Origin of the sequence: Ramlibacter sp. Leaf400, assembly GCF_001424545.1 — a bacterium.
Taxonomy (GTDB): domain Bacteria; phylum Pseudomonadota; class Gammaproteobacteria; order Burkholderiales; family Burkholderiaceae_C; genus Ramlibacter.
In genome coordinates this window covers 1-56,382 of the sequence record NZ_LMQL01000005.1, presented here as the reverse complement: position 1 = coordinate 56,382, position 56,382 = coordinate 1, and the positions used below count along the sequence as shown (strand labels likewise).

At 70.1% G+C, this 56,382-nt stretch carries 49 protein-coding genes and 1 pseudogene (1 of these 50 only partly in view); 23 read left to right on the top strand and 27 right to left on the bottom strand.

Annotated elements, in window-relative coordinates:
- The 6 genes and pseudogenes from ASG30_RS22930 to ASG30_RS05070 all read right to left on the bottom strand — a co-directional run.
- Window positions 1–59 (bottom strand): annotated as a pseudogene (locus ASG30_RS22930) (alpha/beta fold hydrolase) (its annotated part extends 574 nt beyond the left edge of the window); the annotation flags it as partial.
- A 105-nt stretch (window positions 60–164) separates the two neighbouring features.
- Window positions 165–473 (bottom strand): hypothetical protein, encoded by a 309-nt coding sequence (locus ASG30_RS05090; RefSeq protein ID WP_055893574.1) that lies wholly within the window; start codon window positions 471–473, stop codon window positions 165–167.
- Window positions 474–549: 76 nt separating this feature from the next.
- Complete coding sequence (locus ASG30_RS05085) at window positions 550–1,326, bottom strand: enoyl-CoA hydratase/isomerase family protein (protein ID WP_055893571.1); 777 nt, start codon at window positions 1,324–1,326, stop codon at window positions 550–552.
- Window positions 1,323–2,522 (bottom strand): CaiB/BaiF CoA transferase family protein, encoded by a 1,200-nt coding sequence (locus ASG30_RS05080; RefSeq protein ID WP_055893567.1) that lies wholly within the window; start codon window positions 2,520–2,522, stop codon window positions 1,323–1,325. The genes ASG30_RS05085 and ASG30_RS05080 overlap by 4 nt, the downstream gene beginning before the upstream one ends.
- 123 nt (window positions 2,523–2,645) lie before the next feature.
- Window positions 2,646–3,617: a Bug family tripartite tricarboxylate transporter substrate binding protein gene (locus tag ASG30_RS05075; protein ID WP_055893774.1), complete on the bottom strand. Its 972-nt coding sequence runs from the start codon at window positions 3,615–3,617 to the stop codon at window positions 2,646–2,648.
- A 123-nt stretch (window positions 3,618–3,740) separates the two neighbouring features.
- A complete protein-coding gene (locus ASG30_RS05070) occupies window positions 3,741–4,970 on the bottom strand; it encodes a pyridoxal-phosphate-dependent aminotransferase family protein (protein WP_055893564.1) in 1,230 nt (409 codons plus the stop codon).
- A 112-nt stretch (window positions 4,971–5,082) separates the two neighbouring features.
- Here ASG30_RS05070 and ASG30_RS05065 point away from each other — a divergent pair, with 112 nt between their 5' ends.
- The 11 genes from ASG30_RS05065 (at window position 5,083) to ASG30_RS05015 (ending at window position 22,856) form a co-directional block, all read left to right on the top strand.
- Complete coding sequence (locus ASG30_RS05065) at window positions 5,083–5,781, top strand: GntR family transcriptional regulator (protein WP_055893562.1); 699 nt, start codon at window positions 5,083–5,085, stop codon at window positions 5,779–5,781.
- Entirely contained in the window at window positions 5,778–8,831 is a 3,054-nt protein-coding gene (locus ASG30_RS05060) for an FAD-binding and (Fe-S)-binding domain-containing protein (protein ID WP_082521912.1), read from the top strand. The genes ASG30_RS05065 and ASG30_RS05060 overlap by 4 nt, the downstream gene beginning before the upstream one ends.
- Before the next feature lie 26 nt (window positions 8,832–8,857).
- On the top strand, window positions 8,858–9,304 hold the full coding sequence (locus tag ASG30_RS05055; protein WP_055893768.1) for a GNAT family N-acetyltransferase: 447 nt from the start codon (window positions 8,858–8,860) through the stop codon (window positions 9,302–9,304).
- 19 nt (window positions 9,305–9,323) lie between these two features.
- Window positions 9,324–11,603, top strand: a complete 2,280-nt coding sequence (locus tag ASG30_RS05050) for a hybrid sensor histidine kinase/response regulator (protein ID WP_055893560.1) — start codon at window positions 9,324–9,326, stop codon at window positions 11,601–11,603.
- Between the two features lie 84 nt (window positions 11,604–11,687).
- Window positions 11,688–12,053 (top strand): hypothetical protein, encoded by a 366-nt coding sequence (locus tag ASG30_RS05045; RefSeq protein WP_055893557.1) that lies wholly within the window; start codon window positions 11,688–11,690, stop codon window positions 12,051–12,053.
- 135 nt (window positions 12,054–12,188) lie between these two features.
- Window positions 12,189–16,571 (top strand): ATP-binding protein, encoded by a 4,383-nt coding sequence (locus tag ASG30_RS05040; RefSeq protein WP_082521911.1) that lies wholly within the window; start codon window positions 12,189–12,191, stop codon window positions 16,569–16,571.
- Between the two features lie 49 nt (window positions 16,572–16,620).
- Complete coding sequence (locus ASG30_RS05035) at window positions 16,621–17,841, top strand: MFS transporter (RefSeq protein WP_055893550.1); 1,221 nt, start codon at window positions 16,621–16,623, stop codon at window positions 17,839–17,841.
- Window positions 17,842–17,860: 19 nt separating this feature from the next.
- Window positions 17,861–19,450: an MFS transporter gene (locus ASG30_RS05030; protein WP_055893548.1), complete on the top strand. Its 1,590-nt coding sequence runs from the start codon at window positions 17,861–17,863 to the stop codon at window positions 19,448–19,450.
- Window positions 19,451–19,519: 69 nt separating this feature from the next.
- The gene (locus ASG30_RS05025) at window positions 19,520–19,900 is read left to right on the top strand and encodes a chorismate mutase (protein WP_082521910.1); all 381 of its coding nucleotides are present in this window, start codon (window positions 19,520–19,522) and stop codon (window positions 19,898–19,900) included.
- A complete protein-coding gene (locus ASG30_RS05020; protein WP_082521909.1) occupies window positions 19,897–20,904 on the top strand; it encodes a Bug family tripartite tricarboxylate transporter substrate binding protein in 1,008 nt (335 codons plus the stop codon). The genes ASG30_RS05025 and ASG30_RS05020 overlap by 4 nt, the downstream gene beginning before the upstream one ends.
- Window positions 20,901–22,856 (top strand): chorismate-binding protein, encoded by a 1,956-nt coding sequence (locus tag ASG30_RS05015; RefSeq protein ID WP_082521908.1) that lies wholly within the window; start codon window positions 20,901–20,903, stop codon window positions 22,854–22,856. Before ASG30_RS05020 ends, ASG30_RS05015 begins: the two co-directional genes overlap by 4 nt.
- Before the next feature lie 72 nt (window positions 22,857–22,928).
- Here the strand turns inward: ASG30_RS05015 and ASG30_RS05010 are convergent, their stop codons facing one another.
- The 6 genes from ASG30_RS05010 to ASG30_RS04985 form a co-directional block, all read right to left on the bottom strand.
- Window positions 22,929–24,098, bottom strand: a complete 1,170-nt coding sequence (locus tag ASG30_RS05010; RefSeq protein ID WP_055893542.1) for an ABC transporter substrate-binding protein — start codon at window positions 24,096–24,098, stop codon at window positions 22,929–22,931.
- A gap of 105 nt (window positions 24,099–24,203) precedes the next feature.
- Window positions 24,204–26,060, bottom strand: coding sequence for an AMP-dependent synthetase/ligase (locus tag ASG30_RS05005; RefSeq protein WP_055893539.1), 1,857 nt, complete (start codon window positions 26,058–26,060; stop codon window positions 24,204–24,206).
- Between the two features lie 4 nt (window positions 26,061–26,064).
- Window positions 26,065–26,874, bottom strand: a complete 810-nt coding sequence (locus tag ASG30_RS05000) for an ABC transporter ATP-binding protein (RefSeq protein WP_055893534.1) — start codon at window positions 26,872–26,874, stop codon at window positions 26,065–26,067.
- Window positions 26,871–27,680: an ABC transporter ATP-binding protein gene (locus ASG30_RS04995; protein WP_055893532.1), complete on the bottom strand. Its 810-nt coding sequence runs from the start codon at window positions 27,678–27,680 to the stop codon at window positions 26,871–26,873. Before ASG30_RS04995 ends, ASG30_RS05000 begins: the two co-directional genes overlap by 4 nt.
- Entirely contained in the window at window positions 27,677–28,753 is a 1,077-nt protein-coding gene (locus ASG30_RS04990) for a branched-chain amino acid ABC transporter permease (protein ID WP_055893530.1), read from the bottom strand. Before ASG30_RS04990 ends, ASG30_RS04995 begins: the two co-directional genes overlap by 4 nt.
- 2 nt (window positions 28,754–28,755) lie before the next feature.
- Window positions 28,756–29,631 (bottom strand): branched-chain amino acid ABC transporter permease, encoded by an 876-nt coding sequence (locus tag ASG30_RS04985; protein ID WP_055893527.1) that lies wholly within the window; start codon window positions 29,629–29,631, stop codon window positions 28,756–28,758.
- A gap of 100 nt (window positions 29,632–29,731) precedes the next feature.
- Between ASG30_RS04985 and ASG30_RS04980 the strand changes: the two genes are divergently transcribed.
- Window positions 29,732–30,535 carry a crotonase/enoyl-CoA hydratase family protein gene (locus tag ASG30_RS04980; RefSeq protein ID WP_442965665.1) on the top strand — a complete coding sequence of 268 codons (804 nt, stop codon included), beginning with the start codon at window positions 29,732–29,734 and terminating at the stop codon, window positions 30,533–30,535.
- Here ASG30_RS04980 and ASG30_RS04975 read toward each other — a convergent pair whose 3' ends face one another.
- Window positions 30,536–32,329 (bottom strand): acyclic terpene utilization AtuA family protein, encoded by a 1,794-nt coding sequence (locus ASG30_RS04975; protein WP_055893524.1) that lies wholly within the window; start codon window positions 32,327–32,329, stop codon window positions 30,536–30,538. It lies immediately after the preceding gene.
- 1,058 nt (window positions 32,330–33,387) lie between these two features.
- Between ASG30_RS04975 and ASG30_RS04970 the strand changes: the two genes are divergently transcribed.
- From ASG30_RS04970 to ASG30_RS04940, 7 genes are all read left to right on the top strand, one after another.
- Entirely contained in the window at window positions 33,388–35,004 is a 1,617-nt protein-coding gene (locus tag ASG30_RS04970; RefSeq protein WP_055893522.1) for an acyl-CoA carboxylase subunit beta, read from the top strand.
- A gap of 14 nt (window positions 35,005–35,018) precedes the next feature.
- Window positions 35,019–36,173: an acyl-CoA dehydrogenase family protein gene (locus ASG30_RS04965; RefSeq protein WP_055893519.1), complete on the top strand. Its 1,155-nt coding sequence runs from the start codon at window positions 35,019–35,021 to the stop codon at window positions 36,171–36,173.
- A gap of 1 nt (window position 36,174) precedes the next feature.
- Window positions 36,175–38,130 (top strand): acetyl/propionyl/methylcrotonyl-CoA carboxylase subunit alpha, encoded by a 1,956-nt coding sequence (locus ASG30_RS04960; protein ID WP_055893515.1) that lies wholly within the window; start codon window positions 36,175–36,177, stop codon window positions 38,128–38,130.
- Window positions 38,131–38,228: 98 nt separating this feature from the next.
- Window positions 38,229–38,651 carry a VOC family protein gene (locus ASG30_RS04955; protein ID WP_055893756.1) on the top strand — a complete coding sequence of 141 codons (423 nt, stop codon included), beginning with the start codon at window positions 38,229–38,231 and terminating at the stop codon, window positions 38,649–38,651.
- A gap of 8 nt (window positions 38,652–38,659) precedes the next feature.
- Complete coding sequence (locus tag ASG30_RS04950) at window positions 38,660–39,073, top strand: VOC family protein (protein WP_055893513.1); 414 nt, start codon at window positions 38,660–38,662, stop codon at window positions 39,071–39,073.
- Complete coding sequence (locus ASG30_RS04945) at window positions 39,070–39,684, top strand: LysE family translocator (RefSeq protein ID WP_055893510.1); 615 nt, start codon at window positions 39,070–39,072, stop codon at window positions 39,682–39,684. The genes ASG30_RS04950 and ASG30_RS04945 overlap by 4 nt, the downstream gene beginning before the upstream one ends.
- 61 nt (window positions 39,685–39,745) lie before the next feature.
- Entirely contained in the window at window positions 39,746–40,405 is a 660-nt protein-coding gene (locus tag ASG30_RS04940) for a DsbA family oxidoreductase (RefSeq protein WP_055893508.1), read from the top strand.
- 10 nt (window positions 40,406–40,415) lie between these two features.
- Here ASG30_RS04940 and ASG30_RS04935 read toward each other — a convergent pair whose 3' ends face one another.
- On the bottom strand, window positions 40,416–40,763 hold the full coding sequence (locus ASG30_RS04935) for a hypothetical protein (protein WP_055893504.1): 348 nt from the start codon (window positions 40,761–40,763) through the stop codon (window positions 40,416–40,418).
- Window positions 40,764–40,994: 231 nt separating this feature from the next.
- Between ASG30_RS04935 and ASG30_RS04930 the strand changes: the two genes are divergently transcribed.
- On the top strand, window positions 40,995–41,222 hold the full coding sequence (locus ASG30_RS04930) for a hypothetical protein (protein ID WP_055893502.1): 228 nt from the start codon (window positions 40,995–40,997) through the stop codon (window positions 41,220–41,222).
- A gap of 123 nt (window positions 41,223–41,345) precedes the next feature.
- On the opposite strand, the gene ASG30_RS22435 is transcribed toward ASG30_RS04930, so the two are convergent.
- The 8 genes from ASG30_RS22435 to ASG30_RS04895 form a co-directional block, all read right to left on the bottom strand.
- Window positions 41,346–41,492: a hypothetical protein gene (locus ASG30_RS22435; protein ID WP_156385430.1), complete on the bottom strand. Its 147-nt coding sequence runs from the start codon at window positions 41,490–41,492 to the stop codon at window positions 41,346–41,348.
- Between the two features lie 88 nt (window positions 41,493–41,580).
- On the bottom strand, window positions 41,581–42,003 hold the full coding sequence (arsC, locus tag ASG30_RS04925; RefSeq protein ID WP_055893498.1) for an arsenate reductase (glutaredoxin): 423 nt from the start codon (window positions 42,001–42,003) through the stop codon (window positions 41,581–41,583).
- Window positions 41,996–42,676: an aquaporin gene (locus ASG30_RS04920; protein WP_055893496.1), complete on the bottom strand. Its 681-nt coding sequence runs from the start codon at window positions 42,674–42,676 to the stop codon at window positions 41,996–41,998. The genes arsC and ASG30_RS04920 overlap by 8 nt, the downstream gene beginning before the upstream one ends.
- Before the next feature lie 88 nt (window positions 42,677–42,764).
- Window positions 42,765–43,238, bottom strand: a complete 474-nt coding sequence (locus ASG30_RS04915; RefSeq protein WP_055893493.1) for an ArsI/CadI family heavy metal resistance metalloenzyme — start codon at window positions 43,236–43,238, stop codon at window positions 42,765–42,767.
- Window positions 43,239–43,261: 23 nt separating this feature from the next.
- Window positions 43,262–43,588 (bottom strand): ArsR/SmtB family transcription factor, encoded by a 327-nt coding sequence (locus ASG30_RS04910; RefSeq protein WP_055893491.1) that lies wholly within the window; start codon window positions 43,586–43,588, stop codon window positions 43,262–43,264.
- 111 nt (window positions 43,589–43,699) lie between these two features.
- The gene (locus tag ASG30_RS04905; protein WP_055893488.1) at window positions 43,700–44,680 is read right to left on the bottom strand and encodes a Bug family tripartite tricarboxylate transporter substrate binding protein; all 981 of its coding nucleotides are present in this window, start codon (window positions 44,678–44,680) and stop codon (window positions 43,700–43,702) included.
- A 37-nt stretch (window positions 44,681–44,717) separates the two neighbouring features.
- Complete coding sequence (locus ASG30_RS04900) at window positions 44,718–45,902, bottom strand: trans-sulfuration enzyme family protein (protein WP_055893754.1); 1,185 nt, start codon at window positions 45,900–45,902, stop codon at window positions 44,718–44,720.
- A gap of 15 nt (window positions 45,903–45,917) precedes the next feature.
- The gene (locus ASG30_RS04895; RefSeq protein ID WP_055893486.1) at window positions 45,918–46,331 is read right to left on the bottom strand and encodes an ArsR/SmtB family transcription factor; all 414 of its coding nucleotides are present in this window, start codon (window positions 46,329–46,331) and stop codon (window positions 45,918–45,920) included.
- A 114-nt stretch (window positions 46,332–46,445) separates the two neighbouring features.
- Between ASG30_RS04895 and ASG30_RS04890 the strand changes: the two genes are divergently transcribed.
- Both ASG30_RS04890 and ASG30_RS04885 read left to right on the top strand, forming a co-directional pair.
- Window positions 46,446–47,522: a succinylglutamate desuccinylase/aspartoacylase family protein gene (locus tag ASG30_RS04890; RefSeq protein ID WP_082521907.1), complete on the top strand. Its 1,077-nt coding sequence runs from the start codon at window positions 46,446–46,448 to the stop codon at window positions 47,520–47,522.
- A 12-nt stretch (window positions 47,523–47,534) separates the two neighbouring features.
- Window positions 47,535–48,047: an Lrp/AsnC family transcriptional regulator gene (locus tag ASG30_RS04885; protein ID WP_055893480.1), complete on the top strand. Its 513-nt coding sequence runs from the start codon at window positions 47,535–47,537 to the stop codon at window positions 48,045–48,047.
- A gap of 103 nt (window positions 48,048–48,150) precedes the next feature.
- Here ASG30_RS04885 and ASG30_RS04880 read toward each other — a convergent pair whose 3' ends face one another.
- From ASG30_RS04880 to ASG30_RS04860, 5 genes are all read right to left on the bottom strand, one after another.
- Entirely contained in the window at window positions 48,151–49,677 is a 1,527-nt protein-coding gene (locus ASG30_RS04880) for a malonate--CoA ligase (protein WP_055893477.1), read from the bottom strand.
- A 64-nt stretch (window positions 49,678–49,741) separates the two neighbouring features.
- Window positions 49,742–50,728 carry a Bug family tripartite tricarboxylate transporter substrate binding protein gene (locus ASG30_RS04875; protein WP_055893473.1) on the bottom strand — a complete coding sequence of 329 codons (987 nt, stop codon included), beginning with the start codon at window positions 50,726–50,728 and terminating at the stop codon, window positions 49,742–49,744.
- Between the two features lie 35 nt (window positions 50,729–50,763).
- Window positions 50,764–52,116 carry a malonyl-CoA decarboxylase gene (locus tag ASG30_RS04870; RefSeq protein ID WP_055893469.1) on the bottom strand — a complete coding sequence of 451 codons (1,353 nt, stop codon included), beginning with the start codon at window positions 52,114–52,116 and terminating at the stop codon, window positions 50,764–50,766.
- Complete coding sequence (gene lgt / locus ASG30_RS04865; RefSeq protein WP_055893467.1) at window positions 52,113–52,961, bottom strand: prolipoprotein diacylglyceryl transferase; 849 nt, start codon at window positions 52,959–52,961, stop codon at window positions 52,113–52,115. Before lgt ends, ASG30_RS04870 begins: the two co-directional genes overlap by 4 nt.
- Before the next feature lie 23 nt (window positions 52,962–52,984).
- Complete coding sequence (locus ASG30_RS04860) at window positions 52,985–53,902, bottom strand: LysR family transcriptional regulator (RefSeq protein WP_055893464.1); 918 nt, start codon at window positions 53,900–53,902, stop codon at window positions 52,985–52,987.
- 97 nt (window positions 53,903–53,999) lie between these two features.
- On the opposite strand from ASG30_RS04860, the gene ilvD reads away from it, so the two are divergent.
- The gene (ilvD, locus tag ASG30_RS04855; protein WP_055893461.1) at window positions 54,000–55,694 is read left to right on the top strand and encodes a dihydroxy-acid dehydratase; all 1,695 of its coding nucleotides are present in this window, start codon (window positions 54,000–54,002) and stop codon (window positions 55,692–55,694) included.
- Window positions 55,695–56,382 lie beyond the last annotated feature (688 nt).

Below are 56,382 nucleotides of genomic sequence, written 5' to 3'. Positions count from 1 at the left end.
ATGTCGGGATGCAGCCGCCCCCAGCCTTCCAGCGTCACGCCGGCGCCATTGAGCAGCACCAGGGTGGGCGCGCCCGCGCCCGCGCCCGACAGCACGTACTCGATCGTGCCGGCCTGCGTGGCGTGCCGGGTCTTGCGCGGCAGCGGCCCGAGCGACACCGGCGCTCAGGCCCCCCCGATGCCGACGTTCACCTTGCCCGTGCCCTCGCATTCGGGGCACGCGCCGCCATTGAGCTTGCCGGTGCCGCCGCAGGCGCGGCAGATGTCCTCGCCGGTGCTGGGCGTGCCGGGCGGGGCTTCGTCGCCCGGTGCCATGGGCTTGGGCGCGCCGGTCCCGCCCGCGGGCGGCTTCGACGTGTCGCGGGATGCGGCGCTGCGCACGGGCAGGTCCAGCGAGGCGCCGGGGTCCTCCTCGCCCGCGACCGATTCGCCCAGGTCGATGGGCTCGGGGGGATGGGATCGTTCGTCGGCCATGGCGCACCTCGTTCAGTTGGGTCCATGGTAGGAAGCGCCCCCGGCCGGCGCCGTAGGACGGCACCGAAGGCGCGGCTCAGCGGCCCTGCCAGGCGGGCGGGCGCTTGGCCACGAAAGCGGTGACGCCCTCGCGGAAATCCGCGCTGCCGTAGGCGGCGCGGATCAGGTCCTCGGCCTGCGGCAGGTTCGAGCGCAGCAGCCGGTTCATCGCCTGCTTGCTGACCTTCTGGGTGACCGGCGCCAGCGAAGCGAGCTTCTTGCACAGCCGGTCGGCGACCGCGTCCACCTGCTCGGGCGGCGCGATCTCCAGCAGGTAGCCGGCGGCCAGCGCCTCCTCGGCCACCAGCAGGTCGGCCAGCAGCAGCAGGCGTTCGGCGCGCGGCCGGCCGACCGCGGCCACCAGCCGCGCCACGTTGGCCACCGACAGGCAGTTGCCCAGCGTGCGCGCGATCGGCACGCCCAATTTCGTGCCCGGCGTGGCGATGCGGAAGTCGCAGGCCGTGGCGATCGCGAGGCCGCCACCGATGGCCCAGCCTTCGAGCACGGCCACCGTGGGCATGGGCAGGTCTTCGACCAGGGCGACGCAGGCGTCGATGCGCTGCTCGTAGGCCACGCCGTCCTCGCCGCCCTTGAAATCCTGGAACTGGGCGATGTCGGTGCCGGCCACGAAGGCCTGGCCGCCGGCACCGCGGAAACGCACCACGCGCACGCCGGCGTCGTCGCGCAGCTGCAGGCAGATGCGCTCCAGGGCTTCGTACATCGCCCAGGTCATCGCGTTGCGCGCCTCGGGCCGGTCGAAGGTGACCGAGGCGACCGCGCCGTCGACGTGGAGGTGGACCGCGCCGTCGTTCATGCGCCGAACGCGCCCTGCTCCCGCAGCCGCGCCCTCTCCTCGTCGCCGATGCCCAGCTCGGCGAGCACTTCGTCCGTATGCTCGCCCAGCAGCGGCGGATGCCGGCGCACCTGCTGCGGCGTGCCGGACAGCTTCACCGGGAAGCCGATGTTGGGCACCGTGCCCTCGTTGGGATGGTCGATCTCCATGCGCATGCCGCGCGCCTTCGCGTGCTCGCTGCCGAAGGCCTCGGGGTACGACAGGATGGGCCCCGCGGGGATGCCCTGGTCCAGCAGCGTCTCGACCCAGTAGTCCTTGGGCTTCTGCTTGAACGTCTTCTCCAGCTCGTCCTGCAGCTCGGCGCGGTGCGCCAGGCGCTGCGCGATGGTGGAGAAGCGCTCGTCACGCAGCAGTTCGCCCCGGCCCATCAGCGTGCAGAGCTTCTCCCACAGCTTCTGGTTGTTGGCGCCCATCACGAACCAGCCGTCGGACGAAGCCATCGCCTGGTAGGGCGCCGTCATCTTGTTGGACGTGCCCAGCGGCTGCGGCGGCTTGCCGGTGCCCCAGTAGTCGCAGATGTCCCAGACCGAGAAGGCCATGGCCGCATCGAACAGCGCGGCGTCCACGTACTGGCCCTGCCCGGTGTTCTTCGCGCCGATGTAGGCCGAGAGCGTGGCGTACACCGCGAACAGCGCGCAGCCGATGTCGGCCACCGGCACGCCGGCCTTGACCGGCGGGCTGTCGGGATAGCCGGTCACGCTCATCACGCCCGACATGGCCTGCGCCATCAGGTCGAAGCCGGGCCGGTCGGCCCAGGGGCCGTTCTGGCCGAAGCCCGAGATGCTGGTGTAGACCAGCCGCGGGTTGACTTCGCGCAGCTGCTCGTAGCCCAGCCCCAGGCGCTTCATCGCGCCGGGCCGGTAGTTCTCCAGCAGGATGTCGGCGTCCTTCACCAGCCGCAGCAGCACTTCCTTTCCCGCCGGGGACTTGAGGTCCAGCGTGACGCTGCGCTTGTTGCGGTTCATGTTCAGGAAGCCCAGGCTGTCGGGCCCCTTCATCTTGAAGCCCATCGACCCGCGGGTCTGGTCGCCCGTGCCGGGCGGCTCGATCTTGATCACGTCCGCGCCCAGGTCGCCCAGCAGCATGCAGGCGAACGGGCCGGCCATGACCTGGCTGATGTCGAGGACGCGCACGCCTTCGAGGGGAAGATTTGTCATGTGATTACTGCTCTAGGAACAGAACACAGAGGCACAGAGGCACAGAGGAATACAGAGGCTTCCTGGAAGAAATTCCTCCTCTTGCCTCTGTGCCTCTGTGCCTCCGTGTTCTGTTCTGCGGTTTCAGATCTCCGCCTTGACCCCGGCGTCCTTGATCACCTTGGCCCACTTGGCCTGCTCGGTCTTCATGAACTGGGCGAATTTCTCGGTGCTGCCGCCGCCGTCCTCGGCGCCGGAGGCTTCGAGCTTCTCCATCACGTCGGGCATGCGCAGGACCTTGTTGACGTCCTCGTTCATGCGCTTGGCCATGGCCACGGGCATCCGGCCGGGGCCGACCAGGCCGTACCAGGTGGTGGCCTCGAAGCCGGGGAAGCCCGACTCGGCCATGGTGGGCACGTTGGGGTAGCCCTTCACGCGGGCCTGGCGGGTCTGCGCGAGCGGGATCGCCTTGCCGCTCTTCACGTGCGGAGTGGCGGCCGTCATGGTGTCGAAGCTGTACTGGATCTGGCCGCCGATCAGGTCGGTGAGCATCGGGCCGGAGCCCTTGTAGGGCACGTGGATCGCCTTGACGCCGGCCTGCAGCATGAACATCTCCAGCGCCAGGTGCTGGGCCGAGCCGTTGCCGGCCGAGCCGAAGCTGATCTTGCCGGGGTTCTTCTTGCACAGCTCGACCAGGTCCTTCACGGTCTTGGCCGGCTGCTGCTCGTTGCAGATCAGCAGGTTGGGCGTGACGCCCACCAGCGTGATCGGCTGGAAGTCCTTCTCGGCGTCGTAGTTGAGCTTCTGCAGCCCCGGCACGATGGCGTGGCTGTTGATGTGGGCCATGTGCAGCACCGTGCCGTCGCCGGGCGACTTGGCCACCAGGTCCGCCGCGATGGTGCCCGAGGCGCCCGCGCGGTTCTCCACGATGATCTGCGTCTTCCACATCTCGCCCAGCTTCTGGCCGATGACGCGCGACAGGATGTCGGTGCCGCCGCCGGGCGCGAAGCCGACGATGATGCGGATCGGGCCGGTGGGCAGGTTGCTGCCCTGCGCGCGCACGAGCGGCGCGGCCAGGGTGGCGGCGACGCCGGCGGTGAAGGTTCTACGCTGGATCTTCATGTTGTCTCCTGAGTTGATTGAAGAAGGGGCTAGAGGCTAGGGGCTGGGGACTAGGGGGAGACCATTCGGCTGTTTCCCTAGCCCCTAGCCCCCAGTCCCTAGCCCCTGCGAAGCACCCTAAGCCGCGCGCGCCAGCGCGACCGGCGACGGGTGCGAAGCAAAAAAGTCCATCGCGGCCTGCACGCCCGAGCCGGCGAGCTTCACGCCGGACAGCTTAAGGCCCATCTCGCAGCCCGAGAGGGCGGCCATCAGGGTCAGGTCGTTGCAGTCGCCCAGGTGGCCGATGCGGAACATGCGGCCCTTGACCTTGCCCAGGCCCATGCCCAGCGAAAGGTCGAAGCGTTCGTAGATCAGCTTGCGCACCGCGTCGGCATCCACGCCCTCGGGCGTCATCACGCCGGTGAGCACGGGCGAGTACACGGCCGGGTCGGCGCACTGGATCTCCAGGCCCCAGGCCTTGACGGCGGCGCGCACGCCCTCGCCCCAGCGGCGGTGCCGCGCGAACACCGCCTCCAGCCCGCCGTGCTGCGGGTCCAGCAGCATGTCGCAGGCTTCGGCCAGGCCGTACAGCAGGTTGGTGTTGGGCGTGTAGGGGAAGTAGCCGCTGCGGTTCAGGTCCACCATCTCGTCCCAGGCCCAGAACGACTTGGGCAGCCTGGCGGTCTTGCTGACCTCCAGCGCCTTGGGCGAGAGCGCGTTGAAGCTGATGCCCGGGGGCAGCATCAGGCCTTTTTGCGATCCGCTGATGCAGACGTCCACGCCCCAGTCGTCGTGCCGGTACTCGGCCGAGGCCAGGCCGGAGATGCTGTCGACCATCAGCAGCGCGGGATGCCTGGCCGAATCGATGGCCTTGCGCACCGCCCGGATGTCGCTGGTGACGCCGGTGGAGGTCTCGTTGTGCACCACGCACACGGCCTTGATCTGGTGCTGCGTGTCGGCGCGCAGGCGCTTCTCGATCAGGTCGGCCTGCACGCCGCGGCGCCAGCCTTCCGCGCCGGGCAGGCCCAGGAACTCGGTCTTCAGGTCCAGGCGCGTGGCCATCTTGTTCCACAGCGCCGCGAAGTGGCCGGTCTCGTACATCAGCACCGAGTCGCCGGGCGACAGGGTGTTGGCGAGCGCGGCTTCCCAGGCGCCGGTGCCGGACGCCGGGTAGATCACCACCGGGTGCTTGGTCAGGAAGATCTGCTGCATGCCGGACAGCACGCGCTTGCCCAGCAGCGCGAACTCGGGCCCGCGGTGGTCGATGGTGGGCAGGCTCATCGCCCGCAGGATGCGGTCGGGCACCGGCGAGGGCCCGGGGATCTGCAGGAAGTGGCGGCCGGTGGGGTGGAAGTCGAGGGTCAGCATTCGGTGTCGCTCGGAAGTTGCGCCGCATTTTTGCATACAAAATGCGGGTGTCAACCGGGTTTCCCACGACAGCTCATCGTTTGCCTTCGGTTTTTTGCATACAATTTCGCTCATGGCCGCCGAAGTGATCACCATCCCGCGCGCCGCGCTGCACGAGCAGGTCGCGCAGCGCCTGCGCCAGATGCTGGTGGAAAACCGCATCCCGCCCGGCGCCAAGCTCAATGAACGCGAGCTGTGCGCGGCGCTGAACGTCTCGCGCACGCCGCTGCGCGAGGCCATCAAGATGCTGGCCGCCGAGGGGCTGGTGGAGCTGGTGCCCAACCGGGGCGCCATCGCACTGGCGCTGACCGAGCACGACGTGGCCAACACCTTCGAGGTGATGGCGGGGCTGGAGGCGCTGTCGGGCGAACTGGCCGCCAGGCGCGTCACCGACGAGGAGCTGGCCGAGATCCGCGCCCTGCACTTCGAGATGATGGCCGCCTACACCCGGCGCGACCTCTCGGCCTACTACAGCCTGAACTCGCGCATCCACCGCGCCATCAACGCCGCGGCCAAGAACCCGGTGCTCACCACCACCTACAACCAGGTCAACGCCCGGCTGCAGGCCTTGCGGTTCCGCTCCAACCAGGACGGCGCCAAGTGGAAGCACGCCGTCGGCGAACACGAGAAGATGATCGAAGCCCTCTCCGAGCGCGACCCCGCCGCCATGCGCGACGTGCTGCTCGCGCACCTGACCCACAAGCGCGACGCCGTGCTCGAACTGCTGCGAGAAGACGTCACCGCGAAAACCCCCAGCAAGGCCCGCCGATGAACGCCCCCCTCCCCATCACCGTCGCCCGCGAGGCCGCGGGTGCCTACGACCGCGTCGCCGGCGCCACCAACGAAGTGGCCGGCAAGCTGGCCGAACGCCTGGCGCACGAAACGCACGGCGAAGTCCTGTTCGCCCCCGGCGACTGCGGCCGCTACGCCACCGACGCCTCGATCTACCAGGAGATGCCGGTCGGCGTCTTCGTGCCGCGCTCGGCCGAGGACATCCGCCTGGCCATCGACATCTGCCGCGACCTGAAGGTGCCCGTCGTCCCGCGCGGCGGGGGCACCAGCCAGTGCGGCCAGACCGTGGGCGCCGGCCTCGTCATCGACTGCTCCAAGCACGTGCGCAACGTGCTGGAGGTGGACGCCGCCAACCGCACCGCGGTGGTGGAGCCCGGCCTGGTGCTGGACCACCTGAACGCGTCGCTGAAGAAGCACGGCCTGTGGTACCCGGTGGACGTGTCCACCAGCGCGCAGGCCACGCTGGGCGGCATGGCCGGCAACAACTCCTGCGGCAGCCGCAGCATCGCCTGGGGCAACATGGTCCACAACGTGCTGGGCATGGACGCCTGGACGGCCGACGGCGAGCTGCTGAGCTTCGGCCGCTTCGATGCGGCCACCGGCCGCGTGCGCGACATCGGCGAGCAGGTGCGCGCCATGGCCACCGACCTGGCGCCCGAGATCGACGCGATGTGGCCCAAGGTGCTGCGCCGCGTCGCCGGCTACAACCTGGACGTCTTTCGCAACCAGAACCCCAGGCCGTACACGGCCGACGGCTCGGTGAACCTGGCCCACCTGCTGGTGGGCAGCGAAGGCACGCTGGCCGTCACGCGCAGCCTGAAGCTGCAGCTGTCGCCGCTGCCGCGCGCCAAGGTGCTGGGCGTGGTGAACTTCCCGACCTTCTACAAGGCGATGGACAGTGCGCAGCACATCGTGCGCCTGGGCGAAGGCACGCTGACCGCGGTCGAACTGGTGGACCGCACCATGATCGAGCTGTCGCTGCAGAACCCGGCCTTCGCGCCGGTGGTGCGCACCGCCGTGATCGGCCAGCCCGACGCGGTGCTGCTGGTGGAGTTCTCGGGCGAGGACAAGTCCGCGTTGGTGCGGCACCTGGACCGCCTGGTGGAGCTGATGGGCGACCTGGGCCTGCCCGGCTCGGTGGTCCGCCTGGAGGACGACGCCGCGCAGAAGAACCTGTGGGAGGTGCGCAAGGCCGGCCTCAACATCATGATGAGCCTCAAGGGCGACGGCAAGCCGGTCAGCTTCATCGAGGACTGCGCGGTGCCGCTGGAGCACCTGGCCGAGTACACCGACGCGCTCACCCAGGTGTTCCGCCGGCACGGCTCGCGCGGCACCTGGTACGCCCACGCCTCGGTCGGCACGCTGCACGTGCGGCCCATCCTGGACATGCGGCGCGAAGGCGCGCCCAGGATGCGGGCCATCGCGGAGGAAGCCGCCGCCCTGGTGCGCCAGTACCGCGGCGCCTACAGCGGCGAGCACGGCGACGGCCTGTGCCGCGGCGAGTGGATCCAGTGGCAGTTCGGCCCCCGCATCACCGAGGCCTTCGGCCGCATCAAGCAGCTGTTCGATCCGCAGCAGCTGCTCTGCCCGCGCCGCATCGTCGACGCGCCGCGCATGGACGACACGCGCCTGATGCGCTTCCCGCCCGGCTACCGCGTCATCCCGCTGCAGCCCGTCCTCGACTGGCGCGCATGGGACGTGCAGAACGACCCGGCCACCGAGCGCACCACCGCGCCCGGCACCGGCGGCGACCCGGCCGGCGGCTTCGCCAAGGCCGTGGAGATGTGCAACAACAATGGGCACTGCCGCAAGTTCGACGCCGGCACCATGTGCCCCAGCTACCGGGCCACGCGCGACGAGAAGCACCTCACGCGCGGGCGCGCCAACACGCTGCGGCTGGCGCTGTCCGGCCAGCTCGGCCCCGAAGGCCTGGCGAGCACCGAAGTGCGCGACGCGCTGGACCTGTGCGTCAGCTGCAAGGGCTGCAAACGCGACTGCCCCACCGGCGTGGACATGGCCAAGATGAAGGTGGAGTTCCTGCACCACTGGCACCAGAAGCACGGCTGGCGCTGGAAGGACCGGCTGGTGGCGAAGCTGCCCGATTACGCGCGCCATGCCGCCCGCTTCGCGCCGCTCCTGAACCTGCGCAACCGCGTTCCCCTGCTCGCCCAACTCGGTGAAAAGCTGTTCGGTTTCTCGGCGCGCCGCAGCCTGCCCGAATGGCGCGGCGACCACTTCTTCCGCGGCGCGCACGGCACCGCGACGCGCGACGAGGTGCTGGCGGCGGCGCGCCCGGTCGTGCTGTTCGTCGACACCTTCAACGGCTTCTTCGAGTCGGAGAACGCGCAGGCCGCGCTCAAGGTGCTGCAGGCCGCCGGCTACACCGTGCACCTGGCCGCCAAGGACGGCGGCGATGGCCACCTGTGCTGCGGCCGCACCTACCTGGCGACCGGCCAGGTGGACGAGGCGCGCCGCAAGGCCCGCGAGGTGGTGCAGGCGCTCTCGCCCTTCGCCGAACGCGGCATCGCCATCGTCGGCCTGGAGCCCTCGTGCCTGCTCACGCTGCGCGACGAGCACCTGTCGCTGGGCCTGGGCGAGCCGGCGCAACGCATCGCCGCGAACGCCTTCCTGCTGGAGGAATTCCTCGCGCGCGAACTCGATGCGGGACGCCTGGACACCTTGCGCGGGCGCCTCAAGCCGGTGGACCGGCCGCTGCTGGTGCACGGCCACTGCCACCAGAAGGCCTTCGATGCGGTGTCGCCGGTGCTGCGGTTGCTCAAGCTCATTCCCGGCGCGAAGCCGGAGTTGATCGAGAGCAGCTGCTGCGGCATGGCGGGCGCCTTCGGCTACGAGGCCGGGCACTACGAGGTGTCGATGCGCATGGCGGAACTGAGCCTGCTGCCGGCCGTGCGCGCCTCGGCCGACGCGATCGTGGTGGCCGACGGCACCAGCTGCCGCCACCAGATCCACGACGGCGCCGGCCGCGAGGCGGTGCACGCGGTGGCATTGCTGGCGCGGCAGCTCGCTTGAGCGGAGGCGGCGGCACAATGGCCGCCATGCCCGCCCACATCCGTTCCGCGCTGCCCAGCGACGAATCTGCCTGGCGCAAGCTCTGGACGAGCTACTGCGAGTTCTACGAGACGACCCTGCCCGAAGAGGTCACCCAGCGCACCTGGAAACGCATCCTCGACCCCGATTCGGCGGTGATGTGCCTGGTGGCCGAAGTCGATCGCCAGGTCTATGGCTTCGCACATTGCGTGGTGCACGAAAACACATGGGAGACGCAGCCCGTGTGCTACCTGGAAGACCTGTTCGTCGCTCCCGCCGCACGCGGCCACGGTCTGGGCACCGCCCTGATCGAGTGGCTTCGCAATTCGATGCGCGCAGAAGGCTGGGCTCGCCTGTACTGGATGACCCGGCGCGACAACGCCACGGCCCGCGCGCTGTACGACCGCTTCACCGAAGCCGACGACTTCGTGCGCTACGTGATCCGGCGCGACTAGCGGCGTGGACGGAGCTTCCTTGGACGCCCTCGCCCCCGCGATCCCGCGCGAGCCGCCCCGGGGCCAGGGCGCGCCGGCGGGTCCGACCCGCCGGCCTCTGCAGCGCCGCCTGCTGCTGCTGGCGCTGGCCGTGCTCCTGCCCGTGCTGCTGGCCGCCACCGCCTCGCTCCTGTACGCGATGCGCGAGCTCGAGCGCGAGGTGCAGCGCACCGCCCTGCACACGGCGCGCGCCATCAGCGTGGCGCTGCGGGCCGAGATCGATGGCGCCATGGGCGCGCTGGAAGCCCTGGCCACTTCGGAGTCGCTGGTGGACGGGCGGCTGGTCCGCTTCGAGGAGCGCGCCCGCCAGCTGGTCGAGACCCGCGGCTGGCGCAACCTCACGCTGGCCGACGCGCGCGGGCGCCTGCTGATCAGCACCAGCACCCCGGGGCTGCCCGCGCCGGTGGACACCGCGAGCCTGGAGCAGGCCATCCAGTCCCGCGCGCCGGTGGTCGGCTCCCTGTTCGTCGGACCGATGCGGCGCTCCCCCGCTTTCGCGGTGCGCTACCCCATCGTGCGCAACGGCGAGGTGCGGTACGTGGCCAGCGCCGTGCTCGGCAGCGACGCGGTGCTGGAACTCGTGCGCGAGCAGAACCTGCCGCCCGGCCACGTGGTGGCCATCTTCGATCCGTCGGGCGTGCGCATCGCGCGCACCGTCGAGCATTCGGAACGCCGCGCCTCGCCGACGTTGGGCGCCCTGATCGAGCGTGGCGGCGACGAGGGCATGGGTCGCACCGTCACGCTGGAGGGCACGCCCGTGCACTCCGCCTTCCATCGGGTCGCCGGGCTGGGCTGGACCGTGGCGGTCGGCATCCCGGTGGCCGAGGCCAACCGGACGGTCCTGGCCTCGACGGCGCTTGCGGCGCTGGGCCTGCTGGCCTCGCTGGGGGTGTCGGCGTGGCTGGCCTGGGTGCTGGCGCGGCGCCTCGGGCAGCCGATCGGGCAGCTCAAGTCGGCGGCCGCCGCGCTCGGCCGCGGCGAGGCGCTGCCGCCGCTGCACCTGGACATCGAGGAACTGGACGAAGTCGCCCGGGCCCTGGTGCAGGCGTCGCGCGAGCGCGAGGCCGCCGGGCGCGACCGGCTGGCGGCCGAGGCCGAGCGCGAGCGCCTGCTGGCCCAGGCCACGGCGGCGCTGAGCCAGGCCGAAGCCGCGGCGCGCAGCAAGGACGAGTTCCTGGCCGTGCTGGGCCACGAGCTGCGCAACCCGCTGGCGCCGATCTCCAGTGCGCTGCAGCTGATGGCGCTCAAGGGCGACGGGTCCACGCGGGCCGAGCGGCGCATCGTCGAGCGCCAGCTGGGCCACATGACGCGGCTGGTCGACGACCTGCTGGACGTCTCGCGCATCACGGGCGGCAAGCTGCTCATCCGCCGCGAACCCATGCGCGTCGGCCCCTGGATCGAGCAGGTGGTCGAGACCGTGCGCGGCTCCCTGGGCGGCCGCACGCTGCAGGTGGACCTGCCGGACGACGTCGCCCAGGCCTGGGTGCAGGCCGACGCGGTGCGGCTGGCGCAGGTGCTGGGCAACCTGCTGGGCAACGCGATCAAGTTCACGCAGGACAGCGGACGGCTCGCCGTCTCGGCGCGGCTGGACGGCGGCGACGTGGCGGTCGAGGTGGCGGACGACGGCATCGGCCTGGACGACGAGGAACTCAGCCGCGTGTTCGACCTGTTCTACCAGGCACCGCAGGACCTGCACCGGCCCAGCGCCGGACTGGGGCTGGGCCTGGCGATCGTGCGCAGCCTGGTGGAGATGCACTCGGGGTCGGTCCACGTGGACAGCGACGGCCGCGGCCGGGGCAGCCGGTTCACGGTGCGCCTGCCCTGCGTGCCGGCGCCGGCACCGGCGGCGACGAGCCCGGTCGAACCCGTGGCCGCCCCGATGTCCGCGACCGGCGGCGTTCGCATCCTGGTGGTGGACGACAACCTCGATGCGGCCGATTCCGGCGGCGCCCTGCTGGAGGCCTGCGGCTTCGAGGTCGCGGTGGCGTACGCGCCCGATGAGGCACTGCGCCGGCTCGAGGCCTTCGAGGCCGACGTGGCCCTGCTCGACATCGGCCTGCCGGGCATGGACGGCTACCAGCTGGCGCGCGCCATCCGCGGGGGGCCGCGGGGACCGCGCATACGCCTCGTCGCGCTGACCGGCTACGGCCAGGAAAGCGACGTCCAGCGGGCCCGCGACAACGGTTTCGACGCCCACATGACCAAGCCGGTGGACGTCGACGCCCTGCTGGCCCTGCTGGACAGACTGGCCGGGCGCTGAGCGCTCCTCCGTTGCACACCGATACGTCATTGCCGGGCTCGGCCCCGCCTAGACTTCGCAGCCCTGTGCCGAAGGAGAGAGAGCATGAGCCGACCCACAGCGACCCCCCGCTCCCACCGGAATCCCGGCAAGGAAGGAACCGCCGCCGCGGCGGTCGCCGCCGAGCCGGTGCGCCTGCAGCAGGAAGCCTTCTCGCGCGCCACCTCGGCCGTGGTCAAGGCCACCGGCGAACTCCAGCAATCGGTCGTCCGGCACACGGATGAGCTGCAGCAGGAGGCCGTGCACCAGCTGCGCCTGGCCACCAACCCGGCCGAGCTCATGACCGTGCACGCCGCGCTGCTGATGGCCGGCTGGCAGCACTCGATCCAGTGCAGCACCGACATCGCCAATGCCTGGTTCGCGATCGGCGCCGCCGGCGCCCTGCCGCCGCGCAAGCCGGGCCTGAACTGAAACACCTTCAGCTCATCCACGCCGCCCCGGCGCGCAAGCTCGGCATTTGACAAGCGGCCGGGATCAGGCCAAAAAGACGCGCCTGCCCGCCCCGCGAACACGACCGCACCGACCGTGCCATCCCCTTCCTTTGCCATGAGCGAACCCCTCCGACTGCCCCAAGCCCGTGGCGCGGTTCGCGTGCCGTCCAGCGGTGCGCTGCTGGCCGGACCCACCGCCAAGGCCGAAGCGCTGGCCGGCAGCGACATGGCCGCCATGGTGTCCGAGCACGACTGGACCTCCACGCCGCTGGGCCCGGCCGAGGACTGGCCGCTCAGCCTCAAGAGCACCGTGCGCCTGCTGCTGGGCTCGCGCTACCCGATGTTCCTCTGGTGGGGTCCGCAGCTGGTGGCCCTCTACAACGACGCCTACGTCGACGTGCTCGGCCCGCGCCACCCCTGGGCCCTGGGCCGCGGCGCGCGCGAGACCTGGGCCGAGCTGTGGGACGTCATCGGCCCGCAGGCCGAGGCGGTGATGCAGCACGGCGCGTCGACCTGGAACGACCGCGTCCTGCTCAACATGGAGCGCCGCGGCTACGTCGAGGAAACCTACTTCACCTTCTCGTACAGCCCCTGCTTCAACGACCAGGGCGAAGTCGGCGGCGTGTTCTGCACCTGCACCGAGGAGACCGGCCGCGTGCTGGGCGAGCGCCGGCTCAAGACCCTGGGCGAGCTGTCCGCGGCCGTGCTCGAGTCGCGCGACGCGCAGGACGCCTGCACCAGCGCCGCCCACGCGCTGGCGGGCAATGCCCACGACCTGCCCTTCGTGCTGTTCTACCTGCAGGACACGCCCCACTCCGCCCGCCTGGCGGCGTGCGCCGGGGTCGGCGATCCGCAGCTGGCCGTGCCCGAGGTCTCGCTGCTGGACTCCGGCGCCGACTGGCCGCTGCAGGCCGCGGCGGCCACCCGCGACCCCCAGCTCGTCAACGGCATCGAGCTGCGCAGCCACGTGCCGGCCGGGCCCTGGCCCGAGCCGGTGCAGGACGCGCTGGTCATGGCCCTGCCCTCGCCCACGCCGGGCGGCCCGGGCGGCTTCATGGTCGCCGGCCTCAATCCGCGCCGGCCGCTGGACGCCGAGTACCGCGACTGGCTGGCGCTGGTCGCGCAGCGGGTGGCCAGCGCCATCGCCGACGCGCGAACTTTCGAGGAAGAGCGGCAGCGGGCGCGCGCGCTGGCCGAGCTCGACCGCGCCAAGACGGCTTTCTTCTCCAACGTCAGCCACGAGCTGCGCACCCCGCTGGCGCTGATGCTCGGCCCGGTGGGCGAAGTGCTCCAGGACCCCGTCCTGGACGAGCAGGCGCGCCACGCCCTCACGCTGGCCCAGCGCAACGGGCGGCGGCTGCAGCGGCTGGTCAACACGCTGCTGGACTTCTCGCGCATCGAGGCCGGCCGCATGCAGGCCTGCTTCCAGCCGATGGACCTGTCGGCCTACACGGCCGAGCTGGCCGCCTTCTTCGACTCGGCCGCGCGCAAGGCCGGGCTGGAGCTGGCCATCCGCTGCGAGCCGCTGGACGCGCCGGTGTACGTGGACCGGGGGATGTGGGAGCGCATCGTCTTCAACCTGGTGTCCAACGCAGTCAAGTACACGCTGGCCGGCCGCATCAGCGTGCGGCTGCGGTCCACCCCGGCCGGCGCGCGGCTGGAAGTGTCCGACACCGGCGTGGGCATCCCGCCGGACGCGATCGACCACGTGTTCGAGCGCTTCTACCGGGTGGACGGCGCGCCGGGCCGCAGCATCGAGGGCACCGGCATCGGCCTGGCGCTGGTGGCCGAACTCGTGCGCATGCACGGCGCCACCGTGCACGTGGACAGCCGGCTGGGCGAAGGCAGCGTGTTCTCGGTGCAGCTTCGCCACGGGTTCGAGCACCTGCCGGCCAGCCACGTGGTGCACGAGCCGGCCGAAGGCCCGGCCGCGCCGGCCGGATGGCTGGACGAGGTCGACGGCTGGCTGGAGGCGGATTCGCCCGACGAGAACGCGGCGATGGCCCTGGCCGGCGCCGGCCTGCCGGAGCCGCCCGCCCTCCCCGCGCCGCGCCCCGCCGGCGCGCGCGGCCTGGTGCTGCTGGTGGACGACAACCCCGACATGCGCTCCTACCTGGCGCGCCTGCTCGGCCGCGAGCACGAGGTGTGCATCGCTTCCGATGGCTGGCAGGCGCTGCAGCGCATCGGCGAACGGATGCCGGACCTGGTGGTCACCGACGTGATGATGGCCCGCATGGACGGCTTCCAGCTGCTGCGCCGCCTGCGCGAGACAGCGGCCACGGCCACGCTGCCGGTGATCATGGTGTCGGCCAACGCCGCCGAGGACGCCCGGGTGCGCGCGCTGGAAGGCGGCGCCGACGACTTCCTGGTCAAGCCCTTCCCCGCCCGCGAGCTGCTGGCCCGCGTGGCCGGCACCATGCGGCTGGCGCAGGTGCGGCGCGAGGCGATGCGGCGCGAGCAGGAGCTGCGCTCCGAGGTCCAGGACGTGCTGGAGAGCATCACCGAGGGCTTCATCGCGGTGGACGCCGACTGGCGCTTCACCTACGTCAACCGCGCCGCCGAGGCCATCTACGGCCGCTCGCGCGAGCAGCTGCTGGGCCGCGACCTGTGGGAGGTGTTCCCCGAGGTGGCCAGCTCGGTGTTCCAGGAACCCTTCCGGCGCGCCATGCGCGAGCGCATCTCGGTCACCGCCGAGGGACCGTACAACGCGCTCTCGGGCTGGTTCGAGGTCAACATCTACCCGGTGGCCTCGGGCGGCCTGGCGTTCTACTTCCACGACGTGCTTCAGACCCGGCTGATGGAGCGCAGCATCCGCGACAGCGAGTCGCAGCAGCGCTTCCTGTCGGAGTTCGCCAACCTGATGCAGCGCATCGAGGACCCCGAGCAGGTGCTCGACGAGGCGGTGCGGGCCCTGGCCGGCCACCTGGAGGCGGACCGCTGCGTCTGGGCGCTGATCGGCGAGGACGAGGACACGACCGACATCTGCGGCGAGTTCCGGCGCGACAGCATGCCGACCCTGCCGGGCCGCTTCCGACTGAGCGACCTGGGCCCCGAGCACGAGCGGCTGTACCGCGCGGGCCGGCCGCTCGTGGTGCACGACGCCGAGTCCGACGACCGCATCGCGCCCGGCCGCTCGCACTACCGCTACGCCGCCACGCAGTCGCTCATCTCGGTGGGCATCCTGCGCGGCGACCGCATCGTGGCGGCGCTCGGCGTCCACCAGCGCCGGCCGCGCCACTGGATCGAGTCCGAGGTGCAGCTGGTGCAGGCCGCGGCGCTGCGCTGCTGGGAAGCCTTCGAGCGGGCCCAGGTGCAGCGCCGCCAGCGCGAGGACGCCGAGGCGCTGGCCCAGGCGCACGCGGCACTGCAGCAGGTGGAGCGGCGCAAGGACCAGTTCATCGCCACCCTGGCGCACGAGCTGCGCAACCCGCTGGCGCCGCTGCGCAACGGCGTGCAGCTGCTGGCGCTGGGCGGCGGGCCCGACGGCGGCACCCGCGTGCAGGCCATGATGCGCCGCCAGATCGACCAGCTGGTGCGGCTGGTCGACGACCTGCTGGAGGTCTCGCGCATCACGTCCGGCAAGGTGGTGCTGCAGCGCGCGCGGCTGTCGCTGCACGAGACGCTGAGCGCCGCGGCCGAATCGAGCCGGCCGGTGGTGGAGGCGGCGCGCCATTCGCTGCACGTGGACGTGGACGGCACCGCCGGCCTCTACGTGGACGGCGACGCCATGCGCCTGGGGCAGGTGTTCGCCAACCTGCTCAACAACTCGGCCAAGTACACCGAGCCCGGCGGCCACATCGCGCTGAGCGCCTGGCACGAGGGCAACGACGCCGTCGTGCAGGTCCAGGACAACGGCATGGGCCTGACGGCCGACATGCTGGAGGAAGTGTTCCAGCCCTTCGTGCAGGTGGACCGTTCGGCCTCGCGCGCGCAGGGCGGGCTGGGCATCGGCCTGTCGATCGTGCGCAGCCTGGTCGAGCTGCACGGCGGCCGCGTTCGCGCGCGCAGCGACGGCCTGGGCCGGGGCAGCACGTTCGAGGTGCGCCTGCCGCTGGCGCAGGGCTCGCAGCCCCCGCCGCAGGGACCGGGGCCGGGCGCGGGCCTGCGCATGGCCGCGCCGCAGGGGCCGTCGGTGCTGGTGGTGGACGACAACCGCGACGCCGCCGACAGCCTGGGCTACATGCTGGAGATGATGGGCGCGCGCACCCGGGTCGTGTACGGCGGCCACGACGCGCTGGCGGCCATCGACGCCGAAGCGCCCGCGCTGGTGCTGCTGGACCTGGGCATGCCGGGCATGGACGGCTACCAGGTGGTGCGCCGCCTGGCCGACCACCCGCAGCGCTCGCGCATGTACGTCGTCGCGCTAACCGGCTGGGGCCAGGCCGAGGACCGCCAGCGCACGCGCGAGGCGGGCTTCGACGAGCACCTGGTCAAGCCGGCCGAGCTGGAGGCGCTGGAGGCGCTGCTGGCGCGGGTGTCCACGCAGGCGGCGGCCTGAGGAGCGAGCGGGCGGCTAGACTTGCCGCTCTGCTTCGTCCCCTCCCCCCTTGAAGATCTTCTACGGCTGGCGGCTGGTCGCCGCGGCCTGCATCATCCAGTTCCTGCACGGCGGCCTGCTGATGCAGGCCTTCGGCGCCTACGTGGCGGTCCTGTCCGACGAGTTCGGCTGGAGCAAGACGGCGTTGTCCGCCGGCGCGGCGATCCAGTCGCTGGAAGGCGCCCTGCTCGGGCCGCTGCTGGGCTGGGTGATCGACCGCTTCGGCGCGCGGTCGTCCGTGCAGGTGGGCCTTGTGCTGTTCGGCCTGGGCTTCATGGTCCTCAGCCAGATCGACACCCTCACCGGCTTCTACTCCGCCATCTTCCTGCTGGCGCTGGGCTCCAGCCTGGCGGGGTACTTCCCGCTGACGGTGACGCTGGTGCACTGGTTCCGCCGCAAGCGCGCGCGTGCGCTGTCCATCATGAGCCTGGGCCTGGCCCTGGGCGGCGTGGCCGTCCCGCTGCTGGCCTGGATGATGCAGGTGTGGGGCTGGCGCACGACCGCGATGGCTTCCGGCATCGCGGCGATCGTGATCGGCCTGCCGCTGGCGCGCATGCTGCGGCGCTCGCCCGCGGAGATCGGCGAGACCGAGGACGGCCTGCCGCCCGACGCGCCCGATCCCGCCCAGGGCCCTGGGGCCGCCGAACCCGAGCGCCAGTTCACCGCGGCCGAGGCGCTGCGCACCCGCGCCTTCTGGCTGCTGGGCCTGGGCCACGGCTTCGCGCTGCTGGTGGTGACGGCGGTGAACGTGCACGCGATCTCGCACCTGAAGGAAGGCCTGGGCTACTCGGTCGCGCAGGCCTCGCTGGTGATCACGCTGATGACGGTGTTCCAGGTGCTGGGCGTGCTGTCGGGCGCCGCCGTGGGCGACCGCTGGGAGAAGCGCTACGTCGCGGCCGGGTGCATGCTGGCCCACATGGTCGGCCTCTTGCTGCTCACCTTCGCCACGCACCCGGCGCTGCTGGTCGCCTTCGCCGTGCTGCACGGCTTCGCCTGGGGCCTGCGCGGGCCCTTCATGCAGGCGATGCGCGCCGACTATTTCGGCCTGCAGGCGATCGGCATGATCCTGGGGCTGTCGGCCTTCATCATCGCGGCCGGCCAGGTGGCCGGGCCGCTGGTGGCCGGCGGCCTGAAGGACCTCACCGGCGACTACCGCCTGGGCTTCACCCTGCTGGCCCTGGTGGCCGGGTCGGGGTCGGCGCTCTTCCTGCTGGCCAAGAAGCCGGCGTAGCCCTTTCCGGCCCCCTGCCATGACCCAGACCGCCCGGCTGCCCTGCGAAGAAGGCGCGATGCGGCACGGCGAGGCGGCGCCGGGCGCGGACGAGAGCTGCAAGCGCTGGGTGCTGGCGGCCTCGGTGCTGGGCTCCAGCCTGGCCTTCGTCGACGGCACCGTGGTCAACGTGGCGCTGCCGGCGATCCAGCGCTCGCTCGACGCCTCGGTCTACCAGGCGCAGTGGGTGGTGGAGTCGTACGCGCTCTTCCTGGCGGCGCTGCTGCTGGTGGGCGGCGCACTGGGCGACCGCTACGGCCGCCGCCGCGTCTTCGCGCTGGGCGTGGCCCTGTTCGGCGTCGCTTCGCTGGCCTGCGCCCTGTCGCAGACGGTGCAGCAGCTGATCGTGGCGCGCGCGGTGCAGGGCTTGGGCGGCGCGCTGCTGGTGCCCGGCAGCCTGGCCCTGATCAGCGCCACCTTCCCCGAGCAGGAACGCGGCCGCGCCTTCGGCACCTGGGCCGCGTTCAGCGGCGTGACGTCCGCCGTCGGCCCGCTGCTGGGCGGCTGGCTGGTCGACCGCTTCTCCTGGGCCTGGGCCTTCGCGGTCAACCTGCCGCTGGTGGCGCTGGTGCTGGCCATCGCCTGGACGCGCGTGCCCGAGAGCCGCCGCGCGCAGGGCGCGGCCGGCCGGCTGGACCTGCGCGGCGCCCTGCTCGCTACGCTGGGCCTGGGCGGCGTGGTGTTCGCCTTCATCGAGGCGCCCACGCGCGGCTGGGCCGCGCCCGAGGTGCTGGCGGCGATGGTGCTGGGCCTCGCGGCGCTGGTGGCCTTCGTGTTCGCGGAGCAGCGGCACCCCAACCCCATGCTGCCGCTGCGCCTGCTGCGGCAGGCGGACTTCGCCGGCGCCAACCTGCTCACCCTGCTGCTGTACGCGGCGCTGGGCGGCGGGCTGTTCTACGTGCCGCTCAACCTGATCCAGGTGCAGGGCCTGTCGGCCACGGCGGCGGGTGCGGCGCTCCTGCCCTTCGTGGCCATCCTGTTCCTGCTCTCGCGCTGGGCCGGCGGGCTGGTCGACCGGCACGGCGCGCGCAAGCCGCTGATCGTCGGGCCGCTCATCGCGGGCGCCGGCTTCGCGCTGCTGCTGCTGCCCGGCACCGGCGCGAGCTACTGGCTGCACTTCCTGCCCGGCATCGCGGTGCTGGGCCTGGGCATGGCGATCGCCATCGCACCCCTGACCACGGCGGTGATGAACGCCGTCGGCCCGGCGGACGCCGGCACCGCCTCGGGCGTCAACAACGCGATGTCGCGCGTGGCCGGCCTGCTGGCGATCGCGGTGTTCGGCTGGGTGATGGCGCTGGTGTTCGAACCCGCGCTGCTGGGCCGCCTGCGCTCGGGCGCCCTGCCGGCGCCGGTGCTGGACGCGGTGTGGGAGCAGCGCGCGCGGCTGGCCGGCATCGAGGTGCCCGCGAACGCCGGCGGCCCGGCCGCGGCCGTGGTGCGCGACGCCGTGCATTCCGCCTTCGTCGCCGGCTACCGCTGGATCATGGTGCTGAGCGTGGTGCTGGCGGTGGCCAGCGCGGGCGTCGCGGCGCTGTGGGTCGGCCGCGGCCAGGGCGCGCCGCGCGCCTGACCCCGGGTTCATCCTTTCGTCTGCTTCGCGGGCATCGCGGTACGCTCGTGGTTTTGCCTCGAGCGACGGATGCCCTCTTCCTCCAGCGAACCTTCCACCACCACGCCGCCGGTGCGCCGCTTCAAGGACCCGGCCTACCAGCCCGTGGCCCCGACCCTGGCCGACCTGCGCCAGCGCATCGATTCGCTCGACGAGCAGATCGTCGCGCTGCTCGCGCAGCGCGCGCAGTGCGTGCGCGATGCCACCCGCTTCAAGCGCGACGCCTTCCAGGTGCAGGCCCCTGCCCGCCAGGCCCAGGTGTTCGAACGTGTGCGAGGATTGGCGGCTGAGCACGAAGCCTCGTTCCCGGGCCTGCCGGCCATCGTGGAATCGACCTACCGCACGCTCGTGGCCGGCTTCGTGGCCGCCGAAGGCGACTTGTTCCAGCAGACCGAACCGATCGAACCATGAAAACGCTCTTGTCCCGCCGCCTCTTCACCACCGCCCTGGCCGCCGCCGGCCTGGCCAGTTTCTCGCTCAACGCGGGCGCCCAGCAGGCCGCTGCATCCAGCTCGGGCTGGCCGAACAAGCCGGTGCGCATCGTCGTGCCCTACGGCCCGGGCTCCTCGCCCGACGTCGCGGCGCGCATCGTCGCCGAGCGCCTCTCGCCGCGCCTGGGCCAGCCGGTGGTGGTGGAGAACCGCCCCGGCGCCGGGGGCAACAACGGCACCGGCGCCGTGGCCAAGTCGCCCGGCGACGGCTACACCTACGTGATCAGCACCAACGGTCCGCTGGTCTACAACACGGTGCTCTACAAGAACCTGCCGTACAACCCGTTCACCGAGCTCAAGCCGGTGGTGCTGGCCGGCGGCCAGGCCAACGTCTGCACGGTGCGCAGCGACTCGGGCATCAACGACCTGCGCGGCCTGGTCGGTGCCATGAAGCAGAACCCGGGCAAGTTCAACTTCTCCTCCACCGGCGTGGGCAGCCTGTCGCACCTGGGCATCGAGCTGCTCAAGGTCAAGACCGACACCTACGCGGTGCACATCCCCTACGCGTCGTCGCCGCTGGCGGTCCTGGCCATCCTGCAGGGCGACGTGCAGTTCGCCTGCGTGCCGGCCGTCGCCGTGCTGCCCCAGGTCAAGGCCGGCAAGCTGCGCACGCTGGCCGTCTCCACCGCCAAGCGCAGCGCGCTGACGCCCGACATCCCGACCATGAAGGAAGCCGGCCTGCCCGAGATCGAGAACCTGGCCTGGATGGCCATCATGGCGCCGGCCAGCACGCCCGACGACATCGTGCGGCGCATGAACCAGGAGATCAACGCGGTGCTCGCCATGCCCGAGACCAAGGAGAAGATGCACGCGCAGTACATGGAGCCCATCGGCGGATCGCCCCAGGACCTTGCGCGCTTCATGCAGCAGGAACTGCGCACGATGACGCCTGTCATCAAGCGCACCGGCATCAAGATGGAATGATGCGCATCGAGCGCGGCGCCTGTTCGCCGGAAGAGGCCGAACGGGCGCTCGCCGCGCTCGATGCTTGCGAAGGCCTGTACTTCGGCGTCGACGCCGGCATCGCGGGGCTGCACCCGCTGCAGGCCACGCTGGTCGCGCGGCCGGCGCTGCGGATCGGGGTGTTCGAGGACGGGGTGGAGGTCCGGGCGCTGACGGGGTTCGGGGCGGCCTTGTTCGGGTCGCAGGCGCTGCAGGGCTGGCGTTCGGGATTGCGACGCGGCGCTGGCGTTTCACCGGTCGCGCAGTTGCGGGGGTTGCTGCGCTGCTTCCAGCCTTCGCCGGATGTCCTGTTGCTGGGGGCGTTGCGGTTCGAGGCGCATCGGCTGGCCAGGAAGACGGAAGCACTGGACCCCCGCCTCCGCGGGGGTGACGGCATTCATGCCGGTGGTGACGGCCCCCCTTCCCGTCATCCCCGCGGAGGCGGCAATCCAGAACTCGGCGTCTTCTACTTCCCCGAGCGCCTGCTGCGGCGCGATGCCGACGGGCGATGGTCCTTCGTGCAACTTAGCCTCCCGGGCGTCGAAGCGGCCAGCGAACCGGTGGACGCAACCCCCACTTCGCCCGGCGTTCCCGCACCCGGCGACGACTTCGCCCCCGGCGGCTACGCCGAGATGGTAGGCCGCGCCCTCACGGTCCTGCGCGAGCGCCCGCTGGTTTCGCTCACCCTCAGCCAGAGCTACCGCCGCCGCGTGGCGATGCCGCCGTCAAAGGCCTTCGCGCGGCTCCGTGCGGCCAACCCCGCGCCGGCGAGTTTCTTCCTCAACGACGGCAGCGGCCTGCGCCTGCTGGGCGCTTCGCCCGACCTGCAGCTGGTGGTGCGCGGCGGCGAGGTGCAATCGCTCCCCGTCTGCGGCACGGTGGCCCGCCGCCCCGGTGCCCAGGGCGAGGCCGAGTCGCTGCGCGAGCTGTTCAACGAAGAGGTCGATGCCGCGGCGCTGGCCGTGTGCAGCGACGCTCTGCGCAACGACCTGGCGCCGCTGTGCGAACCGGGCAGCCTGCGCCTGCTCGACCGGCGCCGGCCGATGTCGCTGGCGACGGTGGTGCATGCCGTCGATCGCCTGGGCGGCAAGTTGCGCCAGGGCTGCGACGCCTGGGACGCGATCGTCGCGACCGCGGCGCCCGTGATGCTCACCGGCGCGCCGCGCGCCGAAGCCCTGCGCGCCATCGCCGACCTGGAGGCCAGCCCGCGCGGCTGGTACGGCGGCCTGGTGGTCCAGGTGTCGGCGGACGGCGATGCGCTGGTGGGCACGCTGCTGCGCGCCGCCGCCGTGCACGGCGACGTCGCCGAGGTGCGCACCGGCGGCGACCTGCTGGCCGACTCGTCGCCCGGCCGGGAGGAAGCGGAGTCGCGGCTGAAGACGCGTTCGCTCTGGCGCGCGTTCGGCCTGGAGGATGCGCCCGGTACGACCCGCGTCGCCTCCGGCCCGCTCGCCCCGTTGGCGGTACGCCTGCTGGCGCAAGGCGATCCCTTCGAGGCCGCGCTTGCCGACACGCTGGCGTCGCTCGGCATCGACACCGAGGGCGACGTCGATGCGGTCCACCTGCTCGCCGGGACGGCCCCCACACCGGAAGGTCCGGCCCTCGTCGCCATCGGTGACGCGGCCTACCGCCTGCTCGCGCAGGCCGGCGCGCAGATCCGGCCGGTCGCCGGCGAACACGGCCGCGCCCTGCGCTGCACCCGCACCGACACCGGCGAGACTTTCGGCGCCGGCCGCTACGCCACGCTGGAGCTGGTGCAGCCGCCGCCGGACTGGCAGGTGCTCGCCACCGATGCCGACGGCCGACCGGTGGTGCTCACCCGGGATCGTCTGGCGTGCCTGCTGTACCGCCCCGACTCCCTGCTCTGCGACGAGGCCGCGCGGCAGCTGCTGCGTTCCGTCATCGAGCAGTTGGCCGCCCTGCCGCGCCCATGAAAAAGCCGGGCACCCGGCCCGGCTGAAAAGCCGGGCGCGGGCCCGGCCCTCCTCCTCGAGGACTGGATCCCGTCAGGGCTTCACGTAATCGGAGATCACCTTCCACTTCCCGTTCTCGATCATCGAGAGCCGGGACTCGTTGCTGCCCAGGCGCTTCTGCGCGCCGAAGGACTGGACGGCGCCGCCGAAGATGTCGGGCGCCATCGTCATGCCGTCCATGGTCTTGACCAGGCTGTCGCTGGTGAGGTTGGGGCCGTTCTTCTGCGCGGCCTGGATGAACCAGTCGATGATGTTGTAGCCATAGACCGAGAACACGGTCGGGTCCTCGTTGAACTTGGTCTTGTACTTGTTGGCCCAGAAGCGGATCTTGTCCGAGGACTCGTCCAGGTACGGGTGCTGCACCTGCATCGTGGCGTACAGGCCGTTCATGGCGGGCCCGCCCAGCTTGTGGATCAGGTCGGTGTAGCTGGCGCTGCTGCCGATGAAGGTGGGGCTGAAGCCGGTCTTGCGCGACTCCCCGATGGTGCCGATGGTCTCGCGGATGATGGTGCCCAGCACCACCATGTCGCAGCCCGCGCCCTTCATGCGCGCCACCTGCGAGGAAAAATCGGTGGCGCCGCGCTTGAACGAGGTCTTCTCGGCCAGTTCCATGTTGATGGTCTTGAGGCCCGCTTCGGCCCCGCGCAGCACCTCCAGGCCGAACTCGTCGTCCTGGTAGATGGTGCAGACCTTCTTGGCGTTCTTGTCCTTCACCAGCTTGGGCAGGCTGGTGCGCATCTGGTCGTAGTACGTCGCGGCAAAAGCGAACTTGAGCTTGTGGAAGGGCTCGAACATCTCGCGCGCGGCGGTGATGGGCATGAAGTTGATCACGCCCTTCTCGAACTGCACCGGCATGGCCGCCATGTTCTGCGCGGTGCCCAGGTGGCCGGCCATGATGAAGATCTTGTCCTGGTTGACCAGCTTCTGCGCGGCCAGCACCGCCTTGCGCGGGTCGTAGCCGTCGTCCTCCACCAGCAGCTTCAGCTTGCGGCCGTGCACGGACCCCTGCTCGTTGAGCTCGTCCACCCGCAGCTGCATGCCCATGCGCGCCTGCTTGCCGAATCCCGCCAGCGGGCCCGAAAGGTCCTGGATGGTGCCGATCACGATCTCGTTCTTGCTCACGCCCTGCTGCTGCGCGAGCGCGGCGCCGCCGGCCAGGGACAGGGCCGCGCAGGCCGCGAGCAGTCGGAAGTTTCTTGGCATGTCCTCGTCTCCTGAAATGGAAGGCAAACGCCCTGGGTGAACGGCGCGATTCTTCCCCCGGCCCCCGGGGTGTCAAGCTGGCGTAATCCCGCAGACGAGCCGCGTTCAGCGGTACATCGCCTCGATCTGCGGCGAGTACTTGTTCTCCACCAGCTTGCGCTTGAGCTTCATGGTGGGGGTGAGCTCCTCGTCCTCCGCGGTCAGCTGCGTGTCCAGCAGGAAGAAGCGCTTGATCTGCTCCACGCGCGCGAACTTGCCGTTCACGCGGTCGATCTCGCCCTGGATCAGGTCCTGCACCTCGCGTGAGCGGGTCAGGCTGGCGTAGTTGCTGAAGGGAACGTCGTGGTCCTGCGCGTACTTCTCGACGTTCTCCTGGTCGATCATCACGATCACCGTGAGGTAGGGCCGCTTGTCGCCGATGACCACGGCGTCGGTGATGTAGGGCGAGAACTTCAGCTCGTTCTCCAGCTCGCTGGGCGTGATGTTCTTGCCGCCGGCCGTGATGATGATGTCCTTCATCCGGTCGGTGATGCGGAAGTAGCCGTCGTCGTCCACCGATCCCACGTCGCCGGTGCGGAACCACCCGTCGGCCGTGAAGGACTCGGCCGTCTTCCGCGGCTGGTTGAGGTAGCCCATGAAGACGTTGGGTCCCTTGACCTGGATCTCGCCGGTGGCCGGATCGATGCGCATCTGGTTGTGCGCGCCCGCGGGGCCGATGCTGCCCGGCTTGATGCGGCCGGGCGGCACGCAGGACGAGGCGCCGCAGGTCTCGGTCATGCCCCAGGCCTCCAGCATCGGCAGCCCGAGCGAGAGGTACCAGCGGATCAGGTCCGGCGAGATCGGCGCCGCGCCGGTGAGCAGGAAGCGCGCCTTGTGGATACCGATCAGCTTGCGCACGTTGTCCAGCGCCAGGGCGCGCGCGATGCGGAACTGGAACTTCAGCGCGGCCGGCACCGGCCGGCCCGCCAGCACGTGGTCGGCGATGCGGCCCCCCACCCCGATGCTCCACGCGTACACGGCCTGCTGCAGCCGCGTGGATTCGCGCAGCGCGATCATCACGGCCGAATAGAACTTCTCCCACACCCGCGGCACGGCGAAGAACACCGTGGGCTGGATCTCGCGGATGTTCTCCGGCACCGTCTCCGGGTTCTCCACGAAGTTGATGCGCGAGCCGGTGTAGAGCGGGAAGTACTCGCCCGCGATGCGCTCGGCGATGTGGCACAGGGGCAGGAAGCACATGCGCTCGTCGCCCTCGGCCTGCGGCAGCATCGGGCCGTAGGCGCGCGTGATATAGACCAGCGCGCCGTGGCTGTGCATCGCGCCCTTGGGCTTGCCCGTGGTGCCGGAGGTGTAGACCAGGATGGCCAGTTCCTCGGGCCGGCAGGCCTGCACGCGGTGCTGCAGCGCCTCGGGGTGCTGCGCGTCGTGCACGCGTCCCAGCTCGCGCAGCGCGTCCAGGCCCAGGACCATGGGGTCGTCCAGGTCGCGCAGGCCTTCCATGTCCATGACCACGATCTTGCGCAGGCGCGGCAGCTGCGCGCGCACCTCCAGTGCCTTGTCCAGCTGCTCCTCGTCCTCGACGAACAGGATGCTGGTGCCCGAGTCCTCGCACAGGTACTGCACCTGGGCGGGCGCGTCCGTCGGGTAGATGCCGTTGGAGACGCCGCCGGCCGACAACACCGCCAGGTCGGCCCACACCCACTCGGCCCGGGTGTTGGCCAGGATGGAGGCGGTGTCGCGCGGCTGGAAGCCCAGCGCCATCAGGCCACCGGCGAGCTCGCGCACGATGCGGCCGGCGTCGTCCCAGGTCCAGCTGCGCCACAGGCCCAGCTCCTTCTGCCGCATCCAGACGCCGGGCCCGCGCTGGCGCACGGCGTTCCAGAAGATCACCGGCAGCGTCTCGCCCTCCACCACCACGTCGTGGCGCGGCTCGATGTCGATGGCTTCCCAGAGGTTGCTCATGCGGTCATCTCCAGGTCTTCTTCTTCTTCCAGCGCCGCTCGCCGCGCACGCCCGCTTCCTTCATGCCCAGGTAGAACTCGCGGATGTCCTCCTTCTCGCGCAGGCGCGCGCAGGTGTCCTCCATCACGATGCGGCCGTTCTCCAGCACGTAGCCGTAGTCGGCGGCGTTCAGGGCCATGTTGGCGTTCTGCTCCACCAGCAGCAGGGTGGTGCCGCGCTCGCGGTTGATGCGCACCACGATCTCGAAGATTTCCTTGGTCAGCTTGGGCGACAGGCCCAGGCTGGGCTCGTCCAGCAGGATCAGCTCGGGCGCCGCCATGATGGCGCGCGAGATCGCCAGCATCTGCTGCTGGCCGCCGGAGAGCAGGCCGGCGTCCTGCGACGCGCGCTCGCGCAGGATGGGGAAGTAGGCGAACACCGCCTCCATGTCGCGCGCCACCGCGTCGCGGTCCTTGCGCGTGTACGCGCCCATCGCCAGGTTGTCGTGCACCGACAGCAGCGGGAACACCTCGCGGCCCTCGGGCACGTGCGACAGGCCCTGCTGCACGATGTGGGCCGGGTCGCGTGCGGTGATGTCCTCGCCCTTGAACTCGATGTGGCCCTTGAGCGGATCGATGATCCCGGAGATGGTCTTGAGGATGGTGGACTTGCCCGCGCCGTTGGAGCCCAGCACGGTGGCGATCTCGCCGCGCCGCACCTGCAGGCTCACGCCGCGGATGGCCTTGACCGGCCCGTAGGCCGATTCCACGTTGGCCAGCCGCAGCACCGGCTGGTCGCCGCCGCGCGCGGAGGTAACGGCCGGCGCGGCGGTCATCGCGCCGCCTCCCGCCGCAGCATGGCCACGTCCTCGGCCGCGCCCAGGTAGGCCTCGATCACGCCCGGGTGCGCCTGCACCTCGGCCGGCGTGCCCACCGCCAGCACCTCGCCCTGGTTCATGGCCAGCACCCGGTCGGACACCTTGGACACCAGCGTCATGTCGTGCTCGACCATCAGCACGGTGGTGCCCAGCTCCTGCTGGATGTCCTGGATCCAGAACGCCATGTCCTCGGTCTCCTCCACGTTCAGGCCCGAGGACGGTTCGTCCAGCAGCAGCAGGCGCGGCTCGGTGCACAGCGCACGGGCCAGCTCCACCACCTTGCGCACGCCGTACGGCAGCCCGGCGACCATGGTGTCGCGGTAGTGCTGCAGGTCCAGCAGCTCGATCACCTGCTCGACCTTCTCGCGCGCCTGGATCTCGGCGGCGCGCACGCGGCTGGTGAAGAACAGCTCGTTCCACATGCCGGTGCTGCGGTGGGTGTGGCGGCCGATCAGCAGGTTGTGCAGCACCGTCGCATGCTCGAACAGCTCGATGTTCTGGAAGGTGCGAGCGATGCCCAGCCCGGCCACGCGGTGCGGCGGCTGGCGCGTGAGCGGCTGGCCCTCGTAGTCGATGGTGCCGGTGGTGGGGTTGTAGATGCGGCTGATCAGGTTGAACACCGTGGTCTTGCCCGCGCCGTTGGGCCCGATCAGCGTGAACACCTCGCCGCGCCGCACGTCGAAGCTCACGTTGTTGACGGCCAGCACGCCGCCGAAGCGCACCGACAGGTTCTTCGCCGAGAGCAGGATCCCGGGGCCGTTCACCGCAGCCGCTCCGACTTCTGGAAGGACTTCTGCCGCCGGAACATGCCCTTGCGGTAGAACGGGAACAGCTGGAACCAGGCGCGCACCTTGAGCCAGCGGCCGTACAGCCCGAGCGGCTCGAACAGCACGAAGGCGATCAGCACCAGGCCGTAGACCACCGCCTTCAGGCCGGGCGCCTGGCCGATGGACGGCGGCAGCACGTCCTTCACCGCCGCGATGGCCTGCGGCAGCCCGATCAGGAAGATGGCGCCGAGGAAGGCGCCGTGCAGCGAGCCCAGGCCGCCGATCACCACCATCAGCAGCAGGTCGATCGACTGGATGATGTTGAACTGGTCGGGCGAGAGGAAGCGGATCTGGTGGGCGTACAGCGCGCCGCCGATACCCGCCAGCGCCGCCGAGAAGGCGAAGCTCTGCGTCTTGTACCAGGCCAGGTGGATGCCCATGCTCTGGGCCGAGATCTCGGAGTCGCGGATGGCCACGAAGGCGCGGCCGGTGGGCGAGCGCAGCAGGTTCACGCAGGCCAGCGTGGCGATGGCCGCCGTCACCAGGCACACGTAGTAGAACGAGTCGCCGGTGTCGGCCGCCCAGCCGAACGCCTTGGGCGTGCCCACCATCAGGCCGGCGTTGCCGCCCGTCACCTTCTCCCAGCGGGCGAACACCTCCTCCACGATGAAGCCGAACGACAGCGTGGCGATGCCCAGGTAGATGCCCTTGACCCGCAGCGCCGGCAGCCCGACCACCACGCCCACCACCGCCGACAGCGCGCCCGCGACGGCCATCGCCAGCGGGAACGGCCAGCCCATGTTGGTGAGCACGGCCTGGGTGTAGGCACCCGCGCCGAAGAACGCCGCATGGCCGATGGAGAACAGGCCGGTGAAGCCCGCCAGCATCATCAGCCCGAGGCCGACGATGCCGTAGATCAGGATGAACGTGAGCTGCGCCAGCAGGTACTCGGACAGCAGCCAGGGCGCGGCGACCATCACCAGCGCCAGCGCGCCGTACCAGAACACGTGGCCGCCATGCTTGGCCAGGCGGATGTCCTGGTCGTAGTGGGTCTTGAAGATGAAGCGCATGGCTAGACCTTCTTGCGCAGCTTCTCGCCGAACAGCCCGTTCGGCAGCACCACCAGCATCACCAGCACCACGATGTAGGCGGCGATGTCCTTGAAGCCCTCGGGCAGGTAGAAGCCGGCCAGCGACTCCACCACGCCGATGATCAGGCCGCCGACGATGGCGCCCGGCAGGCTGCCGAAGCCGCCCACCACCGCGGCCGGGAAGGCCTTGAGGCCGATGAAGCCCATGTTGGCGTGCACGAAGGTGATGGGCGCCAGCAGCAGCCCGGCGATGGCCGCCACCGCCGACGCCAGACCCCACACCAGGCTGTTGAGCCGGCGCACCGGGATGCCCATGTAGTAGGCGGCCAGCTGGTTCTGCGATGCCGCCTGCATGGCGATGCCCACCTTGCTGTAGCGGAAGGCGGCGTAGAGCAGCGCGCACAGGCCGGCGGTGGCGGCGATCACCACCACCTGCTCCGCGTTGACCACCAGGCCGCCCAGTCGCCAGATCACGTCCTTGTAGGGCACGGGCAGCGCGTGGGTCTCGGTGCCGATGGCCGGGATCATGGTGATGCCGCCGCGCGCCACGTAGCCGATGCCGATCGTGAGCATCACGATGGAGAAGGCCGGCTGGCCGAGGATGGGACGCAGCGCCACGCGCTCGAGCAGCACGCCGAACAGCGCCATGGCCGCGATGGCCGACAGCACCGCCACCCAGTACGGCAGGCCCATCAGCACCATCACCGCCAGCCCGCAGAAGGCGCCCAGCATCATCAGCTCGCCCTGGGCGAAGCTCACGGTCTCGGTCGCCTTGTAGATGAGCACGAAGCCCAGGGCGATCAGGCCGTAGATGCATCCCTGCGCGATGCCGCTGATCACCAGTTGGAGGAATTGCACCGCGCGTGCGCCTTTGTTGTGTGGGGTCCGGTTATAGCCGTGGCCCCTGCCGCCCGTTACAGGGTTCGCCCCGAGGGGGTCGCCAACGCGCGCCGGTGTAATGCCCTCCATGCAGACCCCCGTGAGAACCGAGAAGCAGGGCCCGGTCACGATCGTCACGCTGGACCGGCGCGAGGTGCGCAACGCGGTCGACCGCGACACCGCGCGGCAGTTGTACGAGGCGTTCCTGGCCTTCGACGCCGACGACGCGGCTTCGGTCGCGGTGTTCCACGGCGCGCACGGCCACTTCTGCGCGGGCTGGGACCTGCAGACCGGCGCCCGCCTGGCCGGCCAGGCGCAGGACGTGTTCGCCGAGCTCGACTTCCAGCCGGGCACGCCGCAGCCGCAGGGCCCGATGGGCCCTTCGCGCCTGCTGCTCTCCAAGCCGGTGATCGCCGCGGTCAGCGGCGCGGCCGTGGCCGGCGGCATGGAGCTGGCGCTGTGGTGCGACCTGCGGGTGATGGAGGAGGACGCGTACTTCGGCGTCTACTGCCGCCGCTTCGGCGTGCCGCTGATCGACGGCGGCACCGTGCGCCTGCCGCGCCTGATCGGCATGGGCCATGCCATGGACCTGATCCTCACCGGCCGCCAGGTGCGCAGCGCCGAAGCGCTGCAGATGGGCCTGTGCAACCGCGTGGTGCCCGCGGGCCAGGCGCGCGAAGCGGCGATCGCGCTGGCCGGACAGCTCGCGGCCTTCCCGCAGCGCACGCTGCGCGCCGACCGCCTGAGCGCCTATCGGCAATGGGGGCTGTCGCTGGAGGAGGCGCTGCACCAGGAGTGGTGCGGTGGCCACCCCTGCATGGCCGACGGCCTCGAGGGCGCCGCGCGCTTCGCCGCCGGCGAAGGGCGGCACGGCAAGTTCTGATCAGAGCGCCTGCGCCAGCGAGCGCGGCACCTTCACCGGCAGGTCCAGCAGCATCTGCGCGAAGCCCTTGCCCAGCGGATCGAAGCGCGGCGAAGCCGGCCCGCCGCCGGCCAGCGCGCGGTGCAGCACGAAGTTGATCGCGTGGATCCCCGGCAGGTGGAAGCGCTCCACCGGCCCTTGCGCCAGGTGCGCGAAGTACGCGCCGACCACTTCGGGCGTGAGCCGGTCCCACAGCAGCGGCGCCCACTCGGGCCGGCGCGCGATCACGCCGATGTTGGCCATGTCGCCCTTGTCGCCGCTGCGCGCCCAGGCCAGGCGGACCAGGGGCACTTCGACCTCCGGCTCATCCGGCGCGGCGGCCCAGGAAGGCGGGAGCGGCAGCGGCTCGGGGGGCTGCAGTTCACCGCCAGGGGCGATGTCCACCACCATGGCCTGGCCGCCGTCGACGCTCACCCGCACCGGCACGCCCGCCTTGTCCAGCAGGAAGGCGAACGGCTTGACCAGCGGCGAAGGCGACGGCCGGCCGCCCGCCGGCATGGTGGTGCCCGGCGACCAGGAGGTGCCTGCGGGCGCGATCTCGCGTGCGAACAGTTCCAGTGCCCGCTTGTCGGGGTGGTCCACGACGATGCGCACCATCACCTCGCGCGCTTGCGCCGCACGCGAATGCGGGCCGTACAGGCCCTCGCAGCCGAGCAGCTCGACCTGCGCCGAGCTGAAATCGGCCAGCCCCGCCTGCGCCAGCAGTTCGCGCGTGCGCTCCAGGATCGCTTCGGCCGTGCGGCGCGCCTTGGCCGCGGCCTCGCGCCCCACCAGCACCATCGAGCCGGCGCAGCGGTACCCGGCGAGCTGCGTGGCCGAGACCTTGTAGCGCGGACCCGGCGCGCGGCCCTGCGCGCCCGAGACGCGCACGCGTTCCGGCCCCGAGGGCTCGATGCGCACCTGGCGGAAATCGCAGGCCACGTCGGGCAGCAGGTAGGCGCCCGGGTCGCCGATCTCGTACAGCAGCTGTTCGGCCACGCAGGCGGCGCGCACCAGGCCGCCGGTGGCGGGCGGCTTGGTGATCTCGAAGCTGCCGTCGTCGGCGCATTCGGCGATGGGGTAGCCGATGTGGGCCCAGTCCGGCACCTCGGCCCAGTCGGTGAAGAGCCCGCCGGTGGCCTGGCAGCCGCATTCGATGATGTGGCCGGCCAGGCTGCCGCCCGCCAGGTGGTCGTGGTCGTCCGCGCCCCAGCCGAATTCGTGGATCAGCGGACCGAGCGTGACGGCGCTGTCCACCACGCGCCCGGTGATCACGATGTCGGCGCCGGCGGCCAGGGCCTTCGCGATGGGGAAGGCGCCGAGGTAGGCGTTGGCGCTGAGCACGCGCGCGGGCAGCGCCTCGCCGGTGAACATGTCGGTGGCGCCCTGCTGGCGCAGCGACGGCATCCGGGCGGCCACGTCGTCGCCCTCCACCACCGCGATGCGCGGCGACAGGCCCATGGATGCGGCGAGCGCCTTCACCGCCTGCGCGCAGCCTTGCGGGTTGATGCCGCCGGCGTTGGCCACGACCTTGATGCCGCGCCGCATCGCCTCGGGCAGCACCTGCTGCAGGGCGGTGTCGACGAAGTCCGTGGCCCAGCCCAGCTCCGGCTTCTTCGCCCGCGCGCCGGCCAGCACGGCCATGGTGGTCTCGGCCAGGTAGTCGAACACCAGGTAGTCGATCGCGCCGGACTGCACCAGCTGCGCCGGCCCGACCCGGCTGTCGCCCCAGAAGCCGGAGGCGCCTCCTATGCGGACGGTTTTGCGATTGGCCATGGCAGGAGGGTAGCGCTTGTTGGGGCCGTGCGCCCGCGCGGCAGGCGGTGCCTGGCCCGGGCTCATGGTGGGCCGGTTGCTCGCGCTTCGCACTCGCAACTCGCAGGGCATTCCGCGGCCCGGCCTGCGCGGCAGAACTCACTGCGCGCTGCGGTGCAGCGCTCCGTTCAGACAGCTGCCGCGAGTCAGTTGTTCATTTCAAGCTCGCCTTCGGCTCGCAACGGCCGGGCCGCGGAAAGCCCGGCTCGTCCCACAAATCGCCCGGGCCAGGCACCGCCTGCCGCGTGGGAGCAGGGTGCGAGTGCGAGCAGGAAACCCTCTGCGCCCCGCCGCCTGCCTCGCCACTGCGCTCCGCCGACTCCCTCGCCACTGCGCTCCGCTTTTCTTTGCCACGTCATCCCCGCGAAGGCGGGGATCCAGTGCTTCCCTGAAGCCCGCCGAAGGCGGACGCACTGGATTCCCGCCTTCGCGGGAATGACGGGGGCCTAGCAGGAGCCCTGCCTGGTCGGCCACCGCTGTGCCCAGCGGCAGGGGGTCCCCGGCGGGGGGCGATTTCTGTGCCGAGCGTCGCGCAGTGGTGCGGGCCCTGCGAGCCCGCGGCAAGCGGGCGCAGCTCGTTGCAGGGGGTCCCCGGCGGGGGGCGATTTCTGTGCCGAGCGTCGCGCAGTGGTGCGGGCCCTGCGAGCCCGCGGCAAGCGGGCGCAGCTCGTTGATGAACCACTGACTCGCGGAAACTGTCTGAACGGAGCGGTGCGCAGCAGCGCGAAGTGAGTTTTTCCGCGAGGGCCCGCACCACTCAAGCGATGCGCGCAGCACTGCGAGCGCCAGCGAAGCAGGCGAAGAGGCACAGCATGAGCCCCCCGCCGGGGACCCCCTGCCGCAGGCCACGAACACCAATGAGCATTAGCCAAAGACCCGCAAGAAGGCTCCCATCGATCCCCACCCACCGGCCCAAGTCGGCCCCCCAGGAACGACGGGCCCCCGTCGGCAATACCCGAATAGCCCCCGCCGCCCCCCACCGCTAGAGTCGAACGCCGCCCGACCGCCAACCCCGCCGCATGCCCCAGATCGAAACCACCGTCGCCCCCGGCAGCGAAGCCTTCGCCGCGAACCGCGAGCACATGCTCGGCCTGCTGCAGCGGGTGCGCACGTACGAACAGCGCACGCGCGCCAAGTCGACCGCCGCGCGCGAGCGGTTCGAGCAGCGCGGCCAGCTGCTGCCGCGCCAGCGCCTGTCCCTGCTGCTGGACCCGGGCGCGCCCTTCCTGGAGCTGGCCTCGCTGGCCGGCCTGGGCCTGGACACGGATGACCTGGACCGCAGCGTGCCGGGCGGCGGGATGGTCGCCGGCATCGGCTTCGTCAGCGGCGTGCGCTGCATGGTGCTGGTGTCCGACTCGGGCATCGACGCCGGCGCGCTGCAGCCCATGGGCCTGGACAAGCTGCTGCGCGTGCAGGAGCTCGCGCTGGAGAACAGGCTGCCCTACGTGCAGCTGGTCGAATCGGCCGGCGCCAACCTCATGACCTACCGGGTCGAGGACTTCATCCGCGGCGGCAGCACCTTCCGCAACCTGGCGCGCCTGTCGGCCGCGGGGCTGCCGGTGGTGACCGTCACGCACGGCTCCTCCACCGCGGGCGGCGCCTACCAGACGGGCCTGTCGGACTACATCATCCTGGTGCGCGGCCGCTCGCGCGCCTTCCTGGCCGGGCCGCCGCTGCTCATGGCCGCCACCGGCGAAGTCGCCACCGAGGAGGAGCTGGGCGGCGCCGAGATGCACACCAGCATTTCGGGCCTGGGCGACTACCTGGCCGAGGACGACCGCGACGCGCTGCGAATCGCCCGCGACATCCTGGCGCAGATCGACTGGGACCGCAGCGCGCGGTCGGCGCCGCGCGAGCCCCGTCCCCCCCGCCTGGACGCGGAAGAGCTGCTGGGCCTGATGCCGGCCGACCTCAAGCGGCCGGTCGACATGAAGCAGGTGATCGCGCGCATCGCCGACGACTCCGACTTCCTGGAGTTCGGACGCGACTACGGCAGCGCCACCGTCTGCGGCCACATCCGGCTGGAGGGCTGGCCGGTGGGCGTGATCACCAACAACGGCCCGATCGACGTGGCCGGCGCCAACAAGGCCACCCACTTCATCCAGGCCTGCTGCCAGTCGGGCACGCCCCTGCTCTACCTGAACAACACGACCGGCTTCATGGTGGGCAAGGCCTACGAGCAGGCCGGGATGATCAAGCACGGCTCCAGGATGATCCAGGCCGTCACCAACGCCAGCGTGCCGCAGGTGACGGTCTACTGCGGCGCGTCGTACGGCGCGGGCAACTACGGCATGTGCGGGCGGGGCTTTCATCCGCGCTTCTGCTTCAGCTGGCCCAACGCGCGCACCGCCGTCATGGGCGGCGAGCAGGCGGCGCAGACCATGCGCATCGTCAGCGAAGCGGCCATGAAGCGCAAAGGCGAGGTCGACGTGGCCCGGCTGGACGAGATGAGCCGGCGCATCGTCGAGCACTTCGACGGGCAGATGAGCGTCTTCACCACCAGCGCCCGCCTGCTGGACGACGGCGTGATCGACCCGCGCGACACGCGCGCCGTGCTCGCCGAAGTGTTCGCCGTCTGCCGCGAAGCCGAAGCGCGGCAACCGCGCGCGATGCAGTTCTCGGTGGCGCGCCCCTGAAGGAGACCGGAAAGATGCAACTCACGCACGAACACGAACAGCTGCGCGCCACCGTCAGGCGCTGGATCGACGAGCAGGTGAACCCGCACGTCGACCAGTGGGAGCGCGACGAGATCTTTCCCGCGCACCAGCTCTTCCGCCAGATGGGCGAGCTGGGCCTGCTGGGACTCACCAAGCCCGAAGAGAACGGCGGTGCCGCGCTCGACTTCTCCTATGCCGCCGTACTGGCCGAGGCGCTGGGCGAGATCCGCTGCGGCGGCGTGCCCATGGCCATCGGCGTGCAGACCGACATGTGCACGCCGGCACTGGCGCGCCACGGCAGCCGCGAACTGCGCGACGAGTTCCTGGCGCCGGCGATCCGCGGCGAGATGGTCGGGTGCCTGGGCGTGAGCGAGGTCGGCAGCGGATCGGACGTGGCGTCGATCCGGACCACCGCGCGCAAGGACGGCGACGACTACGTGATCAACGGCGGCAAGATGTGGACCACCAGCGGCACGCAGGCCGACTTCTGCTGCCTGCTGGCCAACACCTCGGACGGCTCGGCCCACCGCAACAAGTCGCTGATCATCGTGCCGATGAAGACGCCGGGCATCAGCGTCGCGCGCAAGATCCGCAAGATGGGCATGCACTCGTCGGACACGGCGCAGCTGCACTTCGACGATGTGCGCGTGCCGCAGCGCCATCGCATCGGCGAGGAGGGCATGGGCTTCATGTACCAGATGGAGCAGTTCCAGCACGAGCGCCTGTGGGGATCGCTCAACGCCTGCGGCATGGCCCGGCGCGCCATCCGCGAGACCATCGAATACACCCGCGAGCGCAAGGCGTTCGGCCGCTCCATCCTGGACAACCAGTGGGTGCACTACAAGCTGGCCGAGCTGCAGACCGAGGTCGAGGCCCTGCATGCGCTCAACTGGGCCGGCGTGGAGAGGGTGGTGCGCGGCGAGGACGCCACCCGCCTGGCCACCATGGCCAAGCTCAAGGCCGGCCGCGTGGTGCGCGAGGTGGCCGACGGCTGCCTGCAGTTCTGGGGCGGCATGGGCTACACCGACGAGGCGCCGATCTCGCGCCTGTTCCGCGACATGCGGCTGGTGTCCATCGGCGCGGGCGCGGACGAGGTGATGCTGCAGATCCTGTCCAAGTTCATGGGCACGTTCCCGAAGAACGACTGACGTGGGGTTCCACAAGCTCCTCATCGCCAACCGCGGCGAAATCGCGCTGCGCATCCTGCGCACCGCGCACCGGCTCGGCTACGCGACCGTCGCCGTCTACTCCAGCGCCGACGCCGGCTCGCCGCACGTATCGGCCGCGGACGAAGCGGTGTGCATCGGCGGGCCGCTGCCCGCGCAGTCGTACCTGGACATCCACGCCATCCTCGAAGCCGCCCGCCGCACGGGGGCCGACGCGGTCCATCCCGGCTACGGCTTCCTGGCCGAGAACGCCGGCTTCGCGCAGGCCTGCCGCGACGCGGGCCTCGTCTTCATCGGCCCCTCGCCCGAGGCCATCCGCGCGATGGCCGACAAGGCCGGTGCCAAGCGCCTGATGGCGCAGGCGGGCGTGCCCTGCATCCCCGGCTACCAGGGCGACGACCAGTCCCCCGGGCGGCTGCGCCAGGAAGCCGAGGGCATCGACTGGCCGGTGATGGTCAAGGCCACGGCCGGCGGCGGCGGGCGCGGCATGCGGCTGGTGCGCACCGCCGAGGCGTTCGACGGGCTGCTGCGCAGCGCGCAGTCGGAAGCCCTGCATGCCTTCGGCGACGCCACCGTGATCCTGGAGCGGGCCATCGAGGCGCCGCGCCACGTCGAGATCCAGGTGTTCGCGGACCGCCAGGGCAACGCCGTCCACCTGGGCGAGCGCGACTGCTCGGTGCAGCGGCGCCACCAGAAGCTGGTGGAGGAAGCGCCCTCCCCCGCCGTCGACGCCGCGCTGCGCGAACGCATGGGCGCCGCCGCCGTGGCGGCCGCCAAAGCCATCGCCTACGAAGGCGCCGGCACGCTGGAGTTCCTGCTGGACCGCGAGGGCCGCTTCTGGTTCATGGAGATGAACACGCGGCTGCAGGTGGAACACCCCGTCACCGAGGCGCTGACCGGGCTGGACCTGGTCGAGTGGCAGCTGCGCGTGGCCGCCGGCGAAGCGCTGCCGCTGCGCCAGGACGAGATCCGCTTCCAGGGCCATGCGATCGAGGTGCGCCTGTGCGCCGAGGACGCGGCGCAGGGCTTCCTGCCGCAGAGCGGCACGCTGGCCGCGTGGCAGCCGCCGCAGGGCCTGCGCGTCGAGCACGCGCTCGCGCCGGGCGCGGTCATCCCGCCCTACTACGACTCCATGATCGCCAAGCTGGTGGCGCACGGACGCACGCGAGACGAAGCGCGGCGCCGGCTCGCGCGCGGGCTGCGCGAGCTGGTGGCGCTGGGCGTGACCACCAACCAGGCCTTCCTGGCGCGCTGCCTGCTGCACCCGGCCTTCGCACGCGGTGAGGCCACGACGGCGTTCATCGGGGAACACGAGCAGGAACTCACCGCCTCCACGCCCGCCGAACGCTCGCGGGCGCGCGCCCTCGCGGCGTGGCTGCTGGTGGCCGGTCCCGCGTGGCCGGCGGGAACGCTGGCGCCGGCCCTGCCGATCGGCCTGCGCTTCGACCTCGACGGCGAAACGGTGGCCGCCGAGGTCGTGCGGACCCGCGCCACCACCTTCGAAGTGCGCATCGGTGCGGACGTGCACGCGCTGGAATGCACCGGGCTGCGACCGGACGGCGCACAGCTCGTGCTGGACGGCATCGCGCAACGGCTGGCCTTCGTGCGCGACGGCCGCGAGTTGCGCTTCCACGTCGCGGGCGCGCAGCCGCACCACGTGCGCGACCGCAGCCTGGAGCCGCTGGTGCGCGGCACCGCCTCCAACGGCGACGGCCGCGTGCGCGCCTCCATGAACGGCCGTGTCGTCGCGGTGCTGGTCGAGCCCGGCCAGAACGTCACCGCCGGGCAGGCCGTGCTGACGCTGGAGGCGATGAAGATGGAGCACGTCCACAGCGCGGCGAGCGCGGGAATCGTGAAGGCGGTGCATGCCCGCGCCGGCGACCAGGTGCAGGCCGGGCGCGTCGTGGTGGAGCTGGAGGCTCCGGCGGCGGCGTCGTAGCCCGACCGGGCGGCCGAAGCTGGTTCGGGTGGACGCTCCGTGACAAGATGGCGGCCTCCTTCGTGTCGCCACGCGCCCGCCGGGCCGCGCAAAGCACCATGAACCCACGCATCACCCTGATCACCCTGGCGGTCGACGACCTGGCGCGCGCGGTGGCGTTCTACCGCGACGGCCTGGGCCTGAGCACGCCCGGCATCGTCGGCGAGCAGTTCGAGCATGGCGCCGTCGCCTTCTTCGAGCTGGACGGCGGCCTGCGCCTGGCGGTGTGGCCGCGCGAGAGCCTGGCGCACGACGTGGGGATCGCGGTCGGCCCGCGCAGCGCCACCGAATTCGCGCTGGCGCACAACGTGCGCTCGCAAGCCGAGGTCGACGAGGTGATGGCGCAGGCCGGGAGCGCGGGAGCGACCCTCGTGAAGCCGGCCGCCAAGACCTTCTGGGGCGGGTACGCCGGCTACTTCCAGGACCCCGACGGCCACCTCTGGGAAGTGGCGTGGAACCCGGACATGCTGCCGCCCGACTGAGTGCGCCCATGTCCATCGAGCTCGACCACCTGATCGTTCCCGCCCGCGACCGCAACGCGTCGGCGGCGTTGCTCGCCCGCCTCCTGGGCGTGCCCTGGTCGCCGACCGGCATCGGGCCCTTCTCGCCGGTGTACGTGAGCGACGGCCTGACGCTGGACTTCGACCAGTGGGATGACGGTGCGCTGCCGAAGCAGCACTACTGCTTCCGCGTGTCGGAGGCGGAGTTCGACGCCCTCGTCGGCCGGCTGCGGGCGGCCGGCCTGCCCTACCGCGGCACGCCGCACGGCCCCTTCGACGGCCGCATCAACACCGACCACGGCGGCCGCATCGTGTACTGGAGCGAACCGGACGGCCACGTCTGGGAAGCGCTCACGGTCAGCTACGCCCGCCCACCCTCGACCCCTGGAGGAGCCCCGCGATGATCTCGCCCGAATTCCTGGTCACGTCCCTCGTCGTGGTGCTGATCCCCGGCACCGGCGTGCTCTACACCGTCTCCACCGGCATGGTGCAGGGGCGCGCCGCCAGCGTGTACGCCGCGCTGGGCTGCACGGCGGGCATCGTGCCGCACCTGCTGGCCACGGTGCTCGGGCTGGCCGCCGTGATGCACACCAGCGCCCTGGCCTTCCAGCTGCTCAAGTACGCGGGCGTGGCCTACCTGCTCTACGTGGCGGTGGCGACCTGGCGGGACCGCTCGGCGTTCGCGGTGGACGGCAGCGTGTCGCGCGTGTCGGCCCTGGGGCTGGTGGTGAAGGCCTTCCTGCTGAACATCCTCAACCCCAAGCTCACCATCTTCTTCCTGGCCTTCCTGCCGCAGTTCGTCGATCCGGCCGCGGGACAGCCGCTCGCGCAGCTGCTGGTGCTCAGCGCGGTCTTCATGCTGATGACGTTCGTGGTGTTCGTGGCGTACGGCTTCGTCGCGCATGCCTTCCGCACGCTGGTGATCGAGTCGGCGCGCGTGCAGCGCTGGCTGCGCTACGGCTTCGCCGCGGCCTTCGCCGGCCTGGGGGCCAGGCTGGCCGTCAGCGACCGCTGACCGCCTGCGCGGCAAAGGCCTGCCCGCGGCCAAGGAAACACCCGGCCGCTAGCATGCGGCCATGACCACCCCGCTCAAGATCGATTTCGTCTCGGACGTGGCCTGCCCCTGGTGCGCCGTCGGGCTGGCCTCGCTCGAACAGGCGCTGCGCCGGCTGGACGGCGAGGTGCCCGCCGAGGTGCACTTCAAGCCGTTCGAGCTCAATCCGCAGATGGGCCCCGACGGCCAGGACATCGGCGAGCACCTGGCGCAGAAGTACGGCTCCACGGCCGAGCAGCAGGCGCACAACTGGGAGTCGATCCGCCAGCGCGGCGCCGACCTGGGTTTCGAGTTCCGCGCGCAGGGCCGCGGCCGGGTCTGGAACACCTTCGACGCGCACCGGCTGCTGCACTGGGCCGGCCTGCAGTCCCCGCAGGCGCAACTGGCGCTCAAGAAGTCCCTGCTGGGGGTGTACTTCACCGAGGCGCGCAACGTGTCCGATCCGCAGGTGCTGCTGGGTGCCGTGGAAGCCGCGGGCCTGGACCGCCAGGCCGCGCAGACGGTGCTCTCGTCGGACACCTACGCCCGCGAGGTGCGAGAGGAAGAGGGTTTCTACACGCAGCACGGCATCCACGCCGTGCCGTCCGTGATCGTCAACGACCGCCACCTGATCCAGGGCGGCCAGCCGCCGGAAGTGTTCGAGCAGGCGCTGCGGCAGATCGCCGGCCGGGATGCCGGCTAGCGTCGCGCCTTCAGGCCGCTTCCCACAGGGCCCGCAAGGCCTGAACCTGCAGGCGGTGGTGGGCCTGGGCCCGGCGCAGCAGGCCTTCGAGCGGCCGCCGCTCCAGCTGGTTGCGCGTCTGCGACAGGTCGTGCGCCAGGTTCACCACGTCCCAGTGCGCGCACACCAGGGGATAGAGCTCCTGCATGCGGCTGCCCCGCCAGCGGGCCTGGGACTGGTAGAGCGACTGCAATCGGTCCTGCCCACGCGGCGGCGAATGGCCGCACACCAGGCAGAAGCTGTACCACTCGAAATCGCTCGCGTAATCGTCGAGCAGGGACGCGAGTTCGGGGAGGGGCGGGTGAAGCAGGCTCGACATGGTTCCTCGAAACAGCCGCCTCATGACTCCGGGCGGCGAGCACCCATGATGTCCAGCGCGAAATGGTCCAGGGGTATGCAAGCGCAAGAAGTGCAGCTCAGCGGGTGCATCAGTGGGAAATCCGACCATTCCGCGTCCGCGCGCAGCGCGTGTCTGACGTGGGAGCGCGCCGACAACGCTTGTGCCTCGTCACCGGCAGCAAGCCAGCGGTTCCCCGCTAAGTTCCACGCCATGGACGCACGCTGGCAACTCCCCCCCGACGCCCGGCCGGGCCCGGAACATCTGAGTTCCGAGGCCCGCGGCCTGTTCGCGGCCGGCTGGTATGCCACGCGCGACGAGGGCCGCCTGGTCCACCCCGTGGAGCAGACCGAGCTGCTGGTGTCGTCCGAGACCTGGCTCGCCCTGCGGGAGCTGGCCGCGAGCACGCCGGTGACGCTGGTGCCGCCGGAGCCGGCCTGAAGGACTGGACCAGCTCCACCGCATAGCGCCTTTTGCAGGAGGTGAGAGAGCTACCGAGAAGTCGCCACGGCCGCCTATTCGCGGGGAAGGAGTTTCAAGCAGGATGCCCTTGCGGCGCGCCGATCACTTGCCAGGCTCCAGCGAAGCGCGCAAGGCCGCCAGGTGCGCAAGGCGGTTGTGCGCGCGCATCGCCTCGATGCGCGTCCGGCCGTCCGCCATGGTCTGAGTGATGGCCCGTTCCATGCCGGCAAGCACGATCGTCGCCTGCATGACCACGGTGTTCGGACAGGACCTGGCCCGGAAAGCCGAGGCCGTCCAGCACGTCCGAGATCGCGGAGGTCTCGAGTTCGCTGCCGGTTCAAGCACGGCGCACTCCGTCGTCGACAACCAGTTCACCGTCCTCCTTCCTAAACGGCGTGAGCTTGCCGACAGGAAGTAGCTCAAGCACGGCCTCGGAGGGCCGGCATAGCTTGGTCCCCAGGGAGGTGCGTACAACGGGGCGATTCATCAGGAGGGGATGCTGCTGGATGAAGTCCAGCAGCTGCTCGTCGGCCCACTTCGGGTCCGCCAGGCCAAGCTCTGCGTACGGGGTTCCTTTCTCACGCAGAAGCTGCCGCAGCGGCATCTTCATTTCCGCCAGGAGCTGGCGAACCTGCTCCTTGGAGGGCGGCGTTTTCAGGTACTCGACGACAAGGGGCTCAAGGCCGGCATGCCGGATGAGCGCCAATGTGTTGCGACTCGTTCCGCAGTCCGGGTTGTGGAAGATGGTGACGTCAGACATTTGGTTTTGGCTCGATTTCGGTTGCGACCGGCGCGCCGGCGAAGACGCTGGAGATGGCGACCGCCAGAGCAGCACCCACGAGTTGCGCGCCAACGAAGCCAGGAACGCTCGCCGGTGCGATTCCGGCGAAGCTCTCCGTGAACATCCGCCCGACGGCGGCCGCCGGATTGGCGAACGAGGTTGACGCGGTGAAGAAGTACGCGCTGCCGATGTAGGCCGCCACCATTGCAGCCACGCGTGCTGCCGGTGCGCGCAGGATGACCAGGAGCAGGCCCGCGGTGGCCACAACCTCCGCGAACCACTGACCGGTACCGCTGCGAACCTTCATGGAGAGCTGCAGGATGCTCACGTCGAACATCGCATGGGCAATCCACGCCCCCACCACGGCGCCGGCAAGTTGCGCGACGACGTAGGCCGGGAGCGAAGCACGAGGCAGCAGGCCCCTGTACGCCATGACTGCGGAGACGACCGGATTGAAGTGGGCACCACTGATGGGGCCAAAAACCTCGATCAGGATGTACAGACCGCCAATGGTGGACAGCGTGTTCACGACCAGGGCGATCGCCTCGTTGGCGCCGGCCAGGCGCTCACCCATGATCCCGGAGCCGATGACGATGGCCAAGAGCAGCGCCGTGCCCAGGAACTCGGAGAACAGCTTCTGTGGGATGCTCATGTCAGGTCTTGGAGATTGCGGTCAGTGCCGGCGCAGAGTTGCCGGTGCAAAGAAGGAGCACCATGAACGGATTGGGCCATGGGCGCTCCTAGCAGCACGAAGACCCGGCCTTGACCGGAATACCCAGCGGTTTGCCACGGGGAGGGCAGCAAGCAGTGGGGGCGGCCAGCGATGCGGCCGCCTTCTGAGACTCGCTGAACACGGGGATGTCACCCAGTGTCTGGAAATGCTCCCAGGCGATGCCCTGGGGGTCGGTGACCCAGTGCTTTTCGCTGCGTGCGTAGCAGCAGGTGGTTGCGCCCTCGTCGAGGAGAGCCCCGTCGGCAGCCTCGGCGCGCGCCTTGAGCTGCGCCAGTTCCTCCGGCGTATCAGCCTGGAAGCCCAGATGGTCGATGCCAGCCTTGCTGCCCCGGGTGGAAATGGCGAAATTGAGCCTTGGGTTCTCGAGGTGCCATTTGGCGTAGTCGCCTTCTACGCGCAGGGGCTGCGTGCCGAACATCTTCGAGTAGAAAGCGATGCTCGCCTGCAGGTCCTCGACGTGGGTATGGACATGGAATCGCATGGTCAGCTCCTTGAGAAAAGGGATCAGCAACGGCAATCCGCGGCCGCGGCTTCGACTGCGCACTCGGCGCCTTGGCAGCAGTTGTCGGTGAGGTAGCCAAGCAGAGAATTCATCTGGTCGAAAGCTGCTCGGTAGATCAGGTTCCGGCTGGCGCGCTCCTGGGTCACGAGTCCGGCATTCATGAGTTCCTTCAGGTGGAACGAGAGCGAGCTCGGCGGCATTGCGAGCCCTTCGGCCATGGTGGAGGGGGTCATGCCTTGCTGACCCGCGATCACAAGAGCACGAAACACCTGGAGGCGCACGGGCTGCGCTAAGGCAGCCAGAGCCTTGACGACATCGGATTCAGTCATGGTTGAATAATCCCATTATTCCAGAAACATCGAAATAAAAGGGTTTAGCCCGAGGTTCGTGTACCGCCGGCGGTCAATGCCCCCGATGCGCGCAGCGGGGCATTGAGTCGGTTAGTCAAACACGGCGCCAGACTTCTTCGCCAGCCCGCCCCATTTCGAGATCTCGGCCCTGAGGTACGTCGCCGCCTGCTCCGCAGTTCCACCGCGTGCATCCACGCTGACTTCGGCCAGCTTCGTTCGCAGCTTTTCATCCTTGAGGGCCTGGTTCAACGCCTGGTTGGCCGCGGTGACGACTTCTGCTGGGCTTCCGGCCGGGGCCATCAGCATCGTCCAGGTCAGTGCCTGGAACTCAGAGGCGCCCGCCTCAGCCGTCGTCGGAACATCCGGCAGGACTGCGACACGCTCCGGCGCCATGACCGCCACCGCCCGCAAGGAGCCGGCACGAACGTGCGGCAACGGCGTCGGGATGTTCTCGAACATGACATGCACACGCCCCGCCAGCAGGTCCTGCAAGGCAGGCGTGCTGCTGCGGTAAGGCACGTGCTTCAGCTCGGTGCCCATCAACTGGTTGAACCAGACACCTGCGAGATGTCCCAGCGATCCATTCCCGGGAGAGCCGAAGTTGTACTGGCCGGGCTTCTCCTTCAGGATCCGGCGAAGGTCCGCGAGGTTGGTGGCACCAAGAGACGGGTGGACGAAGATGGCAATAGGCGTGGTGGCGATCAGCCCGATAGGGGAAAAGTCCTGATCCGCCCTGTATGGCAGTGCCTTGGCAATGGCAGGCGCAATGGCGTGGGTAGAGACCGTCGCGATACCCAGCGTGTACCCGTCCTTCGGAGCCTTTGCGACGGCATCTGCTCCGATGGCGCCTCCCGCCCCCGCCCGGTTGTCAATGACAACGGGCTGGCTCAGGAGTTCGCCCAGACGGGCTCCGACGAGGCGGGCTACGGCGTCCGTGGTCCCTCCGGCGGCGAACGGAACAACAAGCTTCACCGGACTCTGAGGCCAGCGGGCCTGCGCGCGAGACGCGAACGGCACGAGGCCAGTGAGCGAAAAAGCCAGGCCAGCTTTGATGAACTGCTTGCGATCCATTCTTGTCTCCTGGTAGTTTTCTATGCCTTGCTTCGCGTCAGACGTGCTGGAGCGCCTGCCGCAGGTCCGCGACAAGGTCGTCTGGATCCTCGATGCCCACGCTGAGGCGAAGCAGCCCGTCGGTGATGCCGACGGCAAGCCGCCGTTCCCTCGGGACGATGGCGTGCGTCATGGAGGCCGAGTGCTGGATGAGGGTGGACACGTCGCCCAGCGAGACCGCCAACGAGCAAAGCTTCACGTTGTCCACCAGGCGGCGCCCTTCGTCGACCCCGCCCACGTCGAAGGAGAGCATGCCCCCGAACCCCTTCATCTGCCGACGTGCGAGGACGTGCTGGGGATGGGTCTCAAGCCCTGGGTAATGGACCTCGCGCACCTTCGGATGGTTCGCCAGAAACCGCGCGAGCTTGAGCGCGTTGGAGTTGTGCCGCTCCATCCGCAGGGCCAGGGTTCGGAGGCCGCGGATGACGAGCCAGGCCGTCCATGGGGCGATGACCCCGCCCAGGACCTTGTTCGTCTGCCAGTGGGCGCGATCGACGACGTCCTTCCTGCCCACGATCACGCCTGCAGTCAAGTCGCCGTGGCCGCCCAAGTACTTCGTCGCACTGTGGACGACGACGTCGACGCCCAGGTCCAGCGGGCGCTGGTTGTAGGGCGTCGCGAACGTGTTGTCCATCACCGTGGTGATGGACTTCGATCGGGCAACGGAAACGACCGCCTCGATATCCACCATCTTCATCGTCGGATTGGCAGGAGACTCAAGGTAGAAGAGCTTGGTCTTCGGTGTCACTGCTTCCTGGTAGTTGGCCGCGTGGGTGGCGTCGACATAACTCACCTTGACGCCGAGCTTTGGCAGCAGGCCGTCCAACAACGCCCCGGTGGTCGCATAGAGGGAAGCCGGAGCCACGATGTGATCGCCGGGCTCGACGATCGAAAGGATGGCGTTGCTGATCGCGGCCATTCCGGAAGCCAGAGCCAAAGCGGCTTCGCCTCCTTCGACCTCGCACATCGCCTGTTCGAGTGCTGCCTGGGTTGGGTTGCCCATGCGGCCGTAGAAGTAGCCAGGCTTGTGGCCTTCATGGATCAGGTGGCCGTCCTCTGCATTGGGAAAGACGTGCAGTGCGGTCTGATAGATCGGGGTGGATAGCGATCCCATGTGCCGTTCGGGATCTTCACCCGCGTGCACAACGGTAGTCTCGAATGCTTGGGACGTGGAAGGGTTCATGCTTGGGACCTTCATTCAGGAGGACTTGTTCTTGGCGATAACTCGCAAGCGCGAGCTCTTCGAGGGCGAGCCGTCGCCGGCACCCCCCTCCGTGCTGTCGCAGCAAGACCCCGCGGCGGCCTGGTCCCCGGCGAAGCGGGCGAGCGCCTGCGAAAGACTGGCGAAAGCCGCGGGATTGATGCGGTAGTACACCCAGCGGCCCTTCTTTTCGGAGTGCACCAGGTCGCACTGCTGCAGCAGCTTCATGTGGTGACTGACGGTGGACTGCCCGATGCCAATGACGGACTCGATGTCGCAGGCACAGAAGCCGCCTGTCTCCTCGGCGGCCGAGCGGGAACGCAGCGGCATCGAAAGCAAGCGGACGATGCGCATGCGGACCGAGTCCCCCAGGGCCTTCAGTTGTTCATCAACGGTGAGATCGCTGGCCATACTTCTATCAATATCGATTCATCGTATTTCACCATCATCTTGATCGATGTGTCAACGCCAGATCGCGAAACAACAAACCAGGGGTTTCTACCAGCATAATCTGCCCAGCGAAGCGTGTCCGACAAGCGCTACATTGACGATCTTCGATCTGAAACAGCTGGAGCGACGGGTGTGAGCGTGACCAAAATTGAAACATCGATACGTTTCGATAACGTTGGGAAGCAGACCGGATACCTGCGCGTGCCGTATTCCTCTCACGCGTCGGCGTACGGCTGGATACCGCTCCCGTTGACTGTGATCCGGGGCGCCGCTCCAGGCCCCACCGTGCTCCTGCTGGGTGGAGTACACGGCGACGAGTACGAAGGGCAGATCGCACTGGCCAAGATGGTGCGGGCTTTCGAGTCGAAGGACGTGGCTGGCACGCTGATCGTGCTGCCATCGACCAATCTGCCTGCGGCCGTGGCCAACAACCGGCTTTCGCCGGTAGACAACGTCAATCTGAACAGAGCGTTCCCCGGGGACGCGAACGGCACGCCGACACAGATGATTGCCCACTACATCGAGGAAGTGCTTCTGCCGACCTGCGACTACGTTATCGACCTGCATTCGGGGGGCAGTTCGCTGGAATACCTCCCTTGCGTCAGGGCGCGGCTGTCCGCGAATCTCCAGATCCGGCACAAGACGCTGGAAATGGTACGGGCCTTTGATGCCGAATTTGGTGTGCTGTTTCGTCCCGCGAAGGCGGAGCCGCGAACCATGTCGGCCGCTTGTGAACGCAAGGGTGTCGTCTACATCAATCCCGAGACGGGGGGTGGCGCACGGGTCGCGCGCAAGGCGCTCCAGGCCGCACACGAGGGCACCTTGCGATGCCTGCTTGCCCTCGAGATGATTGAGGACGCATCCGCGCGCCGGTCCAGTGGCGGGACCCGCACAGCGACCCTGGTTGCAGGAGCAAGTCTGGTCCATAGCGATTCAGACGGTGTCTGGGAGCCCTTGGTCGAGCTTGGCGAAGCCGTGGTCCCCGGCCAGCCGCTCGCAGCCGTCTACAACCTCAAAAAACCCTGGTTGGCACCGCAAACCGTCTCAGGTTCTATCGCCGGCACTGTGTTGTGCAGGCGAGCGGCGGCTTGGGTCGAGGTCGGCGACTGCTTGTTCGAGATCGGCGTCGATTTCGATCCGGAGTCGGCTTAGCGGCGGAACGGAATGAAGCTTGACATCATCGACCTTCGCATCCTGTCGCAATTGCAGGCGGACGGGGCGCTTTCGAATGTGGAACTCGCCCGACGGGTCCACCTTTCGCCGTCACCGTGCCTGGTCCGAGTAAAGGCCCTGCAGGAAGCGAAGGTCATTCAACGCTACGTCGCGCTGCTGGACCCGAAGACGCTCGGACTGGATTTGAGTGTTTTCATCAGCATCAGCCTCAAGGAACAATCCCGCGATTCGCTCACAAACTTCGAGAGGCGCATCGCCGAACACGAGGAGGTGATGGAGTGCTACCTGATGACCGGCGACTGCGATTACCTCCTTCGCGTTGTAGTAAGCGACATCGGTGCGCTCGAGCGATTCATCCTCAATCAGCTCACGCCCATTCCGGGTGTCGAGACGATTCGCACCAGCTTCGCTCTGAAGCAGGTGCGCTACAAGACCGCGCTCCCGCTGCCCGGCTCAGCACAAAGGGTGACGGAGTCCGAGACCTTTCACGCGATCACCGGATGAAGACCGTGAGAGCAGGGCTGCCGTCGGCTCCTGGCCGACGCGGACATCCGCCGCGCTGGCGCAAGCCTTCCTGTGCCGTCCACCGGTCCGGGGTTGGCACGGCCTAGTCGAACAGCGCCTTGTACTGCTCCCGCAGCAGGTTCTTCTGCACCTTGCCCATGGTGTTGCGCGGCAGTTCGTCGACGACGAAGCAGCGCTTGGGGATCTTGAAGTTGGCGAGCTTCGCCTTGAGCGTGCCCACCACCGCTTCGGGCTCCAGCTTCGCACCGGGCTTGGCGATCACCACCGCCACGCCCACCTCGCCGAAGTCCGGGTGCGGCACGCCCACCAGCGCGCTCTCGGCCACGCCGGGCAGCTCGTTGATGAAGCCCTCGATCTCCGCCGGGTAGACGTTGTAGCCGCCGCTGATGATCAGGTCCTTGCTGCGGCCGACGATGTGGACGTAGCCCAGCCCGTCGACCTTTCCGACATCACCGGTCCTGAACCAGCCGTCGGCGGTGAACTCCTCGGCCGTCTTCTCCGGCATGCGCCAGTAGCCCTTGAACACGTTGGGGCCGCGAACCTGGATGCCGCCGATGTCCTCGGCGGGCAGGTCGTTGCCCTGCTCGTCGCGGATGCGCAGGCCCACGCCCGGCAGCGGGAAGCCCACGGTGCCGCCGCGCCGATCGCCCTGCTCCGGCCGGTACGGGTTGGAGGTGAGCATGATGGTCTCGCTCATGCCATAGCGCTCCAGGATGGTGTGGCCGGTGCGCTCGCGCCATTCGTTGAACGTCTCGATCAGCAGGGGCGCCGAGCCGGCGATGAACAGGCGCATGTTGCGCACCGCTTCGCGCGTGAGCCCGGTCTCGCCCAGCAGGCGCACGTACAGCGTGGGCACGCCCATGAAGACGCTGGCGCGCGGCATCGCGGCGATCACCTTCTTCGGATCGAACCTGCCCAGCCAGATCATCTTGCTGCCATTGAGCAGCGCGCCGTGCAGGGCGACGAACAGGCCGTGCACGTGGAAGATGGGCAGCGCGTGGATCAGCACGTCGCCGGGCACCCATCCCCAGTAGTCCTTGAGCACCTGCGCGTTGGACAGCAGGTTGCCGTGCGTGAGCATGGCGCCCTTGCTGCGGCCGGTGGTCCCGCTGGTGTAGAGGATGGCCGCGAGGTCGTCCTCGCCCAGGACGGCCACCTCGTGCCGGTCGGAGTGCTGGGCCGCGCGATCGAGCAGCGAGCCGGTGCGGTCGTCGCCCAGCGTGAACACGTTCTGCGTGCCGGCCTGGAAGGCGATCTTGCTCACCCAGCCGAAGTTCTTCGGGCTGCACACCACCACGGCCGGTTCGGCGTTGGCGATGAAGTATTCGATCTCCGCGCTCTGGTAGGCGGTGTTGAGCGGCAGGAAGACGCAGCCGGCCCGCAGCGTGGCCAGGTACAGCATCATGGCCTCGACCGACTTCTCCACCTGCACCGCGATGCGTGAGCCTGCGGGCAGCTTCAGCGACGCCAGCAGGTTGGCCATCATGGCCGTGGCCCGGTCCAGGTCGCGCCAGCTGTAGGCCAGCTCGTCGTCGGTTTCCACCGCGACCTGGTCGAGGTCCTTCGGGAAGGCCGCCCGCAGGGCGGCGAAGAGGTTCTGGTTCTTCATTCTTTCAACGGGAAGGCCCGGCGCGCGGGCGAGCCGCGGCGGCCGGGCCTTTCGGCAATGAGGGTCAGTCGGCCTTCACGTTGGCGGTCTTGACCACCTGGTTCCAGCGCTTGATCTCGTCGGCGATGAAGGCGGCGAACTGCGGCTGCGTGAGGTTGGGGAACTCGGCGCCCTGGTTGGCCCAGATGGCCTTGAGCTCGTCGCTCTGGACCGCCTTGCGCACTTCGTCGGCGATGCGGGTGGCGACGTCCGGCGGCGTGCCGCGCGGCGCCCACAGGCCATACCAGGTGGTGACCGTGTAGTCGGGCAGGCCCACTTCGGCGGCGCTGGGCACGTCGGGCAGCGCGGGGTTGCGCTTGTTGCCCGACACCATCAGCGCCTTGATGCGGCCGCCCTTGATGTGGCCGGCCGAGGAGCCCAGGCCGTCGAACATCAGGTCGGCGCTGCCGGTGATCAGGTCCTGCAGCGCCGGGCCGGCGCCGCGGTACGGGATGTGGGTGATGAAGGTCCGCGTCTGGATCTTGAACAGCTCGCCGGCCAGGTGGTGCGAGGTGCCGTTGCCCGCCGACGCGTAGTTGTAGCGGCCGGGGTTGCGCTTGATCAGGTCGAGGAAGGCCTTGAAGTCGCCGGCGTCGATGCGCTTGGGATTGACCACCACCACCTGCGGCACGCGGGCCACCAGCGAGATCGGCACGAAGTCCTTCTGCAGGTCGTAATCGAGCTTGCTGTAGATGGACGGGGCGATGGTGTGGTGCACCGCGCCCATGAACAGGTTGTAGCCGTCCGGCGCCAGCTTGGCCGCCGCCGAGGCGCCCAGGGTGCCGCCGGCGCCGCCGCGGTTGTCGATGATCAGCTGGCGGCCGGTCTGCTTGGCGAACTGCGCGGCGAGCGGGCGGGCGAAAGCGTCGGTGCCACCGCCGGCCGGGAACGGCACGACCACCGTCACCGGTCGCGAGGGCCAGCCATTGCCCTGGGCGAAGGCCATCGGGGTCACGGCCGCCGCGGCGGCGGCGCGCAGCACGTCGCGGCGCTGTAAGCCGAATGCTTTCATTTGCTTGTCTCCTTGTCTTTTCGTTCGCGAAACGGTCAACCGTACAGGTCTTCGATGGCGCCGGAAATCGGGATTTGTCCCTGCGCGAGCATGGCGCGGTGCTTGTCCAGGCGCTTGGGATCGTAGAGGTAATTGACCATCAGGCCGAACGACTGCTTCAGGCCCTTGGCCGAAGGATCGGCCGCCCAGTTGAGCCTTTCCACCCGCGCGCCGTTGCCCAGGTGGAAGCGCGCGACGGGATCCAGGGGCCGGCCTTCGTCCAGCTCGCGCCCCAGGTAGCGCGCGGCCCACGCGAGCAGCTGCGCGCGCGCCCCGGACTTGGGCGGCAGCGACAGCGGATCGTCCAGCGCCGCCATCAGCTCCGGGGGCGCATGCCTGGCCATCCAGTGGCGCAGCCCGGGGATGGGCGAGAGCGTCGCGAAAGTCTTCAAGCGGGGGAATTCGGCCCTGAGCGTTTCCACCACGTGCTTGATCAGCGAATCGCCGAAGCTCACGCCCCTGAGGCCCGGCTGCGTGTTGCTGATCGAATAGAAGATGGCCGTGGTCGCGCGCACCAGGTCCGACTCGGGACCGGTCTCGTCCAGCAGCGGCGTGATGCTGTCGGCGATGCCGTCCATCAGGGCCACCTCCACGAAGATCAGCGGCTCGCCGGGCATGCGCGGATGGAAGAAGCCGTAGCAGCGCCGGTCGCTGTCCAGGCGGTTCTTGACGTCGGCCCAGCTGCGGATGTCGTGCACCGCCTCGTACTTGATCAACTTCTCCACCAGCGACGCCGGCGAGTCCCAGCTGATGCGGTGCAGTTCGAGGAAGGCGACGTCGAACCAGGTGGAGAGCAGGTTCTCCAGCTCGGCGTCCAGCGGCAGCAGGCGGCGGTCGGCCTTCAGGTGCGGCAGCAGGTCGGCGCGCATCCGCACCAGGAAATGCAGGCCGTCGGGCGAGCCGGCGAAGCGCTGCAGCAGCCGCGTGCGCGGCGAGGTGAACGCGCGGCGCAGGCGGATCTCGGCGTGGCCCTCGTCGGGCGTGCCCAGCGCGGCCTCGTAGTGCTCGCGCGCGGCGCGCACCTTGCCGGCATCGGGCGCGAACTGCTCGCTCATCAGCAGCCAGGCGTCGTGCCGCTCCTCGGGGGAAGCCTCGGCGTACCACTGCATGAAGGCATGGGCCAGGCGCGCGCCTTCGACCTCGCTCACGCGCGGGTCGACCACGGCCTGCAGCTCGGCGAGCGCGCGGCGCAGCGCCCGCGGCGTCAGCGCCTCCGGCTCGCGCCGCAACGTGGCTTGCAGGCGCTCGCTGGTAGAGCGCACGTCGGGCGGGGTCTTCGGTGCGGGCTTGGCATCGCCCGTGCGCAGCAGCGCGAAGCTGCGGCTGAGCCAGTCGCCGGCCACGCTCATGCGGCGCGCCTCGATTGGGTATCCGGCTCGCGCGCCGCGGGCGAGCGCCGCTGCGCCCAAAGCCACAGCGCGATGCCGGCCAGGACCATGGGCACGCACAGCCACTGGCCCATGCTCAGGCCGGTCTGGTCCTTCAGCCAGAGCAGGTGCGCATCGGGCTCGCGGAAGAATTCGGCGATGAAGCGGAACACGCCATAGCCCACCAGGAACATGGCCGAGACCTGCGCCTCTCGCCGCTCCTTGCGGGCATACAGCCAAAGCAGCACGAACAGCAGCACGCCTTCGAGCAGGAACTGGTAGACCTGCGACGGGTGACGCGGGATGAGCGAGCCGCTCTGCGGGAACACCATGGCCCACGGCAGCGACGGGTCGGCCGCGCGGCCCCAGAGCTCGCCGTTGATGAAGTTGCCGACGCGGCCGGCCGCCAGGCCCAGCGGCACGCAGGGCGCCACGAAGTCCATCACCTGCCAGAACGGCTTGCCGCGCGAGCGCGCATACCACCACTGCGAGACGATCACGCCCAGCATGCCGCCATGGAAGCTCATGCCGCCCTGCCAGATGAAGAAGACCTCCAGCGGATGCGCGGCGTAGTACGCCGGCTTGTAGAACAGGCAATAGCCCAGCCGGCCGCCGAGGATGACGCCGACCACGCCGAGGAACAGCATGTCCTCGATGTCCTGGCGGCTCCACAGGCCCTGCAGCGAAGCGTAGGGCTCGTGCCGCAGGCGGCGCGTGGCCAGGAAGAAGAACAGGCCGAAGGCGGCCAGGTAGGTCAGGCCGTACCAGTGCACCGCCAGCGGGCCGAGCTGGATCGCGATGGGGTCGATCTTGGGGTGGATCAGCATCCAGCCATTGTGCCCGCGCGAGCTCAGCCCGGCGCCACCTGGCGCCTGGCAAAAGCCACGAACCGCGCCAGCGCCGAGCCCGGCTCCGGCCGCCATGCGAGGCTGGTCTCGCAGCGCGGCACCTTCAGCCCCTGCGCGCCGCCGAGCGTTCGGTAGGCCACGCCGGGGCGCTGGAACTGTCGCACGCTCTCGGGCACCCAGGCCAGGCCCAGGCCCGCCGACACCAGGTTGACGATGGTCTGCATCTGGATCGCCTCCTGCGCCACCCGGGGCTCGCGGCCGGCGGCGTGGTACAGGCCGAACAGCGCGTCGTGCAGCGAAGGCAGGATGCGCCGCGGGAACAGCACCAGCGGCTCGTCCATCACCCTGGCCAGCGAGAGGTTGCGCGCCACCGCGAGGGGGTGCTGTTCCGGCAGCGCCAGCACCAGCGGCTCGCGCGCGATGCGCAGGTGCGCCAGGCCGGCGGGGGCGAAGCCGGGCGAATGCAGCAGGAAACCGGCATCGATCTCGCCGCGCTCGATGGCGGGCAGCTGCACGTCGCCGGTGGCCTCGACCAGCTCCAGCCTCGTGTGCGGGTGCTCGGCCCGGTAGGCCCGCACCCACGCCGGCAGCAGGCTGAAGCCCACGGTGGAGACGAAGGCCAGCCGCAGGTGGCCGGCCTCGCCCTGCGCGGCCGCGCGCGCCTGGGCCGGCAGCGCCAGCGCCCGCGACAGCAGCGCCTGGGCTTCGGGCAGCAGCGCGGCGCCCGCCTCGGTGAGCTGCACGCTGCGCTTGGTGCGGTCGAACAGGCGCACGCCCAACAGGCGCTCGAGCTGGGCGATGCCCTGGGTGAGCGGCGGCTGGGTCATGTTGAGGCGCTCGGCCGCGCGGCCGAAGTGCAGCGTCTCGGCGACGGCCGCGAACTGGCGCCAGAGGCGCAACTCGACCAGCGGTGGATTCATATGCAACGCATATTAATCACCACCGGAAAATGGATTGGAAGCAATCAGCCCCGGCCCGCATACTCCTGCCTTTTCGCCAGACACCCCAGGAGACGCCATGGCCGACCAACCGATCCGCCTGCACCTGCGCAGCAGCAACATCACCGAGGGCAAGTCGCGCGCGCCCAACCGGTCCATGTACTACGGCATGGGCTACAAGGAGACCGACTTCGGCAAGCCCATGGTCGGCGTGGCCAACGGCCACAGCACCATCACGCCGTGCAACAGCGGCCTGCAGAAGCTGGCCGACGCGGCCGTGGCCGGCATCGAGGAAGCCGGCGGCAACCCGCAGATCTTCGGCACGCCCACCATCAGCGACGGCATGGCCATGGGCACCGAGGGCATGAAGTATTCGCTGGTCAGCCGCGAGGTGATCGCCGACTGCATCGAGACCTGCGTGCAGGGCCAGTGGATGGACGGCGTGGTGGTCATCGGCGGCTGCGACAAGAACATGCCCGGCGGCCTGATGGGCATCCTGCGCGCCAACGTTCCTTCGATCTACGTCTACGGCGGCACCATCCTGCCCGGCAAGTGGAAGGGACAGGACCTGAACATCGTGAGCGTGTTCGAGGCCGTGGGCCAGAACTCCGCCGGCAAGATCAGCGACCAGGAACTCAAGGACATCGAGCAGCACGCCATCCCCGGCACCGGCTCGTGCGGCGGCATGTACACCGCCAACACCATGAGCTCCGCCTTCGAGGCGCTGGGCATGTCCCTGCCCTACTCCTCCACCATGGCCAACCCGCACGACGAGAAGCAGAACTCGGCCAAGGAATCGGCCAAGGTGCTGATGGAGGCGATCAGGAAGGACATCAAGCCGCGCGACATCGTGACGCGCAAGTCGCTGGAGAACGCGGTGGCGGTCATCATGGCCACGGGCGGCTCGACCAACGCGGTGCTGCACTTCCTGGCCATCGCGCACGCGGCCGGCGTCGAGTGGACCATCGACGACTTCGAGCGCATCCGCAGGCGCACGCCGGTGATCTGCGACCTCAAGCCCTCGGGCAAGTACCTGGCGGTCGACCTGCACCAGGCCGGCGGCATCCCGCAGGTGATGAAGGTGCTGCTCAAGGCCGGCCTGCTGCACGGCGACTGCCAGACCATCACCGGCAAGACGATTGCCGAAGTGCTGGCCGACGTGCCGGACCAGCCGCGCGCCGACCAGGACGTGATCCGCTCCATCGACAAGCCGCTCTACAAGGAAGGCCACCTGGCCATCCTCAAGGGCAACCTGTCGCCCGAAGGCGCGGTGGCCAAGATCACCGGCCTGAAGAACCCGGTGATCACCGGCCCGGCCCGCGTGTTCGACGACGAGCAGTCGGCGCTGCAGGCCATCCTGGACGGCAAGATCAAGGCCGGCGACGTGATGGTGCTGCGCTACCTGGGCCCCAAGGGCGGCCCGGGCATGCCGGAGATGCTCGCGCCGACCGGCGCGCTGATCGGCGCCGGCCTGGGCGAGAGCGTGGGCCTGATCACCGACGGGCGCTTCTCCGGGGGCACCTGGGGCATGGTGGTCGGCCACGTGGCGCCGGAGGCGGCGGCGGGCGGCAACATCGCGCTGGTGAAGGAAGGCGACTCGATCACCATCGATGCGCACCAGCTCAAGCTGGAGCTGAACGTGGCGGACGGCGAGCTGGCCAAGCGGCGGTCGGCGTGGAAGGCACCCGAGCCGCGCTACACGCGTGGCGTGCAGGCCAAGTTCGCGTTCAATGCGTCGAGCGCGAGCAAGGGGGCGGTGCTGGATCACTTCTGAGCTGGGGGTCGCTTTGGGGCGTCGGCGAGTCGGCGAGTCGGCGAGTCGGCGAGTCGGCGAGTCGGGCGGCGGGGGCGGCGGCAGGGGGTCCCCGGCGGGGGGCTCATGCTGTGCCTCTCCGCCTGCTTCGCTTTCGCTCGCAGTGCTGCGCGCATCGCTTGAGTGGTGCGGGCCCTCGCGGAAAAACTCACTCCGCGCTGCTGCGCACCGCTCCGTTCAGACAGCTTCCGCGAGTCAGTGGTTGATCAACGAGCTGCGCCCGCTGGCCGCGGGCTCGCAGGGCCCGCACCACTGCGCGACGCTCGGCACAGAAATCGCCCCCCGCCGGGGACCCCCTGCCGCTGGGCACAGTGGTGGGTCGCTGGGCAGGGCCCTCACCGTCACTCCGCTCCATCACTCCGCGCCGTCATTCCGCTTCTCCCTGCCCGTCACGCCCGCTCACTTACGCCGTCATTCCCGCGGAGGCGGGAATCCAGTGCGTCCGCCTTCAGCGGACTGCCGGAAGCCCTGGATCCCCGCCTTCGCGGGGATGACGGTGGCAAAAAAAGCGATTGGCGGCGGCGAGGCGCCGAGGGTTTCCTGCTCGCATTCGCACCCTGCTCCCACGCGGCAGGCGGTGCCTGGCCCGGGCGATTTGTGGGACGAGCCGGGCTTTCCGCGGCCCGGCCGTTGCGAGCCGCAGGCGAGC

What these genes read in the sequence shown, in the direction of transcription:
- ASG30_RS22435 (WP_156385430.1), bottom strand. Translation starts at nt 41,492, where the DNA reads ATGCAGGCGACGATCGTGCTTGCCGGCATGGAACGGGCCATCACTCAG.
- ASG30_RS04990 (WP_055893530.1), bottom strand. Translation starts at nt 28,753, where the DNA reads ATGCGCTTCATCTTCAAGACCCACTACGACCAGGACATCCGCCTGGCC.
- ASG30_RS04950 (WP_055893513.1), top strand. Translation starts at nt 38,660, where the DNA reads ATGTCCATCGAGCTCGACCACCTGATCGTTCCCGCCCGCGACCGCAAC.
- ASG30_RS05010 (WP_055893542.1), bottom strand. Translation starts at nt 24,098, where the DNA reads ATGCCAAGAAACTTCCGACTGCTCGCGGCCTGCGCGGCCCTGTCCCTG.
- ASG30_RS04915 (WP_055893493.1), bottom strand. Translation starts at nt 43,238, where the DNA reads ATGCGATTCCATGTCCATACCCACGTCGAGGACCTGCAGGCGAGCATC.
- ASG30_RS04875 (WP_055893473.1), bottom strand. Translation starts at nt 50,728, where the DNA reads ATGAAAGCATTCGGCTTACAGCGCCGCGACGTGCTGCGCGCCGCCGCC.
- ASG30_RS05090 (WP_055893574.1), bottom strand. Translation starts at nt 473, where the DNA reads ATGGCCGACGAACGATCCCATCCCCCCGAGCCCATCGACCTGGGCGAA.
- ASG30_RS04920 (WP_055893496.1), bottom strand. Translation starts at nt 42,676, where the DNA reads ATGAGCATCCCACAGAAGCTGTTCTCCGAGTTCCTGGGCACGGCGCTG.
- ASG30_RS04935 (WP_055893504.1), bottom strand. Translation starts at nt 40,763, where the DNA reads ATGTCGAGCCTGCTTCACCCGCCCCTCCCCGAACTCGCGTCCCTGCTC.
- ASG30_RS04870 (WP_055893469.1), bottom strand. Translation starts at nt 52,116, where the DNA reads ATGAGCGTGGCCGGCGACTGGCTCAGCCGCAGCTTCGCGCTGCTGCGC.
- ASG30_RS04980 (WP_442965665.1), top strand. Translation starts at nt 29,732, where the DNA reads ATGCCCTCCATGCAGACCCCCGTGAGAACCGAGAAGCAGGGCCCGGTC.
- ASG30_RS05060 (WP_082521912.1), top strand. Translation starts at nt 5,778, where the DNA reads ATGAACGCCCCCCTCCCCATCACCGTCGCCCGCGAGGCCGCGGGTGCC.
- ASG30_RS04965 (WP_055893519.1), top strand. Translation starts at nt 35,019, where the DNA reads ATGCAACTCACGCACGAACACGAACAGCTGCGCGCCACCGTCAGGCGC.
- ASG30_RS05065 (WP_055893562.1), top strand. Translation starts at nt 5,083, where the DNA reads ATGGCCGCCGAAGTGATCACCATCCCGCGCGCCGCGCTGCACGAGCAG.
- ASG30_RS05000 (WP_055893534.1), bottom strand. Translation starts at nt 26,874, where the DNA reads ATGACCGCCGCGCCGGCCGTTACCTCCGCGCGCGGCGGCGACCAGCCG.
- ASG30_RS04945 (WP_055893510.1), top strand. Translation starts at nt 39,070, where the DNA reads ATGATCTCGCCCGAATTCCTGGTCACGTCCCTCGTCGTGGTGCTGATC.
- ASG30_RS04930 (WP_055893502.1), top strand. Translation starts at nt 40,995, where the DNA reads ATGGACGCACGCTGGCAACTCCCCCCCGACGCCCGGCCGGGCCCGGAA.
- ASG30_RS05085 (WP_055893571.1), bottom strand. Translation starts at nt 1,326, where the DNA reads ATGAACGACGGCGCGGTCCACCTCCACGTCGACGGCGCGGTCGCCTCG.
- ASG30_RS05005 (WP_055893539.1), bottom strand. Translation starts at nt 26,060, where the DNA reads ATGAGCAACCTCTGGGAAGCCATCGACATCGAGCCGCGCCACGACGTG.
- ASG30_RS04860 (WP_055893464.1), bottom strand. Translation starts at nt 53,902, where the DNA reads ATGAATCCACCGCTGGTCGAGTTGCGCCTCTGGCGCCAGTTCGCGGCC.
- ASG30_RS04975 (WP_055893524.1), bottom strand. Translation starts at nt 32,329, where the DNA reads ATGGCCAATCGCAAAACCGTCCGCATAGGAGGCGCCTCCGGCTTCTGG.
- ASG30_RS05020 (WP_082521909.1), top strand. Translation starts at nt 19,897, where the DNA reads ATGAAAACGCTCTTGTCCCGCCGCCTCTTCACCACCGCCCTGGCCGCC.
- ASG30_RS04940 (WP_055893508.1), top strand. Translation starts at nt 39,746, where the DNA reads ATGACCACCCCGCTCAAGATCGATTTCGTCTCGGACGTGGCCTGCCCC.
- ASG30_RS04900 (WP_055893754.1), bottom strand. Translation starts at nt 45,902, where the DNA reads ATGAACCCTTCCACGTCCCAAGCATTCGAGACTACCGTTGTGCACGCG.
- ASG30_RS04970 (WP_055893522.1), top strand. Translation starts at nt 33,388, where the DNA reads ATGCCCCAGATCGAAACCACCGTCGCCCCCGGCAGCGAAGCCTTCGCC.
- ASG30_RS04905 (WP_055893488.1), bottom strand. Translation starts at nt 44,680, where the DNA reads ATGGATCGCAAGCAGTTCATCAAAGCTGGCCTGGCTTTTTCGCTCACT.
- ASG30_RS04910 (WP_055893491.1), bottom strand. Translation starts at nt 43,588, where the DNA reads ATGACTGAATCCGATGTCGTCAAGGCTCTGGCTGCCTTAGCGCAGCCC.
- ASG30_RS04895 (WP_055893486.1), bottom strand. Translation starts at nt 46,331, where the DNA reads ATGGCCAGCGATCTCACCGTTGATGAACAACTGAAGGCCCTGGGGGAC.
- ilvD (WP_055893461.1), top strand. Translation starts at nt 54,000, where the DNA reads ATGGCCGACCAACCGATCCGCCTGCACCTGCGCAGCAGCAACATCACC.
- ASG30_RS04955 (WP_055893756.1), top strand. Translation starts at nt 38,229, where the DNA reads ATGAACCCACGCATCACCCTGATCACCCTGGCGGTCGACGACCTGGCG.
- ASG30_RS05015 (WP_082521908.1), top strand. Translation starts at nt 20,901, where the DNA reads ATGATGCGCATCGAGCGCGGCGCCTGTTCGCCGGAAGAGGCCGAACGG.
- ASG30_RS04880 (WP_055893477.1), bottom strand. Translation starts at nt 49,677, where the DNA reads ATGAAGAACCAGAACCTCTTCGCCGCCCTGCGGGCGGCCTTCCCGAAG.
- ASG30_RS05080 (WP_055893567.1), bottom strand. Translation starts at nt 2,522, where the DNA reads ATGACAAATCTTCCCCTCGAAGGCGTGCGCGTCCTCGACATCAGCCAG.
- ASG30_RS05055 (WP_055893768.1), top strand. Translation starts at nt 8,858, where the DNA reads ATGCCCGCCCACATCCGTTCCGCGCTGCCCAGCGACGAATCTGCCTGG.
- ASG30_RS05025 (WP_082521910.1), top strand. Translation starts at nt 19,520, where the DNA reads ATGCCCTCTTCCTCCAGCGAACCTTCCACCACCACGCCGCCGGTGCGC.
- lgt (WP_055893467.1), bottom strand. Translation starts at nt 52,961, where the DNA reads ATGCTGATCCACCCCAAGATCGACCCCATCGCGATCCAGCTCGGCCCG.
- arsC (WP_055893498.1), bottom strand. Translation starts at nt 42,003, where the DNA reads ATGTCTGACGTCACCATCTTCCACAACCCGGACTGCGGAACGAGTCGC.
- ASG30_RS05030 (WP_055893548.1), top strand. Translation starts at nt 17,861, where the DNA reads ATGACCCAGACCGCCCGGCTGCCCTGCGAAGAAGGCGCGATGCGGCAC.
- ASG30_RS04885 (WP_055893480.1), top strand. Translation starts at nt 47,535, where the DNA reads ATGAAGCTTGACATCATCGACCTTCGCATCCTGTCGCAATTGCAGGCG.
- ASG30_RS05045 (WP_055893557.1), top strand. Translation starts at nt 11,688, where the DNA reads ATGAGCCGACCCACAGCGACCCCCCGCTCCCACCGGAATCCCGGCAAG.
- ASG30_RS05040 (WP_082521911.1), top strand. Translation starts at nt 12,189, where the DNA reads ATGAGCGAACCCCTCCGACTGCCCCAAGCCCGTGGCGCGGTTCGCGTG.
- ASG30_RS05070 (WP_055893564.1), bottom strand. Translation starts at nt 4,970, where the DNA reads ATGCTGACCCTCGACTTCCACCCCACCGGCCGCCACTTCCTGCAGATC.